This window comes from Leptothrix sp. (in: b-proteobacteria), assembly GCF_965250675.1.
In the GTDB taxonomy this organism is placed as follows: Bacteria; Pseudomonadota; Gammaproteobacteria; order Burkholderiales; family Burkholderiaceae_C; genus Sphaerotilus.
This window is the reverse complement of the sequence record NZ_CBDFPH010000002.1, coordinates 228,423-280,199: the sequence shown is the minus strand read 5'-3', so window position 1 is coordinate 280,199 and position 51,777 is coordinate 228,423. Positions and strand designations below refer to the sequence as shown.

Below are 51,777 nucleotides of genomic sequence, written 5' to 3'. Positions count from 1 at the left end.
GCTCTGCGCGAACAGCTCCTGCACGTTGCGGCCGGACCAGAACTCGCGTTCGAAATCGTCGTTGCCGGCGCGCACCTTGCGCAGGCCGATCAGCTTGCCGAAGATGGCGGCCCAGCTGGCCAGCGAGACCATCATCAGGATGGCCATCACGAGTTGCACGACAAAGCTCGCCTGGGCGATCAGGTGCAGGATATTGAGGTCCTGATTCATGGGGTCGTTAGGGTGTCGGTCAAGGGTTTGGGAATGCGGCGGGGCCGCAGGGTCTGGGCGTCGACGCAGCCGATGCGGATGCGGCCTTCGGCCAGCAGCGTCCCGGCGCGCCAGGCCTGCTGGGCGACCGTCATGCTGGCCGGCCCGGACTGCAGCACCTGCACGCTGACACGCAACTCATCATCCAGGCGGGCCGGCTGGCGGTAGGCCACTTCAGTATGGGTGACGACGAACATCGCGCCGGTCTCCAGCCGCAGGCGTTCCTGCGAGTGGCCCAGGCTGCGCAGCCATTCGGTGCGCGCGCGCTCGAAGAACTTCAGGTAGTTGGCGTAGAACACCACGCCGCCGGCGTCGGTGTCTTCCCAGTAGACCCGTACCGGCCACCAGAACTGGATCGGGCTCGCGTTCAACTGGGGTTTCAGACCGAGCGCTGCTGGCGCTGGGCGGCCACCTCGACCGGGCGCAGGTCGCCTGCAGCCTTGTCGAGCACGCCGTTGACGTACTTGTGGCCGTCGGTGCCACCGAACGACTTGGCGAGTTCCACCGCCTCGTTGATGGCCACGCGGTAGGGCACGTCCAGACAGTGCTGCAACTCGTAGGCACCGATCAGCAGCACGCCGTGCTCGATGGGCGACAGCTCGGCGAGCTTGCGGTCCAGGTGTGGCGTCAGCATGGCGTCGAGCGAGGTGACCTGCTCGATGCAGCCCTGCAGCAGCGCGTCGAAGTGGGCGCTGTCGCACTTGCCGTAGTCGTCCTGCTCGCGCATGTGGGCGTTGACCACGCCGATGTCGTCATGGCTGAGCTGCCACTGATACAGGCCTTGCAGCGCCAGTTCGCGCGAGCGCCGACGTGCCGACTTGGGACGCGGCGCACCGGACGCGCCACTGCGTTGCGGGCGGGCGGCGGGCTTGTTTTGGGATTCGTTCAACTGAGGTCTTCCAGGAGGTTGGCCATCTCGACCGCCACGCGTGCAGCGTCACGGCCTTTTTCTTCGGCGCGAGCCCAGGCCTGCGCCTCGTTCTCGACCGTGAGGATGGCATTGGCAATCGGCACGCCGTGATCGAGCGACACGCGCGTCACAGCCGCACCGCTTTCATTGGCGACCAGTTCGAAGTGGTAGGTTTCACCGCGGATGATGCAACCCAGCGCAATCAGCGCGTCGTAGTCCTTGCTCTCGGCCAGCGCCTGCAGCGCCAGCGGCACTTCCAGTGCGCCGGGCACGGTCAGGTGCTTGATGTGCTTGGGCACCACGCCCAGCGCCTGCAACTCGGTGACGCACGCCTCGGCCAGCTTTTCGGTGATCGCGGCGTTGAAGCGCGCCTGCACGATGGCGATGCGCAGGTCTTCCCCGAGCAGTTCTGCAGCCACGCCTTTGTCTGCGCCTTGCATGTGGGTGTCCTTGGTGGGTGGGAAATCAGTCGGTGGTCGACAGGAAGCCGGTCACTTCCAGACCGTAGCCCGTCATGCTGGGCATGCGGCGGCGGTTGCTCAGCAGCTTCATGCGGCGCACGCCCAGGTCGCGCAGGATCTGCGCGCCCACGCCGTAGGTGCGCAGGTCGTTGGTGGCGCGCTGCGGCTCGAAGCCCTCAGGCTTGATCTGCGCCAGCAGCGCTTCGGCGTCATGGCCGGCGTTGAGCAGCACCGCTACGCCCCTGCCGCTCTGCTGCAGCGTGGTCAGCGCGTTGGGCAGTGACCAGGAGTGGCGCGCGGTGCCGGCATCCAGCAGGTCCAGCACCGACAGCGGTTCGTGCACGCGCACGAGAATTTCATCCTCAGGCTGCCACTGGCCGAGGCTCAGCGCCAGGTGGATCTGGCCGGTGCGGTCGCGGAAGGTGCGGCACTCGAACTCGCCCCAGGGCGTGACCAGCTGCTGCTGCGACAGGCGCTCGACCAGCGTCTCGTTGCGGCTGCGGTAGGTGATCAGGTCGGCGATGGTGCCGATCTTCAGGCCGTGCTGCTCGGCAAACACCTCCAGCTCAGGCAGGCGGGCCATCGTGCCGTCATCGTTCATGATCTCGCAGATCACCGACGTGGCCGACAGACCGGCCATGCGCGCCAGGTCGCAGCCGGCTTCGGTGTGGCCGGCGCGCATCAGCACGCCACCGTCTTGCGCCTGCAGCGGGAAGATGTGGCCCGGCTGGACCAGATCGGCGGCCGTGCTCTCGCGGGCCACGGCCACCTGCACGGTGCGGGCGCGGTCGGCGGCCGAGATGCCGGTGGTGACGCCGGTGGTCGCCTCGATCGACACCGTGAACGCGGTGCCGTGCTTGGTGCCGTTGCGCGTGGCCATCGGCGGCAGCTTGAGGTGCTCGCAGCGCTCGCGCGTCAGCGTCAGGCAGATCAGGCCGCGGCCCCACTTGGCCATGAAGTTGATGGCCTCGGGCGTGACCATGTCCGCCGCCAGGACCAGATCGCCTTCGTTTTCGCGGTCTTCCTCGTCCACGAGGATGACCATGCGGCCGGCGGCCATTTCGGCCACGAGTTCAGGAATTGGGGAGATCGCCATGCTTCGGATTGTAGGCGGGCAGCCACAGCGCACGCCGGCCGAGCGGTTGCGCCAGCACGCGCAGATCGCGCCCGACGCGGTCGACCTCGCCCAGCTCCAGCTCCAGCGCCTGGTCCAGCGCGGTGAGCGGACCCCAGTTCAGCATCTCGCGGCCCAGGCCGAGCAGCTTGGGCGCCAGATAGATCAGGAACTCGTCGACCAGGCCCTCGCGTACCAGCGAGCCGTTGAGCCGCTCGCCGGCCTCGACGTGCAGTTCGTTGACGCCGCGCCGGGCCAAGTCGGTCAGCATCGCTGCCAAGTCGACCTTGCCCGCCGGCCCGCCGGGCATGGCGACGCATTCGACCTGCGGCCCGCCCGCCGAGGCCTGCGCCTGAACCTGCGCCAGCCAAGCCGCTTGCTGGGCCGCATCGGCGCTGGTGTAGATCAGCACTTGGCCGGGTGGCGCCAGCAGGCGGGCGGTGGGCGGGGTGTCCAGCCGCGCATCGACCACCACGCGCAGTGGCTGATGCGCGGTGGTGACCAGCCGCACGTCCAGACGCGGATCGTCTTCGCGCACGGTGCCGATGCCGGTCAGCACCGCGCTGGCGCGGCGGCGCCAGGCGTGGCCGTCGGCCCGGGCCGGCTCGGCGGTGATCCATTGGCTCACGCCGTTGAGCAGCGCGGTGTGGCCGTCCAGGCTGGCCGCCACCTTCAGGCGCACCCAGGGCCGCTGGCGCAGCACGCGCGAGAAGAAGCCGATGTTGATTTCCTGCGCCGCCTCGGCCCGCAAGCCCAGCTCGACCCGCAGACCCGCAGCGGCCAGCCGGGCCAGCCCCTGGCCGGCGACCTGCGGAAACGGATCGGTCACGGCGGCCACCACCCGCGCCAGGCCGGCGTCGATCAGCGCATCGGCACACGGCGGCGTGCGGCCGTGGTGGGCGCAGGGTTCGAGCGTGACGTAGGCGGTGGCGCCGCGCAGGTCATGGCCCGCGGCCCGCGCCATGCGCATGGCCATCACCTCGCCGTGCGGGCCACCGGCCTGCTGGGTGTGGCCGGTGCCCAGCACCTGACCGCTGGCGCTGGTGATGACGCAACCGACGCGCGGATTGGGCTCGGTCAGGCCGAAGCCCTGCTCGGCCAGCGCCAGCGCCTGGTCCATGAAAGCGGCGTCGGCGGCATTGCAGCCGGGCGGGTAGGCGGAGTCGGGCATGGCGTTGAAGGCGTCTCAGTGGTGTCGGGCGCTGATTGTGCGGCGCCTCAGGGCTGGTGCGGCATGGTGCTGTCGTCGATCCAGTTGCTGTTGAGGCCGCCGCTCAGGTCGGCGCTGGCGACGCCGCTGTCCATCGGGCAGGCGGCCGCCGCGCGCACGACCAGAAAATTCTGGTCGCCTAAAGCGGTGGCAACTTGGCTGTAGACCGCCGGATGCTCGGGGTTGTCGATGCGGCCGTTGCGGTCGTGGTCGGCGCTGTAGCGGCAGATGCGGTAGGCGCTGCCGGTGCCGGCAATCGCCCAGCCGATGGGCAGCACGTCCAGCCGGCCCGACCAGCGTGGTGGCAGACCGGCGCCTTGAACGACGCAGAAGTATTTGATGGACGGCGCATCGCCGGCCAGTGCCTCCACGCTGTCGTCACGGCATTCCCAGCCTGGTGTGGCGGGATAGCCGGTGCCGCTGAGTTGCAGGTGCAGGTCCAGATTCATGACCGGGCTGAGGGGTTGCTCGGCCTCCATGCGGCCAGGCAGGGCGTTGTCGGTGGCAAAGCGCACTCTTCCGGTGATCAGCAGGCCGACGATGGCTCGGCAGTTGCCCAGGTTGCCGACGTTGATCTGGCTGTTGGCCAAACCGGTTGCACTGTCGCAGCGCGCGATCACCTGGCCCGTACGTTCATCGAACAGCCACGTCAGCGTGTCCTGCGTTTGCGGCTTGAAGGCGCTGCGCCCGTCACCCAGCGACTGCGCGCTGATGGGAACCAGCGCATGGCGGTTGGCGGCGGTTGTCGGGCGCCCCGTCTTGCGCTGCAGCAGCAGTGCACCCGAGAGCGCGGGGTCGGCAGCGGCGATCAGCGTGTCGAACTGCAGCACCTGCGCCGCGCCGGTGCGGTCGGCCCAATTCAGCGTGGTGGTGATGTGTTTCAGGCGCGGCGCGGTCTGTACCTGCCGCTGCAGCGTGTAGGCCGCGTTGCCCGCAGGCGTCAAGGCCAGGGTGGTTGAGGTGATGTCGCTCCACGCCGGGCCATTGCCGGTGGCGGTGTCCAGGCGGCTGTATGCACGCAGTGCCTCGGTGTCGTCCTGCACCAGGTGCAGCGCCACGGAACGCTGGCGCGACAGGTCGGCTGACAGGCGCAAGCCGGTCTGCAGCCGCAGCAACGCCGTCAGGCCCAGCGCGAGCACGGCGAAGCTGATCAGCACCTCGATCAAGGCCAGGCCGCAGCCCTGGGCGCGGTACTTCATGGCGCGTCACGGTGGTCGAAATCCTGCCAGCTGCCGGGCACCGGTACCAGCGCGCCGGTCAGGCGGCTCAGGCGCTCCAGCAGCGGGCGGTCGTGGACGACTTCCAGCGCGCCGCTCAACTGTGCATGGCCCAGGCTGACCAGCGCGCCACGCAATTGCGCCCGCAGGCTGCCGGGCCATTGCACCTGGCCGGCGATGACGAGGCCGTGAATCTGCGCTTCGGCCTGGCCGGTCAGCGTGCCGTCGACGATCAGCAGGATCGGCCGCTCGGCGCTGCCCCAGTGCACGCTGCCGCTCAGGGTGAGCGCGCCGGTCAGCCAGAGCGTGGTGTGTCCGGCTGCGAGCCAAGGTTCCACGTCAGCGGCTGAGCAAGCGGTGCAGGCCATCTGCGTGACCTGGGGTTGCGCGCGCAGCAGGCTGGCGCTGCTGCCGAAATGGCGTCGCCAGAAGCTGCCGTCGGGGTCGGCGGCGTTGAGGGCTGGATCGTTGGCGAGCACGGTGGTGGTGCCGGGTCGCCCCGGCGGGCCGAGCAGACGTGCGCCGGGCGGGCTACTGATCGTGCCGCCGGCCCGAGCTGTCCAGCCGCCTTCCGCACCGTCAGGGTTGGCCAGCATGGGGCTGGCGCCCAGGCTGATGGAGCCCAGCGCAGTGAGCGCGGCTTCAGGCAGGTGCAGCAAGCCGCCCAGCGGGGCAAGCAGCGTATGCAGCCGCTGCTGTGCATCGGCCCGAGCGCTGCCGCCGCAGCCCAGGCCGATATGGTTGCAGCCGGTGACATGCACGCGCACCGCGCCGCTCGGTGCAGCAGCGTCAGGCAACGGTTCAAGCTGGACGATGAAGGCGGGGTGCTGCACGCCATCGTTGGCCGCTGCGAGTGTGGCCGCGCCAGTGGCGGGACAGGCGCACGCCCAGCGATCGTCCTGCAGCGCGCAGCCGGCGGCGGTGGGGGTGGTTTGCAGCAGGCGTTCGCGCAGGCTGGTCGAGGCTCCGGTGCTGGCTGAGACGGGCTCGCACTGCGCATCGACGCCTCCGCCGCGCTGTAGTTGGGCCACGGCCCAGGCGTGGCCGGCTTCTGCTGCCGCCATGGCTTGCGCGGCGCGCAATTGGTGGGCGACGCTGCGTTGCTCGAACAGCAGCGCCTGATGGCTGTAGAGCAGCAGCAAGGTCAGCGCGGTCAGCCAGATCAGCAGCACCGGCAGGCTGCCGGCGCCGCGTGGTGGGTGGGTTGGCGCGGGCATGTCAGGCGCCCGTGGCGGGGCATGCGCCCTGCAATTCGTCGTTGCGCAGGTTGAGGCGGCTGCGCAGGCTGAAGCGCACGTTGGCATCGCGGCTGTCGGTGGCGTCAAGCTCGATGCTGACCGTGCGCTGCAGCAGCCGGGGTGGGCAGCTTGCTGCGCTCGCGCCTGCAGCGCAGGCCGGGTTGGCGCAGTACGCGAGCAGGTCGACGGTGCGTGTCTGCGTCTGCACTGCCCAGCGGGTGATGCGCGTCAGGCTCGGGTCGGTGAGCGCCTGCCACTGGTCGCCGCTGGCGGGGGTGATGGCCGCGCCGCCCAGCCGCAATTCCAGCGCCTGGGTGTTGGCGTTCAGGCGCAGGCCGAAACGCTCCTGGCTGGCGACGGTGTCGTCCTCGGTGGTGTCGCGGCTGTAGGCGTAGCCGAGCAGGGTGGCAGCGCCGACGGTCGGATGGACACCGACGTAAGGGTTGGCGGCCGGCGCAGTGTCATCGCCACGCCAGACGCCGTTTTGCGCCGCGCCCCAGTAGCCGGCGCGTTTGAGGTCGCGTGTGATCAGATCGGCCACGGCACGCAGGTCCTGGTTCAGGCGTGATTCGAGCAGCAGGCGGCGCTGTTCGGCCAGCTGGTTGAGCACCAGCGTGGCGCCACTGGCGACCAGAAACAGACCGATGGCGATACTGACCAGGATCTCGATCAGGCCCAGGCCATGGGTGATGGGCTGCAGCGGCCGCGCAATCAACATCATCGGTTCCAGCAACGGCGGTCGGCGGCGGCGTCGTTGCCGAGCGTGGTGTTGGTGCCTGAGCGTTGCTGCAGCACGCCGCCTTGCGTGACCAGCGCCAGAACGCGGCAATCGGCATCGGTGGCCTGGGTGCCGGTGGCTTCGGCCAGAGCGAGGTGGTCGGTGGTTTCCCGCCCTTCGGGTGTGCTGATGCTCAGGCTGTAGTGGCCGGCGCTGCTGCGCGGGGCCAGACCCAGTCCGCTGCTGCCCAGCGTGGCGGTGTAGGTGGGTTGCTGGCTGCGGCGGCGTTCCTGCGCCTGCTGGATCTGCACCAGTGCGGCGAAGGCGTCGGTGCGGCGCATCTTGCGCAGTTGCTGCTGATAGGCCGGCAGGGCAACGCTGGCCAGCAGTGCGGCGATGGCCATGACGATCAGCAACTCGATCACGGTGAAGCCGCGCGCGCTCAACATGTGGCAATGCCGCTGAGCGCCGCCGCCGGCGTGCACAGCCGGGTGCGGCCCAGGATGTTGACGACGTGGCGTAGGCTCAGGCCGCTGCTGTGCACCAGCTCGATGCTGCCCGTCGGGCTGAAGGTGCCGTGGCGCGGGTCGACGGCCATGGACGCCACGTTGGCCCGCAGCCGCCAGCGGGCGTCGGCCACGCCCTGGCTGCGCAGCAGTTCGGTGTCGGCGTCGCATTGGGGCAGGGCGCTGCCGGTGGCGTCGATCTCGCAGCGGCAATCGGCCGCGCTGCCGGTGTGGATCAGGTAGCAGCTGCCGGTGCTGCTGCTGAAAAAACTCAGGCGCAGCGGCTGGTTGCGCGCCACAGTGGCGCTGCGCAGCAGGTGCAGATCGGCTTGCAGGCGCGTGGAGAGACCATCGAGCTGGCGCCGCATCACGAAGTTCTGCCATGACGGCAGGCTGAGGGTCAGCAGCAGCGCCAGCAGGGCAATCACCACCATCAGCTCGACCAGCGTGTAGCCGGCGGCGGGGGGTGTCTCAGGCGGGGGATGAACAGAACAACGCGACACTGCGGGCTCCTGAACTGCAACCGGGTGGTGTGCAGTCTAGGAAGCGATGCGCGTTTTACGTCTCCCCATGATGGGGGTGTCGAACGGTGGACTGATCCGAGCGGGCGCTCAGATTTCCTTGATCAGCTGGCTGAAGGCTTCGACGTCTTCGAACTCGCGGTAGACCGAGGCGAAGCGCACGTAGGCGACCTTGTCGAGTTGCTTGAGTTCGCGCATCACCAGCTCGCCGATGCGCGAGGTGGTGACCTCGCTGGCGCCGCTGGTGAAGAGCTGCTCTTCGATGTGGCCGATGGCCGCGTCGATCAGGTCGACGCTGACGTTGCGTTTGCGCAGCGCCAGCGTCATGGAGGCGCGCAGCTTGCCGCGCTGGAACTCGCAGCGATCGCCGTTTTTCTTCACGACCACCGGCATGGCCAGTTCGGCCCGCTCGTAGGTCGTGAAGCGCTTGTCGCAACCGCTACAGCGGCGGCGACGGCGCACGGCGTCGCCCTCGTCGGACTCGCGGGTCTCGACGACGGCGGTTTCAGCGTGACTGCAGAAGGGACAGCGCATGGACGGAGGGTTTCAGCGCAGGTCGCCGTCTGCCAGGGCCGGCATTCAGCGGTAGACCGGGAAGTCGCGCGTGAGCGCGGCGACCTGCTCACGCACGCGGGTCAGCACGGCTTCGTCGTTCGGCGCTTCGAGCACGTCGGCGATCAGGTTGGCGGTCAGCACAGCCTGTTCTTCCTTGAAGCCACGCGTCGTCATGGCCGGCGAGCCCAGGCGGATGCCGCTGGTGACCATCGGCTTCTGCGGATCGTTCGGGATGCCGTTCTTGTTGCAGGTCATGTGGGCACGGCCCAGCAGCGCCTCGGCTTCCTTGCCGGTCAGGTTCTTCGGGCGCAGGTCGACCAGCATCACGTGGCTTTCGGTGCGGCCGGAGACGATGCGCAGGCCGCGGGCGGTCAGCGTGTCGGCCATGGCGGCAGCGTTTTTGACCACCTGCTCCTGGTAGGCCTTGAACTCGGGTTGCAGCGCTTCCTTGAACGCCACGGCCTTACCGGCGATGACGTGCATCAGCGGACCGCCCTGGATGCCGGGGAAGATGGCCGAGTTGATCTGCTTGGCGACGGCGTCCTTCATCAGGATCAGGCCGCCGCGCGGGCCGCGCAGCGTCTTGTGCGTGGTGGTGGTGACCACGTCGGCGAACGGCACCGGGTTGGGGTAGACGCCTGCAGCGATCAGGCCGGCGTAGTGGGCCATGTCGACCATGAAGTAGGCGCCGACGTCCTTGGCGACCTTGGCGAAGCGCTCGAAGTCGATGCGCAGCGCGAAGGCCGAGGCGCCGGCGATGATCAGCTTGGGCTTGTGCTCGTGAGCGAGACGCTCCATGGCGTCGTAATCGATGTCTTCGTTGGCGTCGAGGCCGTAGGACACGACCTTGAACCACTTGCCCGACATGTTGAGCGGCATGCCGTGCGTGAGGTGGCCGCCTTCGGCCAGGCTCAGGCCCATGATGGTGTCGCCGGGCTGAAGCAGGCCGAAGAACACGGCCTGGTTGGCTTGCGAGCCTGAGTTGGGCTGGACGTTGGCGTTTTCGGCGCCGAACAGCTGCTTGGCGCGGTCGATGGCGAGTTGCTCGACCACGTCGACATATTCGCAGCCGCCGTAGTAGCGCTTGCCCGGATAGCCTTCGGCGTACTTGTTGGTGAGCTGCGAGCCCTGCGCGGCCATGACGGCGGGCGAGGTGTAGTTCTCGCTGGCGATCAGCTCGATGTGCTCTTCCTGGCGCTGGACTTCAGCGTCGATGGCGGCGGTGACTTCGGGATCGATGGCGGCCAGAGTCTGGGTGGCGCGATTAAACATGTTGCGGCAGTCCTGTCGAGGGTTTGCGGGACCCATGCGATTCGGCCGGCTGCAGCGCAGGCCACAGCAGCAGTCGAATCAGGGTTGCCCAGGCGCACGGCGGGAATCGACCGTGAACAACGGGTTCACGGCGGCCGCGCTCCACGGTGGTTGCCCACCTCGGTCAGCCCTTGCGGCTGGCCTTGAACGCCAGTTGCGCGGCGGCCCGCAGTTTAGCGGAAGCGATTCGTGCGGGCCGGACGCCGCCGGAGGTGACCCTGCAGCGGCGTCCGGCGGGTTGGGCCTCAGGGTGCCAGTGCCAGGCGCTCGGCCTTGTTGCTGGAGGTGTTGCGGCGCGGTGCCTTGCCGGCATCAGGTGCCGTGCGGGGCGCTGGGGTGAGCACAGGTGCTGGCGTCGGCAGCGTCGGGTTGCCGCTGTCGGTGCTGGCCAGTGGTGCTGCGGGGGCGACCGGCGGCACGGGCAGACGTGCCGTGGTCGGTACGGCCCGGCCGCGCAGCAGTTGCTGCATGAATTCCTGCTCGGCCAGCACCTTGAAGGCATAGCCACCGTCGTCTGCAAGGTTGGCAGCGCCGACGTAGGAGCGCAGACCACCTTCGACCGAGCCGGCGCGCTCGATGCAGTCCTTCAGTACTTGCACGCCCACACGCAGGTTGGTCAGCGGATCGAACGCAGCATGGTTGCCGCCGAAGGCTTCGTATTTGTCGTCATGCACGCGGGTGAGCACCTGCATCAGCCCTTGCGCGCCTACCGAGCTTTGCGCGAACGGGTTGAAGCTCGATTCGATGGCCATGATGGCCAGGATCAGCGTCGGCTCCAGGCCCACGCGGTGGCCCAGCGTCCAGGCTTCCTGGACCAGTCGGCTGACCGGCTCAGGTGCCACCCGGTAGCGGCGCGCCAGCCACAAGGCGACCGAGCCCTGCTGCCGGTTCAGTTCTTTCGGATCGGTGGCGGTGGCGCGTGCCACGGCGTTCAGGTCACTTTCGATGATGCCCAGTTCGATGTCTGCGCTCAACTCGGCGCTGCTGCGGACTTCCTGGCGCTCCAGCAGCCAGTCGAGAGCGTGTTCTTCCAGGTTGCTGCGCACGTCGGCGCGGCCACCCAATACAAAAGCCGCGCTCAATACCGCTAATCCAAGGACGGCTAAGCTGTTGTGGCTGACTGCCAAAAGACCACGGGCAAGGTCTGCGATGAAGACGCGTGTCGAGGCCGCCACGGCGGATCTCAGGTGCGTCCACGATCGGAATGTGTGCATGACACTCCTTTCAAGTTCAGGCCAGGTGTCTGGTCGAACCCGGTCTGTGACCGATGCCGACACCTCGATAATCCCGTTACCAATGCCCCATGGTCTGTCGCCATGTGGGGGCTGAATTCAGTGCTGTAACGGGAGCGGAAGGGGCTTTGTGCCCACGGGTGGAAAGCAGAAATGGCTTTCGGAGAGATGCTTCTGCTCTAAAGCGAGCGGATTTTAAGCACCTTCAAAATTACCAGTCAATCTTAAGAACTTGAATTCATATACCAAATTGTGATGAAGTACCGTGACCTACGCGATTTCCTGAAGCAGCTTGAGCTGCGCGGCGAGCTGCTCAAAGTGGCAGAACCGGTTTCCACGCACCTTGAAATGACGGCCTTGTCCGACCGCGCCCTGCGCACCGGCGGGCCGGCCTTGCTGTTCGAGCAGCCGGTGAATGCCGGTCGCAAATTCCGCATGCCGGCGCTGACCAACCTCTTTGGCACGCCCCAGCGCGTGGCGCTGGGCATGGGGGCGAGCGACGTGAGCGCGCTGCGCGAAATCGGCGAACTGCTGGCCAGCCTGAAGGAGCCCGAGCCGCCGCGTGGCCTGAAAGACGCGGGCCGCCTGATCCAGCTGGCGCGCACGCTGTGGGACATGAAGCCCTCGGTGGTGCGCCGCCCGGCTTGCCAGGAGGTGGTGCTGCAGGGCGCCGAGATCGACCTGGCCGCGCTGCCGGTGCAGCACTGCTGGCCGGGTGACGTCGCGCCGCTGATCACCTGGGGCCTGGTGATCACGCGCGGCCCGCAAGGCGGCGTGCGGCCGCGCACGCGCCAGAACCTGGGCATCTACCGCCAGCAGGTGATCGGGCCGCGCCAGACCATCATGCGCTGGCTGGCGCACCGCGGCGGGGCGTTGGATTTCCGCGACTTCGCGCTCGCCAAGCCAGGCCAGCCGTTTCCGATCGCGGTGGCGCTGGGCGCTGACCCGGCCACGATCCTGGGCGCCGTCACGCCGGTGCCGGACAGCTTGTCCGAGTACCAGTTTGCCGGTCTGCTGCGCGGTGGGCGCACCGAACTGGCCGAGAGCGGCGTGGGCGTTGATGGCCTGATGCTGCAGGTGCCTGCCAGCGCCGAGATCGTGCTCGAAGGCCATATCCCGGTGGCCGAGCCGGGTTTCGAGGGCCGCAGCGAGCACGGCATTCCGATCAAGGAAAAGGGCGGCTACCTGCACGCGCTGGAAGGCCCATACGGTGACCACACCGGCTATTACAACGAGCAGGACTGGTTCCCGGTCTTCGAGATCAGCCGCATCACGATGCGCCCGGACCCGATCTACCACTCCACCTACACCGGCAAGCCGCCGGACGAGCCAGCCATCCTGGGCGTGGCGCTCAACGAGGTGTTCGTGCCGATCCTGCGCAAGCAGTTTCCCGAGATCGTCGACTTCTACCTGCCGCCCGAAGGCTGCAGCTACCGCATGGCGGTCATCAGCATCAAGAAGAGCTACCCCGGCCACGCCAAGCGGCTGATGTTCGGTCTGTGGAGCTTCCTGCGCCAGTTCATGTACACCAAGTTCATCGTGGTGGTGGATGACGACGTGGACATCCGCAGCTGGCAGGAAGTGATCTGGGCCATCACCACCCGCATGGATCCGGTGCGCGACACCACGCTGGTGGAGAGCACGCCGATCGACTATCTCGACTTCGCCTCGCCGGTCTCGGGCCTGGGCGGCAAGATGGGGCTGGACGCCACCAACAAGTGGCCGGGTGAAACCAGCCGCGAGTGGGGCCGCACCATCGAGATGGACGCGGTCGTGACTGCCCGCATGGAGGCGCTGTGGTCGCGCCTTCAGCCTGGGCGCGGCTGAGCCGCAGGGATCAAATCTGTCGATCGCAACGCACGCGGTGATTGACAGATCGAATTGGCTGCAGTGCCTGCACAGGCTTAATCTCCGTTTGCCTGTGATGAATACAGGTATTGCACTCCACGCAGTCTCTGCGCGGAAGGGACCCCGGACTTGATATCTCCGGAGTCCCGAATGGTGACCATTCAAGGTCCCCCGCCCGCCCGGCAACGTCAAGTTCCGGGCGGGTTTCGCTTTTGTGCCTTGAGTGTTTGGGTCTTGGTCAGGTGCCCACGGCCAGGCCGATCAGCTCATGCAGCAGCGCATGCACCTGCTGATAACCCGAGGCCGACGGCAGCCAGTCCAGCAGCGGACGGTCTTCCCGCGTCACAAAGCCCAGCGGCGCGGCGATCAACTCGATCTGGCCCCTCTGTCCTTTTTGTGCGGCCTGCTCGAACATCTTCAGCGCGCGCGGCATGTGCGACGCATGCGTCACCAGCACGATGTTGCGTATGCCCGCTGCATGCAGCATCGGCACTGTCAGGTTGGCGTTCTCGCGCGTGTCGCGTGAGGTCGATTCCAGCCAGCGGATGGGCGTGCCCCAGTCCTCGCGGGCGATGCGAGCGGCTACCTCGGCCTCGGATGGCCCGCCTTGCTGCGCCCAGCCGACGCCACCGCTGTAGGCCAGCGGCAGGCCGGTGCGGCGGGCGAGCCAGATGCCGTAGCGTAGCCGCAGCAGCGAGTTGTGCGTCAGGTTGGACTGGCCGTATTCCGCCGCCAGCGTGTGTCGCCCGCCCCCCAGCACGACGATGGCGGTGTCACCGGCTGCCGACCTTGAATCGATCAAGGGCTGCAACTGGGCGGCCGTGAGCGCGGGTGGCACGTTCAGCACGTCATCCTGCAGCCAGCGCGCGGTGCCGTTGCAGCAGATCAGCCACAGCAGCAAGGTGCTGGCGCCGATCAGCCCGGTGCCCATGCGACGATAAAAGCGCTGCCGATGCCCCATCAGCACCAGGCCCAGCAGCACCAGCAGCAACAGACTTCCCGGCGGTTGCACCAGGGCAGAAAGAACAGGTTTCCAGGTAGCGAGCATCGGGCGGGCAGGGGGTGAACGGCCGACCATTCTCGTCGTCGGGCTTCTCGGGCGGATGGCAGGGCTGACCAATAATCGAGCCGATTCAAGCCTGCCAACCTCAGCCTGCACCGGAGTACTTCATGCCCGATTCCACCCCCGCCTCCACCCCGCCCACCGAACAGATCACCCTGGGCGGCGGCTGCTTCTGGTGCACCGAGGCCGTGTTCCTGCAGGTCGAGGGCGTGCTGGCCGTCGAGAGCGGCTATTGCAATGGCGAGACCGTCCGCCCCAGCTACGAGCAGATCTGCACCGGCGACACCGGCCACGCCGAGGTGGTGCAACTCACGTTCGACCCGCAGCGCATCAGCCTGGCCGACCTGCTGCGCATCTTCTTCGTCATGCACGACCCGACCACGCTCAACCGCCAGGGCGCGGACGCTGGCACGCAGTACCGCTCAGGCGTCTACTGGCACACGCCCGGGCAGGCTGAAACCGCCCAGCAGGTGATGGCACAAGCGGCGGCCGGCTGGGTCCCCAGGCCGCTGGTGACCGAGGTGGTGCAGCGCCGCAACTACTGGCCGGCCGAGGGCTACCACCAGAACTACTACGAACTGCACCCGCGCCAGGGCTATTGCGCCTACGTCATCGCGCCCAAGCTGGCCAAGTTCCACGAGGTGTTTGCGGCCCATCGCAAGGCCTGATCTCTGTGCTCAGGGCGCGAGTCGTTCGCGCAGCCAGTGACCCTCTTCCTGGCGGTAGACCAGCCGGTCATGCAGCCGCGACTTGCGGCCCTGCCAGAACTCCCAGCGCTCCGGCACCAGCCGGAAGCCGCCCCAGTGCGGCGGGCGCGGTGGGTTCAGGCCGTGCTGCATCGCCACCTTAGCGGCGTTGGTGACCAGCACGGTGCGTGAAGCGATGACCTGGCTCTGCGGCGAGGCCCAGGCGCCCAGGCGCGAATCGAGCGGGCGCGAGGCGTAGTAGGCGTCCGACTCCTCGGCGCTGACCTTCTCGACCCGGCCTTCGATGCGCACCACCCGTTCCAGCTCCACCCAGTGGAACTGCAGCGCCGCATAAGGGTTGCCGGCCAGTTCGTGGCCCTTGCGGCTGTCGTAGTTGGTGTACCAGACGATGCCGCGCTCGTCATAGCCCTTGATGAGCACGATGCGGGTCGACGGACGGCCTTGCTCGTCGACGGTGGCCACCGTCATGGCGTTGGGCTCGGGCACGTCGGCAGCGATGGCCTCGTGCAGCCAGGCCTCGAACTGCTGCAGCGGCACCCCGGCTGCGCTGGCTTCGTCGAGTTCGCCGGCTTCGTAACTCTTGCGCAGATCAGCGATGTTTTTCATGGCTCCAGTATAGGAAGCGACCCGATGCGCCCGGAGCTTGCTACGCAGTAATCCTTAAGTGAAGCCACCACTTTCGGCGGCGGCGCTTGTGCGCTCCCATCAAGGTGTCGATGGCCATCACCGCGACCCTGACGACGAGAACAAAAGTGACAGCAAAGACAATTTCAATGGGACGGATATCCGACACGCGGGTCGAGCGCAACGGCCCCGTCGTGATCGTGCTGGCAGCAGGGCGTGGCTCGCGGTTCGAGGGCGAGGGCCACAAGCTGGAGCAGGTCATTGGCGACACCAGCGTGCTGGCGCGCACGCTCGGGCGGGTGCTGGCCACCGGCTTGCCGCTCGTGGTGGTGACGACCGCCGCGCTGGCGCCCCTGACGCAGGACGTGGTGGCCTCGCGCGACATCGTGCTGCTGCCGCCGGTGGGCTCACGCAGTACCGAGCCACTCGGCATGGGCTACTCCATTGCCACCGGCGTGGCCGCCCGGCCGCAGGCCGAGGGCTGGCTGGTGCTGCCCGGCGACATGCCGCTGGTGCAGGCCAAGACACTGCTCAGGGTCATGGCCGCCATGAAGCAGCATCCGGTGGCCTACGCGCAGCACCGGGGCCGGCGCGGCCATCCGGTGGGGTTTGCGGCCGAGCTCTACAGCGAACTCGTCACCCTGAGCGGCGACGAGGGCGCGCGGCGCCTGATCGCGCGCTACCCCGCTTGTGGCGTCGAGGTTGACGACCCTGGCGCGCTGCTCGACCTCGACACCGAATCCGACATGGCCCTGGCGCGACAGATGGTGGCCGACGGCTTGGCGCAGGCTTGATTTGACGCTGTAACTTAGTTACGCTCTAATCGATTTTTCGGTTTCATGGTGCAGCCGCCAGGCCTGCACTGACTCCCGTGACCGCCTAACCGCAAAGAGCCATGAAGTCTCAGATCGCCGACATCACCCAGCGCATCCGTGAACGCAGCAGCAAGCTGCGTGAGGCCTACCTTGCGCGCACGCGCGCCACCGGAGCCCGCCCGCGCGGCGCCGACCGCATGGGCTGCGCCAACGTCGCCCACGCCTTTGCGGCGCTGCCCGGCGCGGACAAGTTCCGCGTCGTGGCCGAGAAGGCGCCCAACATCGGCATCATCACCGCCTACAACGACATGCTGTCGGCGCATCAGCCGTATGAGGGCTACCCGGCCGTGATCCGCGACGAGGCCCACAAGCACGGCGCCACCGTGCAGGTCGCCGGCGGCGTGCCGGCGATGTGCGACGGCGTCACGCAAGGCCTGCCCGGCATGGAGCTGAGCCTGTTCTCGCGCGACACCATCGCCATGGCCACCGCCGTGGGCCTGACGCACGACGTCTTCGACGCCGCCCTGCTGCTGGGCGTGTGCGACAAGATCGTGCCCGGCCTGCTGATCGGCGCGCTGCACTTCGGCCACCTGCCGATGGTGTTCGTGCCCGCCGGCCCCATGAGCACCGGCCTGTCCAACACCGAAAAATCCAAGGTGCGCGAGCAATTTGCCCAAGGCCTGGTCGGCCGCGACAAGCTGCTCGAAGCCGAGTCCGCCGCCTATCACGGCGCCGGCACCTGCACCTTCTACGGCACTGCCAACAGCAACCAGATGCTGCTCGAAGCCATGGGCCTGCACGTGCCCGGCTCGGCTTTCGTCCACCCGCACGCCGACCTGCGCGAGGCGCTCACCCGTGCCGCCGTGCGCCAGGTGCTGAGCCTGCGCCAAGGCCAGCGCTACACGCCCATCGGCGAGCTGGTCGACGAGCGCTGCATCGTCAACGCCATGATCGCGCTGCTGGCCACCGGCGGCTCGACCAACCACCTGATCCACTGGGTCGCAGTAGCGCGTTCGGCCGGCATCGTGATCGACTGGACCGACTTCTCCGAGCTGTCGTCCTGCGTGCCGTTGCTGGCGCGCGTCTACCCGAACGGCAAGGCCGACGTGAACCAGTTCCAGGCCGCAGGCGGCCCCGGCTTCGTGCTGCGCGAACTGCTCGATTCCGGCTGCCTGCACGGCGACGTGATGACCGTGGCCGACGGCGGCATGGCCGCCTACGGCACGCTGCCACACCGCACGGCCGACGGCACGCTCGCCTGGGCGCCCCTGCCGGCCGAATCCGGCGACGACGCCATCGTCCGCAAGGCCGACGCGCCTTTCAGCGCCACCGGCGGCCTCAAGTTGCTGGCCGGCAACCTCGGCCGCGGCGTGATGAAGGTCAGCGCCGTGCCCGAAGACCGCCACATCATCGAAGCCCCCGCCATCGTCTTCGACAGCCAGGACGAGTTGCACGTCGCCTTCAAGGCTGGCGAGCTGGAGCGTGACTTCATCGCCGTCGTGCGCTTCCAGGGCCCCAAGGCCAACGGCATGCCCGAGCTGCACAAGCTCACGCCGCCGCTGGCCGTGCTGCAGGACCGCGGCTTCCGCGTCGCGCTGGTCACTGATGGCCGCATGAGCGGCGCCTCGGGCAAGGTGCCTGCCGCCATTCACGTCAGCCCCGAAGTGCTGGGCGGTGGCCCGCTCGGCAAGGTGCGCACCGGCGATGTGGTGCGGCTCGATGCCGTAGCCGGCACGCTGGATGCCCTGGTCGCCGCTGACGAATGGGCCGCGCGTGACATCGCGCACCGCACCGCCGCGCTCGCCGACGACGCCAACCACGGCCTGGGCCGCGAACTCTTCGGCGGCATGCGCCGCCATGTGCTGACGGCCGAAGAAGGCGCCATCACCTGGCTGTAAATGCCTGCTTGTGATCGCGCCCGCCACTGAACAAGGAACCCTGAACATGAACACGCTCGAACTCGCCAGCTACGGCCCCGTCATTCCCGTCATCGTCATCGACCGCGTCGAAGACGCCGTGCCGCTGGCCCGCGCCCTGGTCGCCGGTGGCGTGCGCGTGCTGGAAGTGACGCTGCGCACGCCGGCCGCGCTCAAGGCCATCGAGGCCATGATTGCCGAGGTGCCCGAGGCCATCGTCGGCGCCGGCACCATCCGCTCGGTCGCCGATGCCAAGGCCGTCAAGGCGCTGGGCTGCAAATTTGCGGTCAGCCCGGGCTACACCAGCGAGATCGGCCTGGCCTGCAAGGACATCGGCCTGCCGCTGCTGCCGGGCGTGTCGACCGCCAGCGAAGTCATGATGGCCAACGCCGACGGCTACACCTTCCTGAAGCTGTTCCCGGCCACGGCCGTGGGCGGCGCGACGCTACTGAAGGCCTTTGCCAGCCCCTTCCACGACGTGGTGTTCTGCCCCACCGGCGGCATCACGCTGGAGACTGCGCCTCAGTTCCTGAGCCTGCCCAACGTCAAGGTGTGCGGCGGCTCGTGGCTGACGCCGGCGGACGCGATCAAGTCGGGCGACTGGGCGCGCATCACCCAACTGGCCAGCGAAACGCACGCACTGCGCGGCTGATCGTCAGGCCTCGGCCTCCACAAAAAACGCGGCCCTTGAGCCGCGTTTTTTGTAGGTTATCCAGGGGGGCTGTTTCAGCCGCCTTGCTGCTCGATCACGAAGTTGGCGCCGTCGTACTGGCCCAGCGCCTTCGTCAGCACCGGCATGACCTGCTCCAGCATGGGCTTGAGCACATACGGCGGGTTGATCACCAGCATGCCGCTGCCGAGCATGCCGAAGCCGCTCGCATCCGGCTGCGCCACGTTCATGCGCACGTGCAGCCAGCCGCGCTTGGCCTGCGCCAGCGCGGTGGCCTTGAGGCGCTCGGCCATCTCCTTGGGTTCAAGCCGCTGCAGCACCGGATACCAGACCAGGATCACGCCGTCGGCAAAGCGCTCCAGCCCTTCGCGCACCGAGGTGATGACCTTGCCGTAGTCGGTCTTCAATTCATACGACGGGTCGATCAGCACCACGCCCCGGCGTGACGGCGGCGGCAACTCGGCGCGCAGCGCGCCAAAACCGTCAGCCAGCTTGACCATGGTGTCGCGCCGCCGGCCCAGCAACTCTTCGAGCAGCGGGTGATCGGTGGTGTGCAACTCGTACATGCGCATGCGGTCGTCCGCGCGCATCAGCATCTGCGCCAGCGCGGGCGAGCCGGGGTAGTTCTGCAGCTTGCCGTCCGGGTTGAAGCGCCTGACCAGCGACAGGTAGTCGGCCAGCGCCGGTGGCAGGTGGCCCCGGTCTGCCATCGCCCAGATGCGGCCGACGCCCTGCGTGAACTCGGCATTCTTGCGCGCGTGGTTGGTGTCGAGGCTGTAGGCGCCGGCGCCCGCATGGGTGTCGACCAGGGTGTAGGGCTTGTCCTTTTCCGCCATGTAGCGCAGCACCTGGGTGAAGACCAGGTGTTTGAGGACATCGGCATGGTTGCCGGCATGAAAGGCGTGTCTGTAAGCAAGCATGTGGCAATTGTCCCAGCTAAGGCGGCTCAGTCTTGCGCGCCGTGCACGGGCGCCGCCCGCATCAGCGCCATCAGCTCATCGGCCTTGAGCGGCGCGGTGGATTCGGTGCCTTCCAGCACGCTGTCGGCCAGCTCGCGCTTGTCGGCGTGCAGCGCGACGATCTTTTCTTCGAGCGTGCCCTGGTTCACCAGCCGGTAGACGGTGACGGGCCGCTGCTGGCCGATGCGGTGGGCGCGGCCGCTGGCCTGGTCTTCGGCGGCGGGGTTCCACCACGGGTCGGCAATCACCACGTAGTCGGCCACCGTCAGGTTCAGGCCGAAGCCACCGGCTTTCAGGCTGATCAGGAACAGGTCGCCCTCACCAGCCTGGAAGGCGGCGACGCGCTTGGTGCGCTCGGCCGTGGGCGTGCTGCCGTCCAGATACTGGTAGGCGATGCTGGCGGCGTCGAGCGGTTCGCGCAGCAGTGCCAGGAAGTCGACGAACTGGCTGAACACCAGCGCCTTGTGGCCGTTGTCGACCAGCTCGCGCGCCAGTTCTGCAAAGGCCATGACCTTGGCGCCGGGCTGTTTCAGGTCGGGCGTGACCAGGCGCGGGTCGCAGGCGGCGCGGCGCAGCTTGGTCAGTTGCGCCAGCACGTTGAGGTGCGCTTGGCCCGGCGCATCGCCGCTCATGGCGCGTTCGGCGTCGCGCAGGGCCTGGCGGCGCAGCGCTTCGTAGTGGGCCTGCTCGGTCTCGTTGCCCAAGACGCGCAGCGTCAGTTCGGTGCGCGGCGGCAGGTCGTCGAGCACCTCGGACTTGGTGCGGCGCAGGATGAAGGGCTGGATCAGCCGGCGCAGCGTGCGCTGCGCGCCGCGGTGGCGGTCGCGCTCGATCGGCACGGCGAAGCGGCTGTTGAACTGCGCCAGCGTGCCAAGCAGGCCGGGGTTGCAGACCCGCATGATCGACCACAGCTCCGACAGCCGGTTCTCGATCGGCGTGCCCGACAACGCCAGCCGGAAATCCGCCCCCAGCTCGAACGCGGCCTGGCTCCGCTTGGCGGCGGCGTTCTTGATGGCCTGCGCCTCATCGAGCACCAGCGTGTGCCAGCGCCGCTTGGCAAACGCCTCGGCGTGAATCTGCTGCAGCTGGTAGGACACGACGATCACGTCGCTCGCGCCCGCCTGCGTGATGACGCTGTCGCGGTCGCCCTCGGCAAAGTCGTGCACCCGCAGCGTGGGTGCGAAGCGGCGCGCCTCGGCCTGCCAGTTGCCGATCAATGAGGTGGGCGCCACCACCAGCGCCGCGCCGCCTGCGGCGCGCTCCAGCAGCACGGCCAGCGCCTGCAGCGTCTTGCCCAGGCCCATGTCGTCGGCCAGCACCGCGCCCAGATTGGCCTCGGCCAGCCGCATCGCCCATTGGTAGCCTTCTTCCTGGTACGGCCGCAACTCGGCCTGCAGCGTGGCGGGCAGTCTGGGCTGCCAGTGCTGGGCGCGGATCAGGGTCTCGATGCGGTTCTGGAACGCGGCATCGGTCTGCACCTGCGCGCCGGCCAGGCTGGTTTCGAGCCAGCCGGCCGCAATCGCCGCCAGCCGCAGGCCGCCGACCTGGCTCTTGGGCGCCGGCTCGGCCACGGCGGCCAGGTCGTCCAGCCGCGCGCGCAGTTCCTCTGTCAGCGCCAGATAGCGCCCTTCGCCCAGCGGCACGAAGCGGCTCTGGCTCGATTGGCTCCAGTCCAGCAGCTGGCCCAGGCTGAACACCAGCTGTTCGTTGATGCTGACGCCGCCCTGCAGCGCCAGCCATTCGTTGCCGGACTGCACCTGCACGCTGAGCTGGCTCAGGCCCGCGCTCTCGACCCGGATCGACTTGCCCTTGGGCCAATCGAGCCCGCTGAGCGCGTTCAGGCTGTGCAGCCGCTCCAGCAGCGCCAGTGCGGTGTCAGGGTTTTCGATCGTCCACACGGCTGGCACGATCTGGCCGGGCCGGCCTTGCGGTAGCGGACTCAGCATCGGGCAGGCGTCCTGCACGGTGTCCAGGTGGCTGACCTCAGCCGCTAGATCGCGCTGCACGCCCAGCGTTTCGCCCTTGACGGCGGCGATCAGCCGGCTGCGGCCGCTGCCCGGGTTGAGGCGCGGGCCGTCTTCGCCCAGCGGTGCGGCCACCAGGCGCAGCAGCACGCCGGCGCCGTCGGGGCTGAGTTCGGCGCGCAGGCGGCTGTCGGGCGGCACCTCGCGGCTGGCCCGGATCTCGTCGGCATGAATCTGGAAGTGCGCGCCCAGGCCTTGCAGCACCGGCTGCAGCTGGCCGGCCGCGCCCTTGGGGACCGTCAGGCCGTGGCCGACCAACTGCGCCACGCGCTTCTGCGCCGGGCTCAGGCGGATCAGGCGGGCACGCTGCGGCTCGTCGTGCAGCAGGGTCAGGTTGAGCAGCGCTTCGGCCTCTTTCAGCTCGGCGCTGCTGCGCTGCTGCCAGCGTGTGATGTGGTCGTCGCTGTCGGCCGCATCGAAGCGGGGCGCCGGCTGCAGCCGCACCAGCAGGTGTTCGCCGTGCTCGATCACCTCGATCTCCGGGCTGGCCTCGACCAGCGTCACCGCCAGTTCGGGCGCGTCGTCCCAGGCAACGCAGGGGTGGCCGATCAGCGCGACGGCAGCGGCGGCCAGGTCCAGCCGCAGCGTGCGCTCGGGTGTGTTCTGGCGGATGCAGCGCGCCACCGCGGCGTCCCAGGCCGGCAGCGCTTCGGTCTTGACCAGGCGCGACAGCGGCACCGCCTTGGTCTTGCCCCAGCCGCGCGGGCCTTGCTTCTGCTCCATCGGCGTGATGTCGCGCAGCGCGCCGCTGTCGCTCACGCGCAGCAGCCACCACAGCCGGCTCTCGGCCACGGGCAGGTTGCCGGTCGTCGTGGCACTGACGTCGCCGCCGAGTGCGGCCAGTGCCGCCAGCGCGACCTGCCAGCTCTCCTGCGGCGGCGGCACGAAGAAGCCTGCGGGGCCAGGCCGGTGCTGCACCACGGCCAGCGCGGCGTCCAGTTGCGCGACCAGATCGTCCAGCCCGGCGCCGGCCAGGCGCTTGCGCAGGCCCTCGAAGGCGCTGAGTTGCTCGGGGCTGACCTGGGCGGACAGGTCGTCGGCGTCGCCGCGCTCGGTCAGCCAGGCGCGCATCAGCCAGCGCCAGTAGTCCAGCGTCATGACGTAGGGCGTGCGGCTGTGCGGGCGGAAGGGCGTCAGGTCGCGGCGCGCTTCGCCCAGGCGCATTTGCAGCGCCAGCGCCATCAGGCCCCAGGCGCTGTCGGGGCTGGGCTGGCGCTTGCCGCTCTCGGTCAGGCAGTATTTGAGCGCCTGCTGCAGCGGCGCCGAATCGCCTTGCGCCATCAGCGCCTGCACATAGGGCGTGGCGCTCAGCACCGGCAGCAGGCCCTTGCGCTGCTCGGTTATTTTTTTCAAGCGCCCCAGCGCCGCTTCGTATTCGGCTTGAGCCTCGGGCCAGTGGCAGGCGCGGCTGAGTTGTACGCCGCGCAGCGCCTGCGCCATGGGTGCGCCACCGTCGAACTGGCCGGTCAGCGGTGCCAGCGCGGCCTGTGCGTCGTCAAAGCGGCCGGCCAGCGACAGGTGCTCGGCGTACAGCGCACGCAGCGTGGTGGTGCTGAGATCGTCATCGCCTGGGCCGGCCAGTCGTTGTTGCGCCAGCGCCGTCACCGGCAGCGCGGTGTTCTGCAGCCAGTGGAGGTTGAGTTGCGCCAGCTCCATGTTCAGCACCAGGGTCTGCACGTGGCGGTGCAGGCGGGCGAACAGCGGCGGCTCGATCACGTCCAGCAGTGCGCGTTCCAGCACGTGGCCCCATTCCATGCCCCAGCCGCAGGCGCTTTTCAGGCGCTCGACGCTGCTGGCATCGGCGCCGCACAGCAACTCCAGCCGGGTGATGGCGATGGCCGCGTCCAGCGTGTTGAAGTGGTCGTAGCCGCGCCGCGTCAGCATGCCGCTGAAGCTCTCCTGCTCGGCCAGCGCCGCGCGCAGCACGACGGCCGGTCGTGCAGCCAGCAGGTCGGCATAGACCTCGGCCCAGCGGCCGGGGTGGACTTGCCAGTAACCGAGCTTGCCGGAGGCTTCGCTGATCCAGCCGAGCTGCGCGAGCTGGCTGATCAGCTCGCGCACCGCCTCCTGGGTGTAGCGCACACCGCGTTCGTTGCGCACGGCCAGTTCGGCCAGCATGCCGAGCATCCAGGTGCGCGGGCGCGGCGTGGCGCCCAGCGCGATGGCGTGCAGCAGGCCGCGCTGTGCGTCGTCAAGGTTCAGGTCGGGGGGCGGGTGCGGAGTGGCTTGGGACATGGCGCGGGATTGTCGTCGCCTCGGTCCCCTCGGCCATCCTGGGCAGCGAGCGCACGGCGCGCAGGGCCGATTGGATCAGCACTCGCAGCTCGGCCCGCGACGCCTCACCGCTTTGATACCGCCAGGCCTCCAGTGCCAGCAGCGCCTGCGCCACGGCTTCGGCCCGCTCGCCGTAACGCGCCCGCAGATCGGCGACCAGGCTGCGCGGTGGCTGGTGTGCGGGGCAGGGCAGGCCGCGTCGTACGAGTTGCGCCTGCAGCTGGCGATAGCCGCGCAGCCACGGGTCGCGCGTACCGGTGCGGCGGCTCTGCCACGTGGCAGCGGCGGCGCCCAGCAGCGCCAGCGCGGCCAGCACGAGGGCCAGTCCTCGGGTCAGATCCGCCAGATCGGCGTCAGGCCAGCCGAGTTGCCGCAGCCAATCCAGCTGTCGCTGGCGGTTGTGGCCCAGCACCCATTCGTTCCACTGGTGGTCCAGCGCGCCCCACAGTGCGCGGGTCTGGGCCAGCAGGGCCTGGGCCTGCTGCAGCAACGCCGGGCTCATCTGGCCGAGCGTGCCGGCCATCAGGCCCGGTGGCAGCGTCAGGCGCTGGCCGCGCTGGATGCGCTCGGGGGCGACGGCGGCGGTGGGATCGGCGCGGACCCAGCCGCGCTGCGGCGTCCAGTATTCGGTCCAGGCGTGGGCGTCGGACTGGCGCACTTCCAGCACGCCGTCGACCGGGTTGACCTGGCCGCCCTGGTAGCCGGTGACGATGCGCGCCGGCACGCCCAGGGCGCGCAGCACCACCACGAAGGCGCTGGCGTAGTGCTCGCAGAAGCCCTCGCGCCGGTCGAGCCAGAACTCGTCGACCGCCTGCGCGCCGTAGCCACCCGGCGCCAGCGTGTAGATGTAGTGGCTGTGCGCGATGTGGGCCAGCAGTGCGGCCACCACGCCTTCGGTGTCGGTGGGCGCCAGCTTCAGATCGCGCCGCCACGCCTGCGCCCAGGCCCGGGTGCGCGGGTGCGCGCCGGCCGGCAGGTCGAGGTAGAGCACGGTGGCCGCCACGTCGCCCACCCCGGCGCGGTACTGTGGCCAGGCCTGGGCGCGCACGCGCAGCCGCTCGGTCAGGCCGGTGTCGCTGGTCCATTGCAGGTCGGGCTGGCGACGCAGCGTCACGGCCGGGTTGCTGACCGTGGGCGCGGCGGGCGTGAGTTCCAGCAGCGGCAGCGTGGCCACGCGCAGGGGCTCGACTGTCATTTCGTAGTCGATTGGCATGCCCAGCGGCTTGATGTGTGCCGGCAGCGCGCTGCCCAGGCGCGGCCAGGCCCGCCAGCGCATGCCGTCGGCCACGCTCAGCACCGGGCCGCGGAAGTAGAGCGCCTGCGGCGGCGGCACCGGGCCGCTGAAGCGCACGCGCAGCGCCACGCTGTCGTCCTGCGCCAGCTCGGCCACGTCGCCCAGCTGCATCTGGTCGGACAAGCCGGTGCGCCCGCCCACATCGCCCGGCACGCCCCATAGCGGCGCCAGCCGGGGAAAGAACAAAAACAGCGCCACCACCAGTGGCAGGCCCACGAGCATCAGGCGCGCGCTCAGGGCGGCGATGCGCTGGAGCGGCGGCCGGCCCACCGGCATGTGCGCCAGCAGCAGTGCGGCCAGCAGGCCCCAGACCGATACGGCCATCGCCAGCGCCGTCCAGAGCGACTGGCTGCGCAAAAAGCTGCCCAGCACCAGGAAGAAGCCCAGGAAGAACACCACCAGCGCATCGCGCCGGGCGCGCAGCTCCAGCGTCTTGAGGGCGGCCAGCAGCACCAGCAGGCTCAGGCCCGCATCGCGGCCGATCAGGCTGCGGTGCTCGCGCCACGTCAGCACGCAGGCCACCACCAGCAGGCCTGCCAGCAGCCAGCGCGGCGGCAGCGGCCGGCTGCGCCACGCCAGCCAGCCGCGCCAGCCCAGTGCGCCGTAGGCCAGCGCGCCGCACCACGCCGGCACGGCGCCCAGTTGCGGCAGCAGCGTCCAGCCCAGCACGGCCAGGATCAGCAGCGTGTCGCGGCTCTCGCGGGTCAGGCCGGCGGGTGAGAACCGGGCGAAGGTCGGCCAGCGCAGGGCGGTCATGGCATGGCCCTCACAAGGCCCAACGTGCCAGCGCATCGAGCGCGGCGCGGCGCTGGGCGGCGCCGGCGGCGGGCGGCAGGTGGACGCCTGGCAGCTGCAGTGCGTAGCTCAGCTCGCGGTGATCGGCCTGCAGTACCCAGGCGCACAGGCGGGACAGGCGGGCTTCGGTGTCGGGCAGGTCGGCGGTGTCGTGCCAGTCCAGCGACAGGTGGCCGGTGGCGTCAGGCGGCAGCGACCAGTCGCGCACCAGCAGCGGGCCGCCGCTGTCGAGGCTGCGGGCGGACAGGCGCCATAGCACTTGGCGCGGCGCGTCGCCTTGGCGCCAGGCGCGCACTCCATCGGGCTCGGGCATGTCGTGCGTGGTGGCTGGCTGGGGGGATGTGATGGCCTCGGGTGAATCTGCATCGGCGGGCATCGGTGGTGCCAGCTCGGGCGCATCCCACTCCGGCGCGGGCCAGGCCAGCAGCGGCAGGTCGGGCCGCCAGACCGACCAGGCGCGAAACAGCCCGAGCGGGAAGCGCGTTTCGATCTGCAGCGCCGGCACGTCCTGCGGGCCGCGCTGCAGCGGCAGGTGGATCAGCTCGGCACGGCGGCTGGCGCCGGGCGGCACGTCGAGCCAGACCGGCTCGCCCGCCATGTTCTTCCAGCGCAGCCCGATGCCGAAACGCCCCAGCCCCTGGCCGACGCTCAGCCAGCGCGTGAATCGGCCCACGGCGTGGCGGGGTGGGTCGGCCTCGGTGACCTCCACCATCACCGGCAGCGCCTGGCCGACGAAGCTGGCGGCGGCGTCCGGCGGGGTCGCGAGACTCAGCTGCAGGCCTTGCAGCGTGGCATGGGTGGCGTGCAGCGCGACCACGCCGGTGCCGGTCAGCACAAACGTCAGCAGGTAGCCGAGGTTGAGCTGGTAGTTGATCGAGCCCAGCAGCAGCGCCGCCAGCAGCACGGCGTAGAGCGCCCCCGCGCCGGTGGGCAGGATGTAGAGGTGGCGCTGCGTCAGCGTCCAGGTCGCGCAGCGCGGGTGGCGGCGCAGCCACCAGGCCTGCCAGAAGTCCGGCGGCGTGTAGGACCAGCCTTTACGCATACGACGGCATCACGGAAGCCACTGCGGCATCAGACCAGGCCGACGGATTCGATCATCGCCAGCACCTGCGCCGCGCGGCCGCGCCCGGCGCCTGCGCGCGGCTGCAGGCGATGCGCCAGCACCGGTACCGCGACGGCCTGCAGGTCGTCGGGCGTGACGTGCTCGCGCTGGTCCAGCAAGGCCCGCGCGCGCGCCGCCCGCAGCCAGGCCAGCCCGGCGCGCGGCGACAGGCCGTGCACGAACCAGGTGCCCGAGCGCGTGGCCGCGATCAGCGCCTGCAGGTAGTCCAGCAGCGCGGGTGCGGCGTGCACGCGCAGCACGGCAGCCTGCAGCGCCTGCAATTCGGCCGCAGTCAGCACGGCAGTCAGGGTGCGGATGGTCTGGCGCCGGTCGCCGCCGGTGAGCAGCTCGCGCTCGGCGGCGGGGTCGGGGTAGCCCAGGCTCAGGCACATCAGGAAGCGGTCGAGCTGGCTCTCGGGCAGCGCGTGGGTGCCGAGCTGCTCGGCCGGGTTCTGGGTGGCGATGACGAAAAAAGGCTCGGGCAGCGCATGGGTCTGGCCGTCGACGCTGACCTGGTGCTCTTCCATGGCTTCGAGCAGCGCGCTCTGGGTGCGCGGGCCGGCGCGGTTGATCTCGTCGGCCAGCAGCACCTGCGCGAACACCGGGCCGGGGTGGAAGACGAAGGCCTCGCGCTGGCGGTCGAACACGCTCGCGCCGATCAGGTCGCTGGGCATCAGGTCGGCGGTGAACTGCACGCGGGCGTAGCGCAGGCCGAGCGAGGCCGCCAGCGCGTGCGCCAGCGTGGTCTTGCCGACGCCGGGCAGGTCTTCGATCAGCAGGTGCCCGCCGGCCAGCAGGCAGGCGACGCAGTCGCGGATCTGCGCCGGCTTGCCCACCACCACCGAGCCGACTTGCGCCAGCAGGCGCTGCAACTGCAGTTGCAGCGACGGTTGCAAGGTGGGTTGTGAAGGCGTCGCCTGCAGCGGCCTTTGCGGTGCGGCAAGAGGGGCGGTGGTGCTTGTCAGTGAAGCGTGGGCGGTTTGCGTCATCATGGCGAACATAACTGAAACCCGTGGAGACAAACCGCGACTGCGGCACTTTCGTGCTGCCGCAGCCGCGCGATTCAGACGATGAGCACTGCGTACTACGCCCACCCCGACTGCCGCGGCCACGACATGGGCGCCGGCCACCCCGAATGCCCGCAACGGCTCGACGCCATTGAGGACCATCTGCTGGCCACCGGCCTGGACATTGCGCTGACCCGCATTGACCCGCCGCTGGCCCGGCACAGCGACCTGATGCTGGCGCACAGCGAAGGGTATCTGCTGGAGCTCGACGAGTTCCTGCGCCAGGCGGCCGAGAGCGGCCACAGCCGCGCGCTCGACCCCGACACCACCGTCTGCCCCGCCACCCGCCAGGCCATGCTGCGCGCCGCTGGTGCGGCCGTGGCGGCCACCGACGCGGTGATTGACGGCGTGGTCGACAACGCCTTCTGCGCCATCCGCCCGCCCGGCCACCATGCCACGCGCAGCCAGGCGATGGGCTTCTGCTTCTACAACAACGTGGCGATCGCGGCGCGCCACGCGCTTGATGTGCGCGGCTTGAAGCGCGTGGCCATCGTCGACTTCGACGTGCACCACGGCAACGGCACCGAGGACATCGTCGCTGGTGACGAGCGCATCCTGATGGTGAGCTTCTTCCAGGACCAGCTCTACCCCTTCAGCGGCGGCGTGCCGCTGGGCGACAACATGGTCAACCTGCCCATCCCCGCCTACACGCGCGGCATGGAAATCCGCGAGCTGATCGAGGCCAACTGGCTGACCCGGCTCGACAGCTTCAAGCCCGAGATGATCTTCATCTCGGCCGGCTTCGATGCTCACCGAGAAGACGACCTGGGCCAGCTCGGCCTGGTCGAGGCCGACTACGCCTGGATCACCCAGCGCATCGTCGACGTGGCAGAGCGCCACAGCAAGGGCCGCATCGTCTCGTGCCTGGAAGGCGGCTACAGCCTGAGCGCGCTGGCGCGCAGCGTGGCGGCGCATTTGCGGGTGCTGGCGGGGGTGTAACCGCGCTGGTCGCGCGCCGTTGCGATCAGCGCGGCGCCCGGCTCTGGCCGGCCAACTCGGCGCTGAATTCGACTTCCACGCGCATTTGCGAGCGCACCGCCCGGCCGTCGACCTCGCCGGGCGAGAAGTTTGCGGCCAGAAACGCCTGCCGCGCCGCCTCCTCCAGCGCCGCCGGCAAGCCCGGCGCGGCCCGCACCCGTCGTACGCGGCCTTGTGCGTCGATGAACAGCGTCAGCACCGCCCGGTATTGGCCCAGCGGCGCGGCCTCGGGGTAAGGCAACTCCACCTGTTGCAGGGCGGCCGGTGCGCGGCTCAGGGCGCTGCGGGGCAGGTAGCGGTCGTCGGGATCGGCGCTGGCGTCAGCGCCTGCGTCTACCTTGGGCTGCGGTTCGGGCGCAACCCCGGTGGGCGCTTCAGGGGCCGGGCTGGGCTCTGTCGTGACGATGCGGACCTGGATCGATCGCGTTGCTGCAGGCGTTGTGCCTTGCCGGGTGTCGCGCGCAGGGCGTGAGGTGAACAGGGCGAGGTGAGCCAGCAGGACGGCGGTGGTGATGAGAATGAGGCGCCCCCTCAATCGATCAACTCACGCCAGCCGCTGCGCTTGACGTTGAAGCTGGCGGGCAGGCTGCTGCCGCCCGAGGCCTGGAGCTTGATCTCCTGCTTCTGCGTCGTGACGATGGCGCTGACCTTGTCGCCCGTGCCCACCACCCGGTTCAGGCCGACGACGATGCTGGTGTAGGGCGTCACCGCCAGCACCGCGCCGTTGTTGAGGTCGAACTGGTAGAGGTAGGACTGGCCGCCCTGGCTGCAGGCGTCGTCGATCGGCTCGGTCGACACGAACGCCAGCACGCCGGCGGCCAGCGGGATGCCGTCGAGCGTGACGCGCTCGCGCGGCGTGCCGCTGGCGGGTTGGTCGAGGTCGACGAACCAGCCGTTCTGCGTGCTCCAGTCCACCGTCTTGGGGCTCGCGAGCAGCCGGTTGCTGCCCAGCGCCTGCTGCACCAGGCCTGAGGTGGCAGTGGTACGCAGCACGCCCAGGCCGGTGGCGGCCAGGCTGTCCTTGACCGAGTAGATGCTCTGCCGCGTCGTATCGGTCAGGTCGGTCACGCCCAGCATGCGGCCGGTGCCGAAAGACACCATCGCCACGCCCTGGCTGCCCAGCGTCACCTCGGTCAGCACCGGCTTGCTGGTGATGGGCTGGGCCGTGCCGCTGGCTGTCAGCGCCCGGCCCAGCAACACCGCCTCGCTGCCCGAGGGCGGCGTGCGGTCATCGGGGTCGAAGCGCCACAGGTTGCCCAGCATGTCGCCGGCATAGAAGCGCTGTGCGGTGTTGTCGGTGTCGGCCTTCACCCAGGCGTTGATGCGGCCCAGGTTGCTGGGCGTGGTGCTGTCGCCCGCCGTGGTGGCGACGGTGGTCACCAGCGCGCCGGTGACGGCGTTGACGGTGTAGAGCCGCCCCACGCCGTCACCTGCCGAGACGTTGTTGGTGCCGGTGGTGAAGGCCACCACCCAGGTGCCGGCGGCGTTCTTGGTGATGATGGGGTTGCCGTAGGTCAGGCCCAGGTTCTCGAAGCCGCTGGTGCTGCTGCTGATCTCCCAGAGCAGCGTGGGCGTCTCGGGCACGGTGACGTCCAGCGCGTAATAGCCGCGCCCACCCGCGCCCAGCCCGCCGACCAGGATCGTGCGCCACTGGGTGCCGTCGTACACGTCGGCGATGTTGGGTGCGGCATCGACGAAGTAGCGATGGTCGCTGCCGTAGTTCTTGTCGGCCAGATGCCACAGGTTGGCCATCACGGCGGTGGGCACATAGGCCCACAGCTCGGTGCCGCCGGTGCTGTCGTCGCTCACCTTGAAGGCGTGCAGCATGCCGTCGTTGGCCGCCACGTAGACCACCTTGGTGCGGCCGGCCTTGGCGCTGGCGTAGCTGGAGTAGCCCGCGTCGGCGTACTTGAACGGCGGCTTGCCGACGTAGACCGGCGTGGCGTTGATCAGGTCACCCAGGCGCGACGCCCGGCTGCGGAAGACCTGCGAGCTGGCGCTGGCGTTGCTGAGGTACAGCGAGGTATCGCCGCCCAGGTAGCTCACCAGATTGGTGCCGGTCATCTTGGACAGCGCGGTGGCGTTGGTGATGCTGTTGCACTGCGAGGGCCTGAGCGCAGCACCGGTCGTGCAGCTGACATCGAACAGCGTGTTGCGCCCGGCGGTGGTCAGGTTGGCGTAGGTGAATGCGGCCAGCGCGCCGGATTTGTTGAACCAGACGTTGCGCGCGGTGCTGCGGGCGTCCAGCACGTCGCGGGCGCTCCAGACCTTGTTGGCGTCGGTCGTGGCGGGGGCGACCAGGTTGCCGCTGGCGTCAAAGGTGAAGCGGAAGGCGCGCAGGTCACCCGTCCAGTCCATCGTGGTGTAGCTGGGCAGGAACAGCCAGTCGTCGCCCGACACCGGCGTGAGTGCGCTGGCGGCGGCCGCTGCACCGCTGCCGTTGGCCTTGTTGATCTCGTTGAGCGTGGTGCTGATGGCGTCGGCCAGCGTGGTCGGGTCGGTGGCCGAGAAGTACTGGCCGCGACCGTTGACGGCGGCGTGCCAGAGGTCGTCGATGTGGGTGGCGTTGGAACTGCCGCCCAGCGTGCCGCTGGGCACCGGCCAGTTCTTGGTGCCGTTCTTGAGCGCAACAAAGTCGCCGGTGGTCTGCGTCAGGTAGTTGCGGTCGTAGGCCAGCGTGCCGCGCAAACCCAGGCCCAGCGTGAAGGTGGTCATGTGCTGCTTCGTGTTGGTGTCCCGATCGAAGCCCGGCACATGGTCTTCAATGTCCGAGCGCAGGTCGTTGATGTAGTAGTACTCAGCGATGTCGGCCAGGGTGTTGCTGTCGCCCCCACTTGTGGTGGTTGGTGAGGTCACCGGCGGACTCGCAGGCTGAAGCACGGGGACGGTGCTGACGCTGGAGCTGGGGCTGCTTACCCAGATCGGCGTTGAGTTACCGCCACTACTGCCAACGCCCAGAGAAGCAAACAGTGCCGGGAGGTTCAGTAGAGAGACGCAGTAATTTGATGCTGTGCCGTAGTTGTTCCAACTGGAGCAGGACGGCGAGCTGCTGGGGTTTGTGGAACTGCCTGTTGACGTTTCAGAGTTGTCAGGGCCAACGACCGTGGTATTGGTCAGCAGGCCATCCGAATAGGTCTTTGTTGTGATCGTGGTGGTCGTGACGTTGAAGTTCTCGGTTGTCGTGCCCGTCTTGTTCGGATTGCAGCGTTGTGGCTGGTCTGTCACCTTGAATGGCGCCAACAAGCCGCAGCCGCTGGCTGGAAAGAGAACAGAGCCTGATTGCGTCACGTGGTGTCGCTGCCAGTTCAGTGGTGTGGTTTCTGTCCTGACGCTGGTTGAAATATCTGTGGTCTGGACGGTGTAATTGCTGCTCGCCCCGTCCTTCATCGGCCGTACTTCATTTCCGTCCTGCTGGCCTACTGCCGTGCTGCCGTTGAGCTGATACGGGCCGTAGCCGCCACCTTCCGTGTTGGTATTCCAGTAGCCGTCAGTGGTCAGCAGCGTGTAATTGCGCTGGCAGCTGTATTTGTTGGGGTTGGGGTCGGTCTGGCCGGTGAGGCGGTTGCCGTAGTAGCGGCCGACCTTGCTCAATGCGCCCCGCAAAGGGGTCCAGCTGTCGCCTGTGGTGGCGTACAGCCGATCAAAGAAAAGGGTTTTCTGGGCGGCATCAAAGTCGCTGACATTGAGGAACCCGTTGCTGGGGTCTGCCGTGGTGTCGCTGATTTTGGTGAAGCCGACGCGGAAATCGGAGCCAAGTTTCTGAAACGCTGGCCCTGAAGCAGACCGCATCATCAGCCGCCGGGTGCGGTAGTACGAAAACCAGTTGGCGTAATTTTGTTTTTGAGCCGTTGTCAGGCTGCTCAGCAGCACCTGCGCAAAGACGTTCTGCCCGACGGAGTTGACCATGCACTCGCGGTAGAAGGTGGTGCCGGTATCGACTGAGCCGTTGCTGGCGTAGGTCCAGTTCATGGCCGGCTGGATGCCGGGGCTTTTGTAGACGTAGTAGTAATTGCGGTGAACCAACGAAATCCAGTCCGACGTGTAGCTGACATCGCTGCTGCCCAGGTTGACGGTACCGCTGCTGCTGGCGTAGCCATCGATCTTGGCGCTGCTGAAACTGGCCGCCGCGTAGTAGGTGCCGTCGGCCTTGATGGGCGGTGTGTACGTGATGGCCGGGTTGTAGGCCACGCCATTGCACTGTGGCGAAAAGTAGCCGTAAGTAAGGTCTGCTGTTTCGCCGTTGCTGGTGTTCAGCTCGTCCGGCATGAAGTCCCAGGCCATCGAGCCTGAGTTGTCCAGCACGAACATCAGGTTGGGCTTGGCCTTCTGGGTGCTGACGGTGCCCAGCGGCAGGGCGGAGATGTCGGCCGGGGCGGCTGTGGCGTTGCGCAGCAGGCCCGGTGCCAGCAGTGCCAGCAGCGGCACCAGCCACGCCAGCAACCGCAGCGGAGACGAGGGGGACATGCGCTTGTTCATGGCGTTCTCGGGTCGGTCACAACTGAAGTGACGGGTCAAAAGTGCACCAGCGTCTCGGTGGTGCTGACGGTCTGGCGGGCGCCCTGGGTGCGGACGATGACGCGGAAATACTGTGCCAGGGCGCTGGCGCCGACGCGGCCGGTGTTCTGCGCGCCGATCTCGCCGCGCTCGCCGCTGATGGAGGTCGATGAGGTCAGTGGTTTGGCGCAGCTGATGGTGCCTGCGGTCGCGTCGCCCGCTGCCGAGCACAGGCGCAGCACCACGTACTGTGCCTTGACGCCATTGGCCAGCGTGGGCAGCGTGGCGGGGCTGAAGCAGCTGGCGTAGCTGCCGCCGGCGTAGCTGGTGCAGGGCTTGTCGGCCCAGTCGACCACCACGCGGGTGGCGTCGACCCGGGTGCCGGTGGGGTCGAGCGCGGCCAGGTGCAGGGCCGAGTAGCCTTGCGCCACGATGCTGTTGTGCAGCGTGGCGCCGGCAATGTTGTTGCCCAGCCAGGTGACGGCCTGGCGCGTGGCCTCGTCGGTGGCCAGCAGGCTGTCCTGCTTGAAGCTGAGGTTGCCCAGGATGCCGGCGCCGGTGTCGACCGAGCGGATCAGCGCCACGGCCGCCAGCGACAGCGCCACGACCGTGATGAGCGCAAACAGCAGCGAGGCGCCGCGCTGCCGGGCGGCGGACAGTGAGGGGTTGAGCTTCGTCGTGAGCTTCATCATGATTGCCAGAGCATGTTGCGCAGCGGCACCACGGTTTCGAAGACGCGGTAGCGGTAGTGCTTCCAGCAGTTGGTGTCGCTGGCGGGGCAGGTGACGAGGCTTTGTACCTTGAGCGTGGAGGCGGTGGCGCCGTCGGGCTTCCAGCTCGGCTCGGCGTTGGTGGCGAAGGTGGTGTCGCCGGGCTTGCCTTCGTACTGGGTGGTGCGGGCGACCACGGCCAAGCGGATGGCGATCACCTGCGCCCAGCCGGCTTGCGTGGTGGGGGAGGTCGCGGACCAGCTGTCGACCACGTTGTCGCGCGGGCTGGTGGTGTCCAGGCCGTAGACCGCCTGCAGGTTGATGACCTGCGCGTAGAGGTCCTCGCGCGTGGTGTCCGTGCTCAGGTAGCAGGCCTGCCCGCTGGTGGCGGTGGTGGTGAACGCGCCGGCGGTGCTGTCGAAGCTGGCCAGGCACAGCGAGCCGTTGCGCACGCTGTAGCTGCGGTGCGTGAGTTGGCCGAGGTTGATCAGGTGGCTGCCGGCGGCGTAGCTGATGGCGGCTTCATCGACGCCGGGGAAGACCCGCGGAGAGGCCGTGCTGTCTTGGTTCCAGGGCCCGCTGGCCGCGCTGGCGACGTGTTCGAGCGTGTCGCCCGTGGGGGCTGTACTGATGTTGAACACGGCACACAGGTTGACAGCGGCTTGCGCGCCCACCGGGCTGGGGTTGGGCACGGCGACCATCAGATCGCTCTGGGCGTTGCCAAGATTGGTCCGGGTGTCGATTCTGAAGAAGGTGGCGCCTTTGGGGTGATCTTCGGCTACCCGCACCGGCAGCGAGAAAGCGCGCTGGTTGCTCATCAGGATGTCGAGGCTGTCGGGCGCATCGCTGGCGCCCTGGGTGATGCGCACGCCCACCAGCGGCTGGCTGTCCCAGGGCGGCACGATGGAGCCACGCTGGCCGCGCAGCGTGCAGCCGGCCGCGCCGCCGCTGGTCATGCCGTAGCCGGCCATCTGGATGTCGCGCTGCAGCGTCTGCAGGGCCAGTGCGCCGTTGACCTGGGCGTCCGATCCGCTGGTGGTGCTGCGCTTGCGGCCTTCGAAGACCACGGTGACCTGTGTCATGACCAGCACGGCCAGCAGGCCGATGGCCATGCCGATCATGAGTTCGATCAGCGAAACGCCACGGGCGCGCCGGTGGAGGGGAGTGGGGTGCGAAGTCATCTCGATGAAGCTCAGGGCGAGGCGATCACGTTGGCGTTGATGGCCGTGGTAGTGGTGTAGGCGTGGCTGCCTTCACCGGGCACCTGCCAGGTCAGCGTGATGTCGAGTTCGCCGCTGTTGGGATCGATGACCAGCGTGGCCGTGCTGCCGGGCAGCAGGCTCGCGACCTTGTCCTTCCAGTTCTTGCAGGGTGCGTGGCTGTCGCAGCCGTCGCGGTACTTGATGAGGTCGGCGGAGCGCGCGCCATCGGCCCACATCGTGCCGACCAGGTCGTTGACCAGGTAGGCGGCCTCGGCGCGGTACTTGGCGCTGCCGGTGGCACGCACCATCGACGCCTGCAGGCCGACCAGCCCGAGCGCGGCGAACGAGAAGATCAGCAGCGCGATCAGCGCCTCGATCATGGCAAAGCCGCGTGTGGCGGGGGAGTTCGTGCGGATCTTGCGCATGGGGCTGTGCTTCAGTTGATGGCGCAGCGGCGCGGGTCGTCGGTGGCGGTCACGGCGGGGTCGCACAGACGCGTGCTGCCGTTGGCGCCGATCAGCACGCGCAGCGGTCGGGTGCTGGCGTTGCTGTGGCTCAGGATCAGGCAGCGCAGCGAGGTGGTGTTGGCCGGCCGGCCATAGCCGTTGAAGGTGACCTGGGTGGCGGTGGCGGCCGTGGTGCAGTCGGTGGCGCGCACCGCCAGGCTGACGTTGGCCGAGCCGTCGCCGTGCGCGTGCTTGGCAATGATCTGCGGCGCAGCGGTGCTGGTGGTGACGACGCTCGGGACCTGGTCGCACTGCCCTTCCGGGCTGCTCAGGCTCACGACCCACGAGGCGGAGCTGCTGGAGAGCGCGCAACTGCTGTCGAGCAGGCCGGCGTTGCCGCTGGCGGTGCTCACGAGCGAGAAGATCACGTTCTGGTTGCGCCGCACGGCTTCGGCGCGCGCCTGCTGCAGACCGCTGATGAGGGATTCGCCCGCATTGCGGATCTGGATGTTGCGCAGCCACTGGCCCACCGAGGGCATGGCCAGCACCAGCAGGCCGCCCAGCACCACCAGCGCGACCATCAGCTCGATGAGCGTCAGGCCCCGGCGCGGTGCGGTTGGGCTCAGCATTCGCTGCCCCGGACCATCCAGCAGCTCTTGCTGACCGTGGTGCCCTTGAACTGGGTCGTGCTTTGCACGTTGGATTCGGTCAGCGTGTAGACGTGGCCGGTCGTGCGCTTGCCGGTGCCGGTGGCCGTGAGCGTGTAGCTCTGGTCGGTGCCGCCCAGCGCACAGCTGTAGGTGAAGAACTTGCTGCCGGCGGGTGCTGCCGCAATGGCGCCGCCCGCGCAGGTGGCGCCCGTGCCGTAGTTGCGGTTGTCCTGGTAGTACTGCTCCATCTGCACGCGGGAGTTGCTCAGGATGGTGAAGGCCTCGGGCACCTCGCCCCGGCGCAGGTAGTCGCTGTAGGAGGGCAGGGCGATGGCGGCCAGGATGCCGACGACGGCGACCGTGATCATCAGCTCGATCAGCGTGAAGCCGCGAATCCGGGAGGGCGATGGGGTGAGTGTCATGGCGGACTGCGGCCTTTGAAAAGCGTCGGTGAATCGTCGAAAAAGACCGGAAATCGGCAGCATCGGCAATCTGAATTGCCAAGACTTTGATCTTAGAGCGCCACAGCCCCGCTCGGTGCGCGCTGCTGCGGTTCGTCAACGCGATGATGTTTCAGGCGGTATCGCTGGTGTCGCGCGCTTCGATGACGCCGGAGCTGGCCAGGCCCAGTTCGACGCAGGCTTGGCGGGTGTGGGACCAGACGGTTTGCAGTTGCTGCTCCAGCAGCGGCGCCTCGGTCGAAGGCAGCTCGACCCCGGCGCGCTCCAGTTGCAGCGCGACGGCCGCCACGCCCTTGAGGCCGAAGCTCGCAGCCGCGCCCTTGAGGCTGTGCGCGCGTTCCTTCAATTCCTGGAAGTCGCCGCTGTGGAGCGTCTCGATGACGTTGAGATACGAGCGCGACTGGTCGGCCAGCAAGCGGTCGAGCATGCGGGCGTAGCCCTGCGGCGTGATGTCTTCGCGCAACTCGGTGATCAGGTCGTGGTCGAGCAGCTCCTGGATCCAGGCGTCCCAGGTTTCGCTGCCGTTGCCGTTGCCGTTGCCGTTGCCGTTGCCGTTGCCGTGGTGGGCGGTGGCGGGCTCTGCGGCCATGACGGGCGCCGGTTCGGGCGTGGCCGTGGCGCAGTGGCGGCGCAGCACCTCTTCGATGTCCTTGCGCCGCACCGGCTTGCTCAGGAAGTCGTTCATGCCGGCGCCGAGGGCTTTCTCGCGCGACTCGCCGGACGCATCGGCCGTGAGCGCCACGATCTTGACCTGGCCGGCCGCGGTGGTCAGCCGGCGGATGGCCCGGGTGGCGTCCAGCCCGTTCATCTCGGGCATGTGCAGGTCCATGAAAATCAGGTCGGGCGTGCGTTCCTGTGTGGCTTGCACGGCCAGCAGGCCGTTCTCCGCCAGACGCGGCTCGCAGCCCAGTTGCTGCAGGTGGGTCTGGATCAGGCGGCGGTTCACCGGGTGGTCTTCCACGACCAGGATGTCGAGGCCCTGTGCGAGGTTCCTGATGCCGGTCGGGGCGGTGTGGTGCAAGGGTGGCTCGGCGGTTGCCGGTGCGGCCATGGCCTGCAGCGGCAGCTGCAGCGTGAAGGTGCTGCCCTGGCCGGGCTGGCTTTGTACGTGGATGTCGCCCGCCAGCAGGCGTGCCAGGTTGCGCGATATTTCCAGTCCCAGGCCGGTGCCGCCAAAGCGGCGCGAGATGCTGGAGTCGGCCTGCGAAAAGCGCTTGAAGAGTTGCGCCAGCGCCGCCTCGTCCATGCCGATGCCGGTGTCGGTGATGATGAACTCGATCCACAGGCGCTCATCCTGCCGCCCGCTCTGCGGGCTGACGCGGCGCACGACCAGGCTCACGCCGCCCTCGGCCGAGAACTTCACGGCGTTGGACAGCAGGTTGAGCAGGATCTGCTTGATGCGCATGCCGTCGCTGCGCACCCAGGCGGGGATATCGGGCGCCACTTCGCAGTGAAACGCCAGCGACTGCGAGCGCGCCACCGGGGCGATCAGCGCCTCGACGTCGTGCGTCAACTGCGCCATGCACAGCGGCGCCAGGTGGATCTGCATGCGGTCGGATTCGAGCTTGGCGGCGTCCAGGATGTCGTTCAGGATGCCCAGCAGGTGCTGCCCCGAGGCGGTGGCGGTGGCGATGTAGTCGAGCTGGCGGGGTGTCAGCGGGTCGTCCTGCATCAGCTCCAGCATGCCCAGCATGCCGTTGAAGGGCGTGCGCAGTTCGTGACTCATGGTGGCCAGGAATTCGCTCTTGGCCTGGCTGGCGGCTTCGGCGGTGGCGTGTGCCTGCCGCAGGGTGGTGGTCAGGACTTCGAGCGTGAGGCGGCGCTGCTCGGACTGGTTGAACTGGCGCCGTGCCGCCCAGGCAAAAGCCAGCGTCAGCAGCGACATGAACACCGTCACGGCAATGCCCATGCGGTTTTGCTCGCGTGCGGCCTGATTGCGCTGCGCAATCAGCTCGCCGTTGCGCTGCAGCCCGAGCATGGCCAGCGTGTGGACCGGGTCGCGCATGGGTTCGAGCTGGGCGAGCATGCCCCGCGCTTGCGCCGGGCTGAAGGGCTGCCGGGGCGCTTCGCCCAGGGACTGATCGGCCTGCAGCACGAAGTTGTCGATCCGTTTCATCAGGGCCTGGTGCCACTCGTTGGCGGGAAACAGCCGCTCGGTGCGCTCAGGCGTGACCAGATCGATGCGGCTGACGAACAGCTCATAGCGCAGCGTGACCTCGGCCATCTGATCGTCGGTCACCGTGTCGGTCACTTCGAGCAGACCGTGGCGCAGGTTCTGGAACTGCGCCTCGAATTGCAGCAGTGCGTAGGCCAGGTTGTCGCGCGGATCATTGATGCTGTTGTTGAACAGCTGGTACTGGTGCCACTGAATGGTGCCGACCGTGATGAACGCCAGCACCAGCATCGCTCCCACGATGCGCAGCCAGTTTCTCGGCTTGTGCATCAAGGGGCTGGGGGACGGGGAGGTGGCAGCCACAGTCGGTGTCATCGCGGTCAGGTCTGACTCAGGCCAGGCGCTGGATGACCTGCAGCAGCTGGCGCGGGCTGAAGGGCTTGACCAGGAACTCATCCGCGCCGGCTTGCAGTGCGGCCTCGCGCACACCGGGCTCGGTGCGGCCGGTCAGCACCACCACGCGGCAGCCGCGAAGGCGTGCGTCGGCCTTGAGCTGCTGGCAGACCATCAGGCCGTTCAAGGCGCCGGGCATCATCAGGTCGAGCAGGATGGCGTCGGGCGGGTTGCTGCGCGCCATCTGCAGGCCTTGCGTGCCGTCGGCGGCCTCCTGCACGATGAAGCTTTTCATCTCCAGCGTCATGCGGATCAAATCCCGAATGTCGGACTGGTCTTCAATGAGGAGGATTCTTTTCATATCCGGCTATTTTGAAGCAGCCGCAAAGCCGCTGGCGATGAAGATGGGCGTGGTTCATTGCGCTTATTGCGTTTTCGGGCAGACCGGCGCCTGGCTACCCTCTGTCGTCGAACCTCAAGGGTCAGGGATGAAAAACATGGGCGTCAAGGTACAGCGTTCTCGTCTGGGTTGGGTCAACCTTTGGCTGGGTTGTGCCGTCACTGCCAACCTCGCGGTGTTGCTGGTGCAGTTGCAGGCGCGGCCGGACGTGGTCGATGCGCTGCCGGGCATGACGAATGTGGCGGCGCTGGCAACTGTCGCTCTTGCCTGGGCGGTGGCCCGGTGGCGTGGCTTCCGGCTGCCCAGGGCCTGCTGGGGGCTGGCTTTTGCCGTGCCGGCGGGCTTGAGCGTCTGGCTGTCGCCCGGCTCCGTGGCCCTGCAGATGAATCTGCTGCTCACCATGAGCCTGCTGCCGGTGTACCGCCGCTGGCCCCTGATTGCCGGTGTTGGCGGTGCGTTCGTGCTGGAGCAGGTCGTGCTGGCGCAGCTGGGGTTGTTGCCGGCTGCGAGCGTGGCCGACGCGGTCGTCTGGCCTTGGCCGGCGCTGTTTCTGGTCCTTCAGACCGGTTGGCTCTGTCGTGCGGCCTACCTTGGCAGCATTGCGCAGCGTGAACGCTTCGACATCGAATTCCTGGTGCGCGCCATGGGCCACGACGGCCCCATCCGGCTGAACCTGGATGCGCTGATGGCTGAATCGGCGCTCGGTCAGCGTCTCAAGCACGTGCAGGAGCGCATGGCCGGCGCGATCCGGCAGGTGGCGGTTTCTTCGCGCGGTGTGCAGGAGGCCGGCTGCGTGCTGGAGCAAAGCGGCACCGAACTGCGCCAGCGCACCGTCCACAGCGCCAACGGCCTGCGCGACGTGGCGCTGTGCCTGGAGCAGATCAGCATCATCGTCAAATCCAGCGCCGAGGTATCGGTGACGGCGCGTGCCACGGCCGCGTCCGCCTCCGGGCTGGCCACGCGCAGTGGCGAGGTGGTGATTGAAATGGTGGGGCAGATGCGCGAGATCGACCAGGCCTCGCGCCGCATCACCGAAATCGTGGCGGTGATCGAGGGCATCGCCTTCCAGACCAACATCCTGGCGCTCAACGCCGCCATCGAAGCCGCCCGCGCCGGCGCCCAGGGCCGCGGTTTTGCGGTGGTGGCGGCCGAGGTGCGCCAGCTCGCGCTCAAGTCGGCCCAGGCCGCCGCCGAGGTGCGCCAGCTGATTGCCGCGTCGTCCCAGGCGGTGGAGCGCGGCAATCGCATGGCCTCGGGCATCGAGAGCACCATCACGAACCTGGTGGCCGCCGTGCGGCATGTGGATGAGGTCTTCAACAACCTCTCCGCCGATACCGACGAGCACGCCAACAACCTGGCCGTCGTGACGACGTCGGTGCGCGAGCTGGACGCCATCACCTCCCAGAACGTGACGCTGGCCGAGCGGGCCGACCAGATCGCCCGTGAGCTTGGCGCGCACGCCGCCGGCCTGAGCGAGGTGCTGGGTGCCTTCGACCTGTGCGATGAAGCGAATCCGGACGCGCAGCCGGATCAGCTGGCCGCCATGGAGGCGTCGCTGCTGGCGTCCATCCAGCAGATGAACCTGGGCGGCACGCCGGCCTTCACGCTCACGGCGGCTCCGGTCGTGCGGGCTGCGACGGCCCCGACCGCTGCGGCGACACCGAGCGTTACAGCCTCCGGCGTCGAATTCTTCTGACCGCCTCGCCGATACTTCGGCGCATGTGCAGGGACCGGCTTCACTTCAATTCGAGCGTCAGCCTCGGTGGCAACCCGAGGTTCATCGATGCCTGAGTTCATGCCAACCCAATACGACCCGGGCGTGGTGGCCGCGTCGCTGCTGATGGCCTTGCTGTCTTCGTTCGTGACCTTCAGCATGACGCGGCGCATGCGCTCGCACGAGTCGGCCATGGCGCGAATCTGGTGGATGGTCGGGGCGCTGGTCATGGGTACCGGCATCTGGGCGACGCACTTTGTGGGCATGCTGGCGTTCGCGCTGCCGGTGCCGATCGGTTACGGCTATGGGCTGACAGCGGCTTCGTGGCTGGGCGTAGTGCTGAGTTCGGCCCTGATGCTGCACGTGCTCGGTCTGCAAGGATCGCAGCCCGCGGCTCGCCGCTCGATCATTCAAGCGGCCGTCCTGAACGGACTGGGCATTGTGCTGATGCACTACACCGGCATGCTCGCCATCGACCTGACGCCTGCCATCGTCTGGGATGGCCGCTGGGTGGCTGCGTCGGTTCTGATGGCGACCGGTGGCTCCTGGGCCGCGTTGACCTTGTTCGTCCGGGCCGAGGCGTGTACCGCCCGTGTGGCGGCGCTGACGGCCTTGGGCGCGGCCAGCCTGATGGCGCTGACCGTGGGCGGCATGCACTACGTCGGCATGGCCGCAGCGGGTTTTCCAGCGGGCGCCGTGTGCCTGTCCGCCGACCAGCTGGGCGGGCCGGGTCTGACGGCGGTGGTGCTCACCGCCGCTGTACTGATGCTGCTGGCGAGCCTGCTGACCTCGGCGCTGGATGCACGCCAGCAGTCCCAGGCCACGCGCCTAGCCTTGTCGCTGCGCACCGCCAACGAGCAGCTGCAGTCGTCCAATGAGCAACTGCAGACCGCCAACGACGAACTGCAGCGCCTGGCGTTCCGCGATGCGCTCACCGGCCTGCCCAACCGCATCCTGTTCGAGGACCGGCTGGAGCAGGCGCTGCTGCGGCTGGAGCGCCGCGCGCATCGGCTGGCTGGCCGCCCGGTGGTGGACAACGCCGAGCGGCTGGCTGTGCTGTTCGTCGATCTGGACGGCTTCAAGCCCATCAACGACACCTACGGTCACGCCGTGGGCGACAGCGTGCTCAGCGAGATCGGCCAGCGCCTGCGCCAGACCGTGCGGGACGCGGACACGCTGGCGCGCATCGGCGGCGATGAATTCGTGGTGCTGATGGAAGGCCTGCGCAGCGAGGCCGACGCGCAGGCCATGGCCGAGCGTCTGCTGGCCTGCATCAGCCCGCCGATTCCGGTGCCGGGGCGCGATGTGCAGCTGTCGTGCTCGGTCGGCATCGTGCTGTACCCGGGCCCGGCGCCGCGCGACAAGCTGCTGGCCTGCGCCGACGCCGCCATGTACCGCGCCAAGCGCGCCGGTGGTGCCGGCGTGGTGGTCTACGCCGCGCACATGGATGTGGCGGCGGCCTACCAGGTCGAGCTGCAGCAGGACTTGCGCATGGCCATCGAGCGGCGCCAGCTGGCGCTGCACTACCAGCCCAAGGTCGATGGCCGCAGCGGCCGCATCTGCGGGGTCGAGGCGCTGCTGCGCTGGCAGCACCCGGAGCGCGGCGCGGTCAGCCCGGCGGTGTTCATTCCGCTGGCCGAGCGCTTCGGCCTCATCAACGCGCTGGGCAACTGGGTCATCGACGAGGCCAGCCGGCAACTGCAGCGCTGGGAAGGCCAGGGCCTGAGCATGCGGGTGGCCATCAACCTGTCGGCCCACCAGCTGCGCCAGCCGGACTTGCCCGAGCGCATACGCCACGCGTTGCAGCGCCGGGGCGTCGACCCGGCGCGCCTGACGTGCGAGATCACCGAGACGGTGGCGATGGAGGACACCCGCGTCACGCTCGACCTGCTGTTCGGGCTGCGGCAGCTGGGCGTGAAGCTGTCGATCGACGACTTCGGCACCGGCTATTCCAGCCTGAGCTATCTGCGCCAGCTGCCGGCGCGCGAACTCAAGATCGACCGCAGCTTCGTCAAGGACCTGGGCGACAGCGACGATGCCCGCGCGGTGGTCGACGCCGTTGTGCGCCTGGCCCACGCGCTGGGCCTGCGCGTGGTGGCCGAGGGCGTCGAGACCGCCCTGCAGCGCGACCTGCTGCTGGTGCTGGGCTGCGACGAGTTGCAGGGCTACTTCTACGCCCGGCCGATGGCCGCCGACGCGCTGCTGGCCTGGGCGCGTGGCGACCATCCGGTCAGCAGCCCGGACTTCTCGACGTCGCTGCTGGGCGACGTGCCGCCGCCGCTTTGAGAAAAGTCCCGCGCCAGCGGCGACAATAGACAGTTGTTCGCGGTTTCGCGTTCTCTTCATTCCTTATCAGCAGACCATGGCCCAATACGTCTTCACCATGAACCGCGTCGGCAAGATCGTGCCGCCGAAGCGCCAGATCCTGAAGGACGTCTCCCTGTCCTTCTTCCCCGGCGCCAAGATCGGCGTGCTCGGCATCAACGGCTCGGGCAAGTCGACCTTGCTCAAGATCATGGCCGGCATTGACAAAGACATCGAAGGCGAGGCCACGGCCATGCCGGGCATCAAGATCGGCTACCTGCCGCAGGAGCCTCAGCTCAACCCCGAGCAGACCGTGCGCGAGGCGGTCGAGGAGGGCATCGGTGGCTCGATCGCGGCCCAGAAACGGCTCGAAGAGGTGTACGCCGAGTACGCCGACGAAAACGCCGATTTCGACAAGCTGGCCGCCGAGCAGGCCGAACTGGAAGCCATCATCGCCGCCGCCGGCAGCGAGAACACCGACCTGCAGCTGGAAATCGCTGCCGACGCGCTGCGCCTGTCGCCGTGGGATGCGATCGTCGGCAACCTGTCGGGCGGTGAGAAGCGCCGGGTCGCGCTGTGCCGCATGCTGCTGTCCAAGCCCGACATGCTGCTGCTCGACGAGCCGACCAACCACCTGGACGCCGAGTCGGTCGAGTGGCTGGAGCACTTCCTGCAGCGCTTCTCGGGCACGGTGGTGGCCATCACCCACGATCGCTACTTCCTCGACAACGCGGCTGAGTGGATCCTGGAACTCGACCGCGGCCAGGGCTTCCCGTACAAGGGCAACTACTCCGACTGGCTCGAAGGCAAGGGCAAGCGCCTGGAGCAGGAGCAGAAGACCGAGGACGCCCGCTCCAAGGCGATGAAGATCGAACTCGAATGGGTGCGCAAGAACGCCAAGGGCCGCCAGGCCAAGAGCAAGGCGCGCCTGGCCCGTTTCGAGGAACTGAGCGACGTCGATTACCAGAAGCGCAACGAGACCAACGAGATCTTCATTCCGGTAGCCGAGCGCCTGGGCAATGAAGTGATCGAGTTCGACGGCGTCACCAAGAGCTTCGGCGACCGCGTGCTGATCGACAACCTGAGCTTCAAGGTGCCGGCCGGTGCGATCGTCGGCATCATCGGCCCGAACGGCGCCGGCAAGTCGACGCTGTTCCGCCTGATCCAGGGCGTCGAGAAGCCCGATCTGGGCGAGGTCAAGATCGGCAAGACCGCCAAGCTGGCCTTCGTCGACCAGAGCCGCCAGAGCCTGGACGACACCAAGACGGTGTGGCAGGACGTCTCGGGCGGTCTGGACAACATCGTGGTCGGCAAGTTCGTGATGCCGAGCCGCGCCTACATCGGCCGCTTCAACTTCAAGGGCAACGACCAGCAGAAGCTGGTGGGCAGCCTCTCAGGCGGTGAACGTGGCCGCCTGCACCTGGCCAAGACGCTGGCGCAGGGCGGCAACGTGCTGATGCTCGACGAGCCGTCCAACGACCTGGACGTCGAAACCCTGCGCGCGCTGGAGGAGGCGCTGCTGGAGTTTGCCGGCTCGGCCATGGTGATCAGCCACGATCGCTGGTTCCTGGACCGCATCTGCACGCATATCCTGGCGGCCGAGGGCGACTCGCAGTGGGTCTTCTTCGACGGCAACTATCAGGAATACGAGGCCGACAAGAAGCGCCGCCTGGGCGAAGAGGGCGCACGTCCGAAGCGCTTCCGCTACAAGGCCCTGAAGTAATCCCTGCAGTGATGACGGGGGCGCCCAGCTCCTGTCAACCCGACGGCCCTCAGGTCAAGTCGGCCAAATCGGTTAAATTGATTTTCAGTTCAGCATTCGGAGAGCGTCCATGAAACAGATCACCGCCATCATCAAGCCCTTCAAGCTCGAAGAAGTCCGCGAGGCCCTGGCGGAAGTCGGCGTCACCGGCCTGACCGTCACCGAGGTCAAGGGCTTCGGTCGCCAGAAGGGTCACACCGAGCTGTACCGCGGCGCCGAGTACGTGGTCGACTTCCTGCCCAAGGTGAAGATCGAGGTGGTGGTCAAGACCGCCGACGTCGATCGCTGCCTGGAGGCCATCGTCAAGGCGGCCAAGACCGGCAAGATCGGCGACGGCAAGATCTTCGTCACCTCGGTGGAGCAGGTCATCCGCATCCGCACCGGCGAGACCGACGAAGCGGCGGTCTGACCGAGATCGCCTTCAGATGCGGCTGTAGTCGGCCGCAGACGAGTCCAGAGCCTGCGACAGCGCTGACATCAGCGCGGCGGGCTCTTCGTACGTCTGCAGCATGTCGGCCTGCTCGGCGCTGACGAAGCCGCTGGTCCGTGCCTGCTGCATGAAGCGCAGCAGCGGCTGGTAGTAGCCGGCGGTGTCGAGCAGCGCCACGGGCTTGGCGTGGTAGCCGAGGTGGCGCCAGGTCCAGACCTCGAACAGTTCCTCGAAGGTGCCGATACCGCCCGGCAGCGCCACGAAGGCGTCTGCCGCCTCGGCCATCTGCTGCTTGCGGTCGTGCATGGTCTGCACCACCTGCAACTCGGTCAGGCCCCGGTGGCCCACTTCACGCCGCATCAGCGACTCGGGGATCACGCCCAGCACTTCAGCGCCTGCCGCCAGCGCGGCGTCGGCCACGATGCCCATCAGTCCGACATTGCCGCCGCCGTAGACGAGGCGCCAGCCGCGCTCGCCGATCAGACGGCCCAACTCGCGGGCGGCATCGGCATAGGCGGGCAGGTCACCGGGGCGCGAGCCGCAGTAGACACAAAGGCTGGGGCGGCGAGGCGGCATGGAGGAGTCTCGAATGAGAGGGGGTCAGGGATCAGGCGGCAAAGCGCTGCCAGAGCGCAGCAGCCCAGATGGTGCCGCACAGCGCGAGCGCCAGGAAGACGGCGGCGCTGCCGAAATCCTTGGCGCGCTTGGCCAGGTCGTGCAATTCGAAAGAGATTCGGTCGACGGTGGCTTCGACCGCCGAGTTGAGCAATTCCACGATCAGCACCAGCAGGACGCTGCCGGCCAGCAGCGCAACCTCGACCCAACTGCGCCCGAGCCAGAAGGCCAGCGGCACCAGCACCACCGCCAGAAGGGTTTCCTGGCGAAAGGCGCTTTCATGGCGGAAGGCGGCCACCATGCCGGCGAACGAGTAGCCGGTGGCGTGGAGGATGCGATCGAGGCCGGTGCGGCCTTTGTGGGGATTCGACATGGCGGGCGATTCTGCCAGCGCCATGTGTCGACTTGGATGTCGGTCTGACGGGTTCAGCGCTTGGGCAGCATCGGCCGCCACGTCACCAGCCGCGTCTGGCAGAGGCGGTCGTGCAGGAACTGCCGCTGCGGCATGGCCATGGCCAGCAGCGCGTAAATCAGCACGCCGGCCAGCGTGGCCCAGGTGAAGCTGGCACCGCTGCGCCATCCGGCCTGCCAGACCAGCAGCCAGGCCGGCACAAACCATAGCCAGCTCAGCAGGTAGCGCGCCGTGGCACGCCAGCGCGTGACGGGCTGATCCTGGCTGTCGACCAGCCGCACATGCCACGTCTTCATGGCGACGGTCTGGCCACTGCGGGTCCAGAACCAGACGAAGTAGAGGCCCAGCGTGACGAACAGGAAGGCCTGCAGACCCCAGCGCCCTTGCAGCGCATGACGTTGCTGTGTCATCAGGCCGTAGACGTAGCCACTGGCCATCAGCACACCGAAGAGGATCACGCCCTCGTAGAGCATGGCAGCCAGTCGGCGGCGCAAGCCGGGGGTGGGCAGCATGGACGGGGAAGTTATCACGTCGGCGGGTACGGACGCTGGGGCGGGTGCGGGTGAATTCATCAGGGAAGCGGGCGAACGGGTTCTGTCGCGGCGGCGCCTTGCGGACCGCGCTGGGGCAGCAGCGTGGCGCTGTCCACGAAGCCGGGCGTGGCGGCAATCTTGGGCAGGCCGGCCTGCTGGTGTCGTGGCGGGGTGGGGCCTTGGTTGATGGGCCGGGTGCTGGCGCCCACGGTGGCCTGAACCGTGGCGGTGCCGACCGGGCTGGGCTTGATGCGGCGCTGGGCCGGCTCGACGATGTTGGACTTGGTCTGCGCCTGGCCTGCTGCAGCCCGTTTGGCGGCAGCAGAGGTGGCGGCGGCAGAAGCGGCTGCCGCCGGCGCGCGGCCCGCGGCCTGCTTGGCCAGTGCCTGGCGCTGATCTTCCGGCAGCAGTTGGTACTCGTCCCAGCGCGCCTGGCGCTCGGCCGCCGGCAACTGCTTGCTCTGTTCGTACTGGATGCGCGCGGTGTTGCGTTGCGCGGGTGACATCGCGGCCCATTCCGCCATGCGGGAATGCAGGCGCTGCTGCTGCTCGGCGGGCATGGCGGGATAACGCGTGGCGACATCCAGCCACTTCTGCTTGCGGCTGGCGTCGATGCTGACCCACTGCGTCTGCAGCGGTCGCAAGGCGAGCCGTTGCGCAGCGGAAAGCTCGTTCCACCCTGGGCCGTTGTTCTGCTGTGCCTGGGCGATGGACAGACCGCCTGCCAAGATCGCAGCGCAGCAAAGCCGGGTGGCGACGGACAAGAGGCTGTGGCGGTGAGCGACTTTCATCGGAAGCAGGGGCGGGTGTGAAGAGGCGATGGCAATGGTCCGGAGTGGCGGCGGCTGGCTTACGGCTGCTGGCTGCGGGTCGGCTCCAGCAGGAATTCGCCGAAGCCCGGATCGGTATAGGCCGCCGGCGGCAGCGCGTCGCCCAGCAAGGCGGTGTCGATCTCTGCTGCTGCAGAGATCTGTTCGAGTTGGCGCCATTCCTGGATGCCGACCAAGCCCAGCACCAGCACCAGCAACGGCACCAGGATGCCAAGTCGGCCCCAGCGCGACAGGTCCGGGCCGCCTTGCATCATCAGGGCGCCTGAGCGGACGTCACCGATGACCGAGGCCGCCGGTTGAGCGGCCACGGCCAGCTGATGGCTCCTGGCGTGTGCGACAGCCTGCATGCGCGCAATGCGCAGGCGCTCCTGGATGTCATGCGGCAGGTCATTGCTGGCGGTACTCAGGCGCGCTGCAACGCGAAACCCGAATCGAGCTTCCAAAGCCGCCGCGTTGCCTGGCGGTGCATGGGGATCGGTCGATGGATGATTCACAGCGAAATTCCTTTGAGTTTGAGTGCTTTGGCCAAGGCATGCACCGCTCTGGAGCAGTGGGTCTTGACGCTGCCCTCGGAGCAGCCCATGGAGGCTGCCGTTTCAGCAACATCCATTTCTTCCCAGTAACGCATCAGGAAAGCTTCGCGTTGACGCGTGGGCAGCTTGGTGACTTCGCTTTCGATGATTTCCAGCGTCTGCGTGCGTTCGACCGCATCTGAGGAGCTTTCGGTGCCCTCTGAGTTGGAGAGCATTTCCAGCGTTTCAAGCAGATCGAAGTCCGGCTCGCCGTTGGCGGGTTCGAAGTCCGAGAAGTTCTGCAGCACACCCCGGCGCACTTTCTGGTGGCGGAACCAGTCCATCGTGGCGTTCGAAAGGATGCGCTGGAACAGCATCGGCCACTCTGCAGGCGGGCGATCGGCGTACTTGCTGGCCAGCCGGATCATCGAGTCCTGCACGATGTCGAGTGCGGCGTCTTCATCTCGCACCGCATAGGCCGTGCGCTTGAAGGCGCGCTTTTCAACGCTTTGCAGGAAGTCGGAGAGTTCTTGATCTACGGACAAAGTGGGGCTGTCTCAGGCGGCCAAGGCGGCTTGCAAGATTATGTCAGCCGAGCTTGCCGTCATCGCCGTCGCGTGAACAACTTGGCACGGCTGAGTCCCGCACATCAACAATGCCATAATCCAAGACCCGCACACCGTGCGGGTCTGGTCTTGACCGGCTGTCCCACCAAGGGCGCCGCAGTCGCAGATCGTGCAAGCTTCAATTCCGCCTCACGAGGGTGAGCTGCCAGTGACGTCAGGCGGCGCGAGGAGAAGCACCATTCGATTTTCGTCAGAGAAAAACCCGAAAGGTTCACCATGGACATGTCTGCTGCAGAACAAAAGCGTGCCGCCTCGGCACAAGCTCTCCGCGACCCATCTTCCCTGCCCGAGCTCAATGGCTCGGACATCCTCGTGCGCTGTCTGCAGGCCGAGAACGTCGAGTTCATCTGGGGTTATCCCGGCGGCTCGGTGCTCTACATCTACGACGCGCTCTACAAGCAAGAGACCATCCAGCACGTGCTGGTGCGTCACGAGCAGGCCGCTGTGCACGCCGCTGACGGCTATGCCCGCGCCACCGGCAATGTCGGCGTGGCGCTGGTGACTTCGGGTCCCGGCGTGACGAACGCGATCACCGGCATCGCGACGGCCTACATGGACTCGATCCCGATGGTCGTGATCACCGGTCAGGTGCCCACGCCCGCGATCGGCCTGGATGCGTTCCAGGAGTGCGACACCGTCGGCATCACGCGCCCCATCGTCAAGCACAACTTCCTGGTCAAGGACGTGCGCGATCTGGCTGCGACGCTCAAAAAAGCCTTCCACATTGCCCGCACCGGCCGGCCTGGCCCGGTCGTGGTCGACGTGCCCAAGGACGTGTCGCTCAAGGTCGCCCCGTTCCAGTACCCGGACACGGTGGAGATGCGCTCCTACAACCCGGTCAAGAAGGGCCATGGCGGCCAGATCCGCAAGGCCGTGCAGCTGCTGCTGCAAGCCAAGCGTCCCTACATCTACACCGGCGGCGGCGTGATCCTGGGCAATGCGTCGGCCGAGTTACGTGAATTGGTCGACCTGCTCGGCTACCCCGTCACCAACACGTTGATGGGCCTGGGCGCGATGCCCGCGACCGATCCGCGCTTCCTCGGCATGCTCGGCATGCACGGCACCTACGAAGCCAACATGACCATGCAGAACAGCGATGTGCTGCTGGCGGTGGGCGCGCGCTTCGATGACCGCGTGATCGGCAATCCGAAGCACTTCGCTTCGGTCGAGCGCAAGATCATCCATATCGATATCGATCCGTCGTCGATCAGCAAGCGCGTCAAGGTCGACATCCCCATCGTGGGCGACGTCAAGGACGTGCTGCAGGAACTCATCGCCCAGATCCGCGAGACCCAGCAGCGCATGGAGCCGGCTGCGCTCGACGCGTGGTGGAACCAGATCGGCGACTGGCGCAAGCGCGATTGCCTGAAGTACAAGCCCTCCGACGAGGTCATCAAGCCGCAGTACGTGGTCGAGACGCTCTGGAACCTGACGCGCGGTGGCGACACCTACATCACGTCGGACGTTGGCCAGCACCAGATGTGGGCGGCGCAGTACTTCAAGTTCGACGAGCCGCGTCGCTGGATCAACTCCGGCGGCTTGGGCACGATGGGCGTGGGCCTGCCGTACGCGATGGGCATCAAGCTGGCCAAGCCGGACGCGGACGTGTTCTGCATCACCGGTGAAGGTTCGATCCAGATGTGTATCCAGGAACTGTCCACCTGCCAGCAGTACGGCACGGCGGTCAACGTCATCTCGCTGAACAACCGCTACCTGGGCATGGTGCGCCAGTGGCAGCAGCTGGACTACGGCAGCCGCTACTCGCACAGCTACATGGACGCGCTGCCCGACT

46 protein-coding genes, 1 pseudogene and 1 riboswitch (1 of these 48 cut by a window edge) are annotated in these 51,777 nt (G+C 68.1%); of the genes and pseudogenes, 11 read left to right on the top strand and 36 right to left on the bottom strand.

Features of this window, described 5'->3' with window-relative positions:
• The 14 genes and pseudogenes from AC5IG3_RS05410 to AC5IG3_RS05345 form a co-directional block, all read right to left on the bottom strand.
• Positions 1 to 210 (bottom strand): annotated as a pseudogene (locus tag AC5IG3_RS05410) (protein TolQ); the annotation flags it as partial.
• Positions 207 to 620, bottom strand: a complete 414-nt coding sequence (gene ybgC, locus AC5IG3_RS05405) for a tol-pal system-associated acyl-CoA thioesterase (protein ID WP_491905280.1) — start codon at positions 618 to 620, stop codon at positions 207 to 209. The pseudogene AC5IG3_RS05410 and the gene ybgC, both read right to left, overlap by 4 nt.
• 8 nt (positions 621 to 628) lie before the next feature.
• The gene (nusB, locus tag AC5IG3_RS05400) at positions 629 to 1,138 is read right to left on the bottom strand and encodes a transcription antitermination factor NusB (protein WP_491905279.1); all 510 of its coding nucleotides are present in this window, start codon (positions 1,136 to 1,138) and stop codon (positions 629 to 631) included.
• Complete coding sequence (gene ribH / locus AC5IG3_RS05395; RefSeq protein ID WP_491905278.1) at positions 1,135 to 1,599, bottom strand: 6,7-dimethyl-8-ribityllumazine synthase; 465 nt, start codon at positions 1,597 to 1,599, stop codon at positions 1,135 to 1,137. The genes nusB and ribH overlap by 4 nt, the downstream gene beginning before the upstream one ends.
• A 25-nt stretch (positions 1,600 to 1,624) precedes the next feature.
• Complete coding sequence (ribBA, locus tag AC5IG3_RS05390; RefSeq protein WP_491905277.1) at positions 1,625 to 2,716, bottom strand: bifunctional 3,4-dihydroxy-2-butanone-4-phosphate synthase/GTP cyclohydrolase II; 1,092 nt, start codon at positions 2,714 to 2,716, stop codon at positions 1,625 to 1,627.
• Entirely contained in the window at positions 2,694 to 3,905 is a 1,212-nt protein-coding gene (ribD, locus tag AC5IG3_RS05385) for a bifunctional diaminohydroxyphosphoribosylaminopyrimidine deaminase/5-amino-6-(5-phosphoribosylamino)uracil reductase RibD (RefSeq protein ID WP_491905276.1), read from the bottom strand. Before ribD ends, ribBA begins: the two co-directional genes overlap by 23 nt.
• A gap of 47 nt (positions 3,906 to 3,952) precedes the next feature.
• Entirely contained in the window at positions 3,953 to 5,143 is a 1,191-nt protein-coding gene (locus AC5IG3_RS05380) for a type IV pilus modification PilV family protein (protein WP_491905275.1), read from the bottom strand.
• Positions 5,140 to 6,378, bottom strand: a complete 1,239-nt coding sequence (locus AC5IG3_RS05375) for a hypothetical protein (protein WP_491905274.1) — start codon at positions 6,376 to 6,378, stop codon at positions 5,140 to 5,142. Before AC5IG3_RS05375 ends, AC5IG3_RS05380 begins: the two co-directional genes overlap by 4 nt.
• 1 nt (position 6,379) lies before the next feature.
• Positions 6,380 to 7,117, bottom strand: a complete 738-nt coding sequence (locus AC5IG3_RS05370; protein ID WP_491905273.1) for a PilW family protein — start codon at positions 7,115 to 7,117, stop codon at positions 6,380 to 6,382.
• Complete coding sequence (locus tag AC5IG3_RS05365) at positions 7,117 to 7,566, bottom strand: type IV pilin protein (protein WP_491905272.1); 450 nt, start codon at positions 7,564 to 7,566, stop codon at positions 7,117 to 7,119. The genes AC5IG3_RS05370 and AC5IG3_RS05365 overlap by 1 nt, the downstream gene beginning before the upstream one ends.
• The gene (locus AC5IG3_RS05360) at positions 7,560 to 8,126 is read right to left on the bottom strand and encodes a GspH/FimT family pseudopilin (protein ID WP_491905271.1); all 567 of its coding nucleotides are present in this window, start codon (positions 8,124 to 8,126) and stop codon (positions 7,560 to 7,562) included. Before AC5IG3_RS05360 ends, AC5IG3_RS05365 begins: the two co-directional genes overlap by 7 nt.
• A gap of 108 nt (positions 8,127 to 8,234) precedes the next feature.
• Positions 8,235 to 8,678: a transcriptional regulator NrdR gene (gene nrdR / locus AC5IG3_RS05355; RefSeq protein ID WP_491905270.1), complete on the bottom strand. Its 444-nt coding sequence runs from the start codon at positions 8,676 to 8,678 to the stop codon at positions 8,235 to 8,237.
• Between the two features lie 45 nt (positions 8,679 to 8,723).
• Positions 8,724 to 9,971, bottom strand: a complete 1,248-nt coding sequence (gene glyA / locus AC5IG3_RS05350; protein WP_491905269.1) for a serine hydroxymethyltransferase — start codon at positions 9,969 to 9,971, stop codon at positions 8,724 to 8,726.
• Positions 9,972 to 10,050: 79 nt separating this feature from the next.
• Positions 10,051 to 10,178, bottom strand: a riboswitch (ZMP/ZTP riboswitch).
• A gap of 77 nt (positions 10,179 to 10,255) precedes the next feature.
• The gene (locus AC5IG3_RS05345; protein ID WP_491905268.1) at positions 10,256 to 11,224 is read right to left on the bottom strand and encodes a lytic transglycosylase domain-containing protein; all 969 of its coding nucleotides are present in this window, start codon (positions 11,222 to 11,224) and stop codon (positions 10,256 to 10,258) included.
• A 273-nt stretch (positions 11,225 to 11,497) separates the two neighbouring features.
• Here AC5IG3_RS05345 and AC5IG3_RS05340 point away from each other — a divergent pair, with 273 nt between their 5' ends.
• Positions 11,498 to 13,069: a UbiD family decarboxylase domain-containing protein gene (locus AC5IG3_RS05340; protein WP_491905267.1), complete on the top strand. Its 1,572-nt coding sequence runs from the start codon at positions 11,498 to 11,500 to the stop codon at positions 13,067 to 13,069.
• Positions 13,070 to 13,328: 259 nt separating this feature from the next.
• Here AC5IG3_RS05340 and AC5IG3_RS05335 read toward each other — a convergent pair whose 3' ends face one another.
• Positions 13,329 to 14,072, bottom strand: coding sequence for a YdcF family protein (locus AC5IG3_RS05335; RefSeq protein WP_491905290.1), 744 nt, complete (start codon positions 14,070 to 14,072; stop codon positions 13,329 to 13,331).
• Positions 14,073 to 14,260: 188 nt separating this feature from the next.
• On the opposite strand from AC5IG3_RS05335, the gene msrA reads away from it, so the two are divergent.
• A complete protein-coding gene (gene msrA / locus AC5IG3_RS05330) occupies positions 14,261 to 14,821 on the top strand; it encodes a peptide-methionine (S)-S-oxide reductase MsrA (RefSeq protein WP_491905266.1) in 561 nt (186 codons plus the stop codon).
• A 9-nt stretch (positions 14,822 to 14,830) separates the two neighbouring features.
• Here msrA and pdxH read toward each other — a convergent pair whose 3' ends face one another.
• Positions 14,831 to 15,466 carry a pyridoxamine 5'-phosphate oxidase gene (gene pdxH / locus AC5IG3_RS05325; protein WP_491905265.1) on the bottom strand — a complete coding sequence of 212 codons (636 nt, stop codon included), beginning with the start codon at positions 15,464 to 15,466 and terminating at the stop codon, positions 14,831 to 14,833.
• 167 nt (positions 15,467 to 15,633) lie between these two features.
• Here pdxH and AC5IG3_RS05320 point away from each other — a divergent pair, with 167 nt between their 5' ends.
• The 3 genes from AC5IG3_RS05320 (at position 15,634) to eda (ending at position 18,867) form a co-directional block, all read left to right on the top strand.
• Complete coding sequence (locus AC5IG3_RS05320; protein WP_491905264.1) at positions 15,634 to 16,278, top strand: nucleotidyltransferase family protein; 645 nt, start codon at positions 15,634 to 15,636, stop codon at positions 16,276 to 16,278.
• Between the two features lie 101 nt (positions 16,279 to 16,379).
• Positions 16,380 to 18,197, top strand: a complete 1,818-nt coding sequence (gene edd, locus AC5IG3_RS05315) for a phosphogluconate dehydratase (RefSeq protein ID WP_491905263.1) — start codon at positions 16,380 to 16,382, stop codon at positions 18,195 to 18,197.
• Between the two features lie 46 nt (positions 18,198 to 18,243).
• Positions 18,244 to 18,867: a bifunctional 4-hydroxy-2-oxoglutarate aldolase/2-dehydro-3-deoxy-phosphogluconate aldolase gene (eda, locus tag AC5IG3_RS05310; protein ID WP_491905262.1), complete on the top strand. Its 624-nt coding sequence runs from the start codon at positions 18,244 to 18,246 to the stop codon at positions 18,865 to 18,867.
• A 74-nt stretch (positions 18,868 to 18,941) separates the two neighbouring features.
• Here the strand turns inward: eda and AC5IG3_RS05305 are convergent, their stop codons facing one another.
• Genes AC5IG3_RS05305 through AC5IG3_RS05285 form a run of 5 tightly spaced genes read right to left on the bottom strand, consistent with a single transcriptional unit; the run spans position 18,942 to position 28,334 of the window.
• Positions 18,942 to 19,805, bottom strand: a complete 864-nt coding sequence (locus AC5IG3_RS05305; RefSeq protein ID WP_491905261.1) for a 23S rRNA (adenine(2030)-N(6))-methyltransferase RlmJ — start codon at positions 19,803 to 19,805, stop codon at positions 18,942 to 18,944.
• Positions 19,806 to 19,831: 26 nt separating this feature from the next.
• Positions 19,832 to 24,103, bottom strand: coding sequence for an SNF2-related protein (locus AC5IG3_RS05300; protein WP_491905260.1), 4,272 nt, complete (start codon positions 24,101 to 24,103; stop codon positions 19,832 to 19,834).
• Complete coding sequence (locus AC5IG3_RS05295; protein ID WP_491905259.1) at positions 24,060 to 26,192, bottom strand: transglutaminase TgpA family protein; 2,133 nt, start codon at positions 26,190 to 26,192, stop codon at positions 24,060 to 24,062. The genes AC5IG3_RS05300 and AC5IG3_RS05295 overlap by 44 nt, the downstream gene beginning before the upstream one ends.
• A 10-nt stretch (positions 26,193 to 26,202) precedes the next feature.
• Complete coding sequence (locus AC5IG3_RS05290) at positions 26,203 to 27,273, bottom strand: DUF58 domain-containing protein (protein WP_491905258.1); 1,071 nt, start codon at positions 27,271 to 27,273, stop codon at positions 26,203 to 26,205.
• Between the two features lie 29 nt (positions 27,274 to 27,302).
• The gene (locus AC5IG3_RS05285; protein ID WP_491905257.1) at positions 27,303 to 28,334 is read right to left on the bottom strand and encodes an AAA family ATPase; all 1,032 of its coding nucleotides are present in this window, start codon (positions 28,332 to 28,334) and stop codon (positions 27,303 to 27,305) included.
• 69 nt (positions 28,335 to 28,403) lie between these two features.
• On the opposite strand from AC5IG3_RS05285, the gene AC5IG3_RS05280 reads away from it, so the two are divergent.
• Positions 28,404 to 29,339: a histone deacetylase family protein gene (locus AC5IG3_RS05280; protein WP_491905256.1), complete on the top strand. Its 936-nt coding sequence runs from the start codon at positions 28,404 to 28,406 to the stop codon at positions 29,337 to 29,339.
• A gap of 25 nt (positions 29,340 to 29,364) precedes the next feature.
• Here AC5IG3_RS05280 and AC5IG3_RS05275 read toward each other — a convergent pair whose 3' ends face one another.
• From AC5IG3_RS05275 to AC5IG3_RS05235, 9 genes are all read right to left on the bottom strand, one after another.
• Positions 29,365 to 29,913 carry an energy transducer TonB gene (locus AC5IG3_RS05275; RefSeq protein WP_491905255.1) on the bottom strand — a complete coding sequence of 183 codons (549 nt, stop codon included), beginning with the start codon at positions 29,911 to 29,913 and terminating at the stop codon, positions 29,365 to 29,367.
• The gene (locus AC5IG3_RS05270) at positions 29,910 to 33,842 is read right to left on the bottom strand and encodes a pilus assembly protein (RefSeq protein WP_491905254.1); all 3,933 of its coding nucleotides are present in this window, start codon (positions 33,840 to 33,842) and stop codon (positions 29,910 to 29,912) included. The genes AC5IG3_RS05275 and AC5IG3_RS05270 overlap by 4 nt, the downstream gene beginning before the upstream one ends.
• Before the next feature lie 47 nt (positions 33,843 to 33,889).
• Complete coding sequence (locus AC5IG3_RS05265; RefSeq protein WP_491905253.1) at positions 33,890 to 34,561, bottom strand: pilus assembly PilX family protein; 672 nt, start codon at positions 34,559 to 34,561, stop codon at positions 33,890 to 33,892.
• On the bottom strand, positions 34,561 to 35,763 hold the full coding sequence (locus AC5IG3_RS05260) for a PilW family protein (RefSeq protein ID WP_491905252.1): 1,203 nt from the start codon (positions 35,761 to 35,763) through the stop codon (positions 34,561 to 34,563). Before AC5IG3_RS05260 ends, AC5IG3_RS05265 begins: the two co-directional genes overlap by 1 nt.
• 11 nt (positions 35,764 to 35,774) lie before the next feature.
• Positions 35,775 to 36,209 carry a type IV pilus modification PilV family protein gene (locus AC5IG3_RS05255; protein ID WP_491905251.1) on the bottom strand — a complete coding sequence of 145 codons (435 nt, stop codon included), beginning with the start codon at positions 36,207 to 36,209 and terminating at the stop codon, positions 35,775 to 35,777.
• 11 nt (positions 36,210 to 36,220) lie between these two features.
• Positions 36,221 to 36,859 carry a GspH/FimT family pseudopilin gene (locus AC5IG3_RS05250; protein ID WP_491905250.1) on the bottom strand — a complete coding sequence of 213 codons (639 nt, stop codon included), beginning with the start codon at positions 36,857 to 36,859 and terminating at the stop codon, positions 36,221 to 36,223.
• Positions 36,853 to 37,302 (bottom strand): type IV pilin protein, encoded by a 450-nt coding sequence (locus tag AC5IG3_RS05245; RefSeq protein WP_491905249.1) that lies wholly within the window; start codon positions 37,300 to 37,302, stop codon positions 36,853 to 36,855. The genes AC5IG3_RS05250 and AC5IG3_RS05245 overlap by 7 nt, the downstream gene beginning before the upstream one ends.
• A 151-nt stretch (positions 37,303 to 37,453) precedes the next feature.
• Positions 37,454 to 39,784 (bottom strand): response regulator, encoded by a 2,331-nt coding sequence (locus AC5IG3_RS05240; RefSeq protein WP_491905248.1) that lies wholly within the window; start codon positions 39,782 to 39,784, stop codon positions 37,454 to 37,456.
• A 61-nt stretch (positions 39,785 to 39,845) separates the two neighbouring features.
• On the bottom strand, positions 39,846 to 40,208 hold the full coding sequence (locus AC5IG3_RS05235; protein WP_491905247.1) for a response regulator transcription factor: 363 nt from the start codon (positions 40,206 to 40,208) through the stop codon (positions 39,846 to 39,848).
• 136 nt (positions 40,209 to 40,344) lie between these two features.
• Between AC5IG3_RS05235 and AC5IG3_RS05230 the strand changes: the two genes are divergently transcribed.
• The 4 genes from AC5IG3_RS05230 to AC5IG3_RS05215 all read left to right on the top strand — a co-directional run bounded on the left by AC5IG3_RS05230 (position 40,345) and on the right by AC5IG3_RS05215 (position 46,436).
• Positions 40,345 to 41,943 carry a methyl-accepting chemotaxis protein gene (locus tag AC5IG3_RS05230; RefSeq protein ID WP_491905246.1) on the top strand — a complete coding sequence of 533 codons (1,599 nt, stop codon included), beginning with the start codon at positions 40,345 to 40,347 and terminating at the stop codon, positions 41,941 to 41,943.
• Between the two features lie 87 nt (positions 41,944 to 42,030).
• Positions 42,031 to 44,247, top strand: coding sequence for a putative bifunctional diguanylate cyclase/phosphodiesterase (locus AC5IG3_RS05225; protein ID WP_491905245.1), 2,217 nt, complete (start codon positions 42,031 to 42,033; stop codon positions 44,245 to 44,247).
• A gap of 76 nt (positions 44,248 to 44,323) precedes the next feature.
• Entirely contained in the window at positions 44,324 to 45,988 is a 1,665-nt protein-coding gene (gene ettA, locus AC5IG3_RS05220) for an energy-dependent translational throttle protein EttA (RefSeq protein ID WP_491905244.1), read from the top strand.
• A 109-nt stretch (positions 45,989 to 46,097) separates the two neighbouring features.
• Positions 46,098 to 46,436, top strand: a complete 339-nt coding sequence (locus AC5IG3_RS05215) for a P-II family nitrogen regulator (protein WP_491905243.1) — start codon at positions 46,098 to 46,100, stop codon at positions 46,434 to 46,436.
• A 12-nt stretch (positions 46,437 to 46,448) separates the two neighbouring features.
• On the opposite strand, the gene AC5IG3_RS05210 is transcribed toward AC5IG3_RS05215, so the two are convergent.
• Genes AC5IG3_RS05210 through AC5IG3_RS05185 form a run of 6 tightly spaced genes read right to left on the bottom strand, consistent with a single transcriptional unit; the run spans position 46,449 to position 49,904 of the window.
• On the bottom strand, positions 46,449 to 47,033 hold the full coding sequence (locus tag AC5IG3_RS05210; RefSeq protein WP_491905242.1) for an LOG family protein: 585 nt from the start codon (positions 47,031 to 47,033) through the stop codon (positions 46,449 to 46,451).
• Between the two features lie 31 nt (positions 47,034 to 47,064).
• Entirely contained in the window at positions 47,065 to 47,445 is a 381-nt protein-coding gene (locus AC5IG3_RS05205) for a diacylglycerol kinase (protein ID WP_491905241.1), read from the bottom strand.
• Positions 47,446 to 47,498: 53 nt separating this feature from the next.
• Positions 47,499 to 47,996, bottom strand: coding sequence for an RDD family protein (locus AC5IG3_RS05200; protein ID WP_491905240.1), 498 nt, complete (start codon positions 47,994 to 47,996; stop codon positions 47,499 to 47,501).
• A 59-nt stretch (positions 47,997 to 48,055) separates the two neighbouring features.
• Positions 48,056 to 48,808: a DUF3106 domain-containing protein gene (locus tag AC5IG3_RS05195; RefSeq protein ID WP_491905239.1), complete on the bottom strand. Its 753-nt coding sequence runs from the start codon at positions 48,806 to 48,808 to the stop codon at positions 48,056 to 48,058.
• A gap of 59 nt (positions 48,809 to 48,867) precedes the next feature.
• On the bottom strand, positions 48,868 to 49,341 hold the full coding sequence (locus AC5IG3_RS05190) for a DUF3619 family protein (RefSeq protein WP_491905238.1): 474 nt from the start codon (positions 49,339 to 49,341) through the stop codon (positions 48,868 to 48,870).
• Positions 49,338 to 49,904, bottom strand: a complete 567-nt coding sequence (locus AC5IG3_RS05185; protein ID WP_491905237.1) for an RNA polymerase sigma factor — start codon at positions 49,902 to 49,904, stop codon at positions 49,338 to 49,340. The genes AC5IG3_RS05190 and AC5IG3_RS05185 overlap by 4 nt, the downstream gene beginning before the upstream one ends.
• A gap of 297 nt (positions 49,905 to 50,201) precedes the next feature.
• Between AC5IG3_RS05185 and AC5IG3_RS05180 the strand changes: the two genes are divergently transcribed.
• Positions 50,202 to 51,777, top strand: the 5' portion of a protein-coding gene (locus tag AC5IG3_RS05180) for an acetolactate synthase 3 catalytic subunit (RefSeq protein ID WP_491905236.1). Its footprint extends 206 nt past the window's final position; only the first 1,576 of its 1,782 coding nucleotides appear in the window; the start codon lies at positions 50,202 to 50,204; the stop codon falls past the right edge of the window.

Bases quoted from the DNA above. Each gene is read 5' to 3' on its own strand.
- ribH (WP_491905278.1), bottom strand. From the start codon at position 1,599: ATGCAAGGCGCAGACAAAGGCGTGGCTGCAGAACTGCTCGGGGAAGAC.
- ribBA (WP_491905277.1), bottom strand. From the start codon at position 2,716: ATGGCGATCTCCCCAATTCCTGAACTCGTGGCCGAAATGGCCGCCGGC.
- ribD (WP_491905276.1), bottom strand. From the start codon at position 3,905: ATGCCCGACTCCGCCTACCCGCCCGGCTGCAATGCCGCCGACGCCGCT.
- AC5IG3_RS05380 (WP_491905275.1), bottom strand. From the start codon at position 5,143: ATGAAGTACCGCGCCCAGGGCTGCGGCCTGGCCTTGATCGAGGTGCTG.
- AC5IG3_RS05375 (WP_491905274.1), bottom strand. From the start codon at position 6,378: ATGCCCGCGCCAACCCACCCACCACGCGGCGCCGGCAGCCTGCCGGTG.
- AC5IG3_RS05370 (WP_491905273.1), bottom strand. From the start codon at position 7,117: ATGTTGATTGCGCGGCCGCTGCAGCCCATCACCCATGGCCTGGGCCTG.
- AC5IG3_RS05365 (WP_491905272.1), bottom strand. From the start codon at position 7,566: ATGTTGAGCGCGCGCGGCTTCACCGTGATCGAGTTGCTGATCGTCATG.
- nrdR (WP_491905270.1), bottom strand. From the start codon at position 8,678: ATGCGCTGTCCCTTCTGCAGTCACGCTGAAACCGCCGTCGTCGAGACC.
- glyA (WP_491905269.1), bottom strand. From the start codon at position 9,971: ATGTTTAATCGCGCCACCCAGACTCTGGCCGCCATCGATCCCGAAGTC.
- AC5IG3_RS05345 (WP_491905268.1), bottom strand. From the start codon at position 11,224: ATGCACACATTCCGATCGTGGACGCACCTGAGATCCGCCGTGGCGGCC.
- AC5IG3_RS05340 (WP_491905267.1), top strand. From the start codon at position 11,498: ATGAAGTACCGTGACCTACGCGATTTCCTGAAGCAGCTTGAGCTGCGC.
- msrA (WP_491905266.1), top strand. From the start codon at position 14,261: ATGCCCGATTCCACCCCCGCCTCCACCCCGCCCACCGAACAGATCACC.
- pdxH (WP_491905265.1), bottom strand. From the start codon at position 15,466: ATGAAAAACATCGCTGATCTGCGCAAGAGTTACGAAGCCGGCGAACTC.
- AC5IG3_RS05320 (WP_491905264.1), top strand. From the start codon at position 15,634: ATGGGACGGATATCCGACACGCGGGTCGAGCGCAACGGCCCCGTCGTG.
- edd (WP_491905263.1), top strand. From the start codon at position 16,380: ATGAAGTCTCAGATCGCCGACATCACCCAGCGCATCCGTGAACGCAGC.
- eda (WP_491905262.1), top strand. From the start codon at position 18,244: ATGAACACGCTCGAACTCGCCAGCTACGGCCCCGTCATTCCCGTCATC.
- AC5IG3_RS05305 (WP_491905261.1), bottom strand. From the start codon at position 19,805: ATGCTTGCTTACAGACACGCCTTTCATGCCGGCAACCATGCCGATGTC.
- AC5IG3_RS05300 (WP_491905260.1), bottom strand. From the start codon at position 24,103: ATGTCCCAAGCCACTCCGCACCCGCCCCCCGACCTGAACCTTGACGAC.
- AC5IG3_RS05295 (WP_491905259.1), bottom strand. From the start codon at position 26,192: ATGACCGCCCTGCGCTGGCCGACCTTCGCCCGGTTCTCACCCGCCGGC.
- AC5IG3_RS05290 (WP_491905258.1), bottom strand. From the start codon at position 27,273: ATGCGTAAAGGCTGGTCCTACACGCCGCCGGACTTCTGGCAGGCCTGG.
- AC5IG3_RS05285 (WP_491905257.1), bottom strand. From the start codon at position 28,334: ATGTTCGCCATGATGACGCAAACCGCCCACGCTTCACTGACAAGCACC.
- AC5IG3_RS05280 (WP_491905256.1), top strand. From the start codon at position 28,404: ATGAGCACTGCGTACTACGCCCACCCCGACTGCCGCGGCCACGACATG.
- AC5IG3_RS05270 (WP_491905254.1), bottom strand. From the start codon at position 33,842: ATGTCCCCCTCGTCTCCGCTGCGGTTGCTGGCGTGGCTGGTGCCGCTG.
- AC5IG3_RS05265 (WP_491905253.1), bottom strand. From the start codon at position 34,561: ATGAAGCTCACGACGAAGCTCAACCCCTCACTGTCCGCCGCCCGGCAG.
- AC5IG3_RS05260 (WP_491905252.1), bottom strand. From the start codon at position 35,763: ATGACTTCGCACCCCACTCCCCTCCACCGGCGCGCCCGTGGCGTTTCG.
- AC5IG3_RS05255 (WP_491905251.1), bottom strand. From the start codon at position 36,209: ATGCGCAAGATCCGCACGAACTCCCCCGCCACACGCGGCTTTGCCATG.
- AC5IG3_RS05250 (WP_491905250.1), bottom strand. From the start codon at position 36,859: ATGCTGAGCCCAACCGCACCGCGCCGGGGCCTGACGCTCATCGAGCTG.
- AC5IG3_RS05245 (WP_491905249.1), bottom strand. From the start codon at position 37,302: ATGACACTCACCCCATCGCCCTCCCGGATTCGCGGCTTCACGCTGATC.
- AC5IG3_RS05240 (WP_491905248.1), bottom strand. From the start codon at position 39,784: ATGCACAAGCCGAGAAACTGGCTGCGCATCGTGGGAGCGATGCTGGTG.
- AC5IG3_RS05235 (WP_491905247.1), bottom strand. From the start codon at position 40,208: ATGAAAAGAATCCTCCTCATTGAAGACCAGTCCGACATTCGGGATTTG.
- AC5IG3_RS05230 (WP_491905246.1), top strand. From the start codon at position 40,345: ATGGGCGTCAAGGTACAGCGTTCTCGTCTGGGTTGGGTCAACCTTTGG.
- AC5IG3_RS05225 (WP_491905245.1), top strand. From the start codon at position 42,031: ATGCCTGAGTTCATGCCAACCCAATACGACCCGGGCGTGGTGGCCGCG.
- ettA (WP_491905244.1), top strand. From the start codon at position 44,324: ATGGCCCAATACGTCTTCACCATGAACCGCGTCGGCAAGATCGTGCCG.
- AC5IG3_RS05215 (WP_491905243.1), top strand. From the start codon at position 46,098: ATGAAACAGATCACCGCCATCATCAAGCCCTTCAAGCTCGAAGAAGTC.
- AC5IG3_RS05210 (WP_491905242.1), bottom strand. From the start codon at position 47,033: ATGCCGCCTCGCCGCCCCAGCCTTTGTGTCTACTGCGGCTCGCGCCCC.
- AC5IG3_RS05205 (WP_491905241.1), bottom strand. From the start codon at position 47,445: ATGTCGAATCCCCACAAAGGCCGCACCGGCCTCGATCGCATCCTCCAC.
- AC5IG3_RS05200 (WP_491905240.1), bottom strand. From the start codon at position 47,996: ATGCTGCCCACCCCCGGCTTGCGCCGCCGACTGGCTGCCATGCTCTAC.
- AC5IG3_RS05195 (WP_491905239.1), bottom strand. From the start codon at position 48,808: ATGAAAGTCGCTCACCGCCACAGCCTCTTGTCCGTCGCCACCCGGCTT.